The organism is Komagataeibacter xylinus (assembly GCF_031081985.1).
In the GTDB taxonomy this organism is placed as follows: domain Bacteria; phylum Pseudomonadota; class Alphaproteobacteria; order Acetobacterales; family Acetobacteraceae; genus Komagataeibacter; species Komagataeibacter xylinus_E.
This window is the reverse complement of sequence record NZ_JARWSK010000003.1, coordinates 398,717-455,530: the sequence shown is the minus strand read 5'-3', so window position 1 is coordinate 455,530 and position 56,814 is coordinate 398,717. Positions and strand designations below refer to the sequence as shown.

Sequence of the window (56,814 nt, the reverse complement as noted above, 5' to 3'; positions counted from 1 at the left end):
AAGGCTGCTGGAAACTGCTATCATTTCAGGAATGCTATCGGATCTGCCAGCCTCTGGAGCCATAACGGATCGGGCGTGACAATGATGAAATTTGATGAAAAAACCAGAATAGGACTGATTTTTCGAATAACTATATAGACATTACTCCTGATCACGGAACTTGTGTCGCTCAAATATTGTCCATTCAGGAAATGGAATCATGAACGCGCCGCCGTTTCCATGCCGTGCAGGCTTTACAGCTTCTGCCGCATTTCCGTGCGGATCTGGTTGCATTGCCTAGTGTAGACGTTGGCCTGCGATGCGGTCATGAAATTGATGATGAACGCCCCGATCAGTGAACAGAATGACAGGCCGATTACGAATTTGCCGGTCACGTTGATGCTGGCATCATAATATTCCGCTGAATACCACAGCAGGAACAGGCTGAGTGCCGCGCCGATAAAGCCCAGGATGCCGGTGGAATGGATAAGGGAATCTTCCTCGCTGCTGAAGGATGAGGATTGCTTCCACAGCAGGTAAAGCTTCTGGTTCATTTCATCGACCTGACAGTCATGCTCGAGCTGGGCGGCGGAGGTCAGCTTCGCGGGTGCCGCGCGGTGCATGTCGAGTTCCTGCTGGGCCTTGGCAAAGACGCGCCGGCGTTCCTTTATGGCAGGCAGGCTGATATCCACAAAGCTGAGAATGGCTACATTCAGGCCTGCCGATAACTGCACGACAGCCTGATAATCACCCCACGTCTGACCCACGCAGCTTCTCCCTTGCTCTCACACGCCTGTTATTACGATAGCGCGGCACCGCATGATGCAGGAGGTTATAAAAATGGACGGCAGGGCTGCATCCGCGCCTGTTATGCCCCTGAAGGCATGGCCCGGGGAATGCATTCAGATAAAACCGTTATTGTAAAATGCCAGATCAGGAAAAGCTTCAAAGAACACTATCTTTGAAAAAGGGGACATCCCGGAATTTCCACGAGTGCAGCACATGCACTGGCCTGACTTTTCAGGCACCGTCTTAGAATATTTTTAATGCTTTCCGCCGATATTTTTCCTCCATGTCAGTTCTGGCGCTGTTGCCTTGCCGGAACTGGAATTTATGCCATGGGGGAAGAAAATGTCTGGTGGCCTAACCACGGGTATGAGCCGTTCCAACACGGGCAGCATGCCCCCCAACGGCGCCATGTCAGGCGCGGACCCCACGCCGGGAAGGGCGGAAGCCGCGGCTGTGACAACGCATGATGCTGATCTTCACCTCATGACCGATCAGGGCATTACCCTGCGCAAGATGCGCGATGCCAATCGCTATGCGGTCTTCATGCTGCCCCCGGATGTTGGCACCGTGCGGATCATGTCGCGCACCGTCCGCCCGGTCAGCATGGTTGGCGCCTGCGCCGATGACCGCCGCCCGCGTGGCGTGCTGGTCCGGCACATCAAGCTGTTTGAAGGCACCGTGGCCCGCCATATCGTCATGCATCTGGCCCAGAAAGCGCCTGCAGGGTGGCATGATGGTTTTTACGCCCCGCGCCCCGAACCCTGCCGCTGGACGGATGGCGGCGCATTGCTGCATCTCGGCCCACGCAACCCCGGCAGGCTGGGCGTGCTGTGCCTGGAGGTCCTGGCCGGAGGGCCATATCGCGTGGCGCCCGAAGGCTGCCCGAAAGCCGTGCCACCGGAAGCGGAAAAGCCGGTTTCGCAATAATCGGAAAGCTTCAGGTGCCCCCACTGTCAGCAAACAGGGGCGGTGCCCCGAAACGCGTTAGGAAGCCGCAGGGCAACCATCGCTGAAGCCCGCCAGAAAAATCTGCACCGCCCTGCGAAAACGCGGCCGCATGTCCTGCTCGCTCCATGACTGATCAGGCGCGCAGGCCAGGTTTTGCAGCATCAGGTCGCCAATGGTCATGCCAAACAGCATGTTGCCGTACATCGATATATTCTCCATCGGCCCGTTGCGCGCCCGCACGTAACGGTCGAGCCAGGTGGTGAGCACATTGTCCTTTCCGCCCGCGCGCAGGCTGGTCAGGATCTGGCGGATGTCTTCCGATTGTGGCGATTCGGTAACGAGTGCGCGGATCAGGCTGATGCGGTCGGGCCGCAGGATCACGCCGCCAAGGCGCATGAGCAGTTCGGTCAGTTCTTCCACCGGGTCGGCCATGTGCAGGCATTTGCCGGGGCTGACATTGAACAGCCTGCTGCTGACCAGCGTGTGGAACAGGTCCTGCTTGGAATGGAACATGAGGTACAGCGTGCGCTTGGACATGGCGGAATGCTGGGCCACCTTGTCCATCGAGGCTGCATGATAGCCGCATTTCTGCAACACTTCGCTTGCCGCATCGAGAATACGTTCGCGGCGTTCGCATTCCTCCATTTCCGGGGGGCGACCGGGGCCGCGGCGCGGGGTGTCACAGTTATCATGCATGGAGCCGTGTCCTTCCCGTCCAATCTTGCTCATTCGTAATCTGCTCCGGCCATTTTTGAATGGGTGCCCTGCTTGACCGCCTTATGGAGACGATATAGTTTTCCATTCATTGAAAACCAAATGGTTTCCTTATTTGGCTTTCCTATGGCGGCTATGTGCGGCAAACAGCACGGACGTGATTCAGAAACATTTTTAGATTACGGCCCTCAAGCCGGTTGGTGACCATGATGCAATATTCCCGTGTCGTAGCCCCGGCGGCTCTGATACTCGCCCTGGCGGGGTGCCAGAAGCATGCCGCTGCCCCCAAGATGCCGCCCCAGCCCGTTACGGTCATGACGCTCAAGGCCGCTCCGGTGGAAATCCACACCCAGTTGCCCGGCCGCACCGAAGCGTTCGAGATCGCGCAGGTGCGCCCGCAGGTCAGCGGCGTGATCCAGAAGCGCCTGTTCGTTGAAGGCACGGACGTGCAGGCAGGCCAGCAGCTCTACCAGATCGATCCCAGCATCTATCAGGCTGCGGTGGACAGCGCGCAGGGCCAGCTCCTGCATGCCCAGGGCAGCGAGGTCACGGCGCGTGCCAAGCTCACGCGCTACGGGCCGCTGCTCAAGGCCCATGCCGTAAGCCAGCAGGAATATGACGACGCGCTGGCCGCCGAGCGCGCGGCCCAGGGCGATATCCTGACCGCGAAGGGCCAGCTCGAGCGCGCCACGGTTGATCTGGGCTACACCCACATGAATGCCCCGATCACGGGCCGCATCGGTCGCTCCATCCTGACCGTGGGCGCGCTGGTCACCGCCAACCAGACCAACAACGTCGCCATCGTCACCCGGCTTGACCCGATCTATGTGGATGTGAACCTGCCCGCGACCGAACTGCTGCGCTTCAAGCGCGAGCTGGCGCAGGGGCGGCTGACGCGCGCGGGCGACAATGCCGCCTCCATCAGCATCACGCTGGAGGATGGCACGACCTACGAGCATTCCGGCAGCATGGAATTCTCGGAAGTGAACGTGGATGAAGCCACCGCCACGGTCGTGGTCCGCGCGGTCATGCCCAATCCCGAGCGGCTGCTGCTGCCCGGCATGTACGTGCATGCCCAACTGGCGGAGGGGCTGGACCCCACCGCCCTGCTGGTGCCGCAGCAGGCGGTGCAGCGCAACTCCCACGGTGACCCGCAGGTATGGGTGGTCGACGGCGATAACAAGGTCAACCTGCGCGCCATCACGGTCGGGCAGGCCATTGGCACGGACTGGCTGGTGACCGGCGGGCTGAAAAGCGGCGAGCGCGTGGTGCTTGAGGGCGTGCAGAAAATCCATTCCGGCGACACCGTCGCCCCGCAGGACGCCGCAGAACCGGCCAAGGCAGGATAATCCCCCATGTCTGTGTCGCGCTTTTTCATTGACCGGCCCGTCTTCGCGTGGGTGATCGGGCTGATCATCATGCTCGTGGGCGGGGTGTCGATCTTCCGCCTGCCCATCGCGCAGTATCCCTCCATCGCGCCGCCCCAGATCGCCATTACCGTGACCTATCCGGGTGCCTCGGCCGATACGGTGAACGATACGGTGGTGCGCCCCATCCTGCAGCAGATGTTCGGGCTCGATCACCTCGAATACATCTCCTCGCAGTCCTATGCCTCGGGGCAGATGGAAATCGACCTGACCTTCGCGCAGGGGACGAACCCCGACATCGCGCAGGTGCAGGTGCAGAACAAGCTCCAGCTTGCCCAGCCCAAGCTGCCGCAGGAAGTGACCGCGCAGGGCCTGAGCATTACCAAGGCCGTCAAGAACTTCATGATGGTGCTCGGCTTCATCTCGACCGACAACAGCATGAGCGGCGCCGACATTGCCGATTACGTGGCCTCGAACATCTCCGATCCGCTCAGCCGCGTGACCGGCGTGGGCGACCACACGCTGTTTGGCGCGGAATACGCCATGCGCATCTGGCTCGACCCGTCGAAACTGTACAAATACGGCCTGACCGTGGGCGATGTGCAGACCGCGATCCAGACGCAGAACATCCAGGTTTCATCGGGTGAACTTGGCGGCGTGCCGGCGGTGAAGGGCGCGCGGCTGGACGCGACCATCATCGGGCCGACGCGCCTGCGCTCGCCCGAGGAATTCGAGAAGATCCTGCTCAAGGTGCAGCAGGATGGCTCGCAGGTGCGCATCCGTGACGTGGCCCATGTCGAGCTGGGGCCGCAGACCTACAACACCCATTCCTACTACAACAACATGCCGGCCTCGGGCATGGCGCTCAAGCTCGCCCCCGGCGCCAATCAGCTCCAGACCGAAAACGCGGTGCGCGCGCAGATCCATGAACTCGAGCAGTTCTTTCCGCCGGGCCTGAAAACCGTCTATCCGCTCGATACCGAGCCCTTCATCGTGCTGTCGATCAAGGATGTGATCGTTACCCTGATCGAGGCGATCGGGCTGGTCTTCCTGGTCATGCTGGTGTTCTTGCAGAACTTCCGCGCCACCCTGATCCCCACCATCGCGGTGCCGGTGGTGCTGCTGGGCACGTTCGGCATCCTGGCCGCGCTTGGCTTTTCCATCAACACGCTGACCATGCTGGCCATGGTGCTGGCCGTGGGCCTGCTGGTCGATGACGCCATCGTGGTGGTGGAAAATGTCGAGCGCGTCATGACCGAGAAGAAGCTCTCTCCGCGTGATGCGGCCCGGCAGTCGATGGACGAGATCTCGGGCGCGCTGGTCGGTATCGTGCTGGTGCTTACGGCGGTGTTCCTGCCCATGGCGGCCTTTGGCGGCTCGACGGGCGTGATCTACCGGCAGTTTTCCATCACCATCGTTGCGGCCATGTGGCTTTCGGTGCTGGTGGCCATGGTCATGACCCCGGCCCTGTGCGCCACCATGCTCAAGCCCGGCACGCATGAAAAGACCACCGGGGCGGCAGGGTGGTTCAACCGCCATTTCGCGCGCATGACCACGGCCTACCAGAACGGGGTGGGGCGCGTGCTCGGGCATGCGGGGCTGGCCATGCTGGTGTTCGTGCTGATTACGGCTGGCGTGGGCTGGCTGTTCATGCGCCTGCCCGGTGGCTTCCTGCCTGATGAGGACCAGGGCCTGATCTTTGGCCAGGTCACCATGCCCGCGGGGGCCACGCTGGAGGAGACGGCGGCCGTCAACCGCAAGGTTGCCGATTATGTGCTCAGGACCGAGGGCAACAATGTCGAATCCGTCTATTCCACGAACGGGTTCAACTTCGCAGGCCAGGGGCAGAGTGCGGGTGCCTTCTTCATCCGGCTCAAGGACTGGGATGAGCGGCCCGCCGCCAGCCAGACCTCATCAGCGATTGCCATGCGCATCATGATGCATTTCTGGACCGACCCGGTCGCGCAGATCTTTGCCGTCAATCCGCCCGCCGTGCTGGAACTCGGCAACGCCACCGGCTTCGACCTTGAACTTGAAGACCGTGGCCACCTTGGCCACACCAGGCTGCTCGCGGCGCGCAACATGGTGCTGGGCATGGCGGCGAAAGACCGCCGCCTGACCGCCGTGCGCCCCAACGGCATGGAAGATGCGCCGCAGTTCCATCTCGATATCGACCGCGAGAAGGCCAATGCGCTGGGCATCACCATTGCCGACATCAACACCACCATCGAGGGGGCGCTGGGGTCGATCTATGTCAACCAGTTCCTGCGCGATGACCGCGTGAAGCAGGTCTACATCCAGGGCGAGCCCGATGCGCGCATGATCCCCGATGACCTGAACAAATGGTATATCCGCAACGCCACCGGCGGCATGGTGCCGTTCAACGCCTTCGTGTCCGGGCAGTGGATTATGGGGCCGCAGAAGGTCGAGGACTATAACGGCCTCAATGCCTTCGAAATCCTTGGCCAGCCCGCCGCGGGCTACAGTTCGGGGGATTCGATCGCTGCCATGAAGGAGATCCTGGCCAAGCTGCCCGCAGGCGTGGGGTATGAATGGACCGGGCTTTCGTTCGAGCAGATGGCCTCGGGCTCTTCCACCGGGCCGCTTTACACGCTGGCGGTGATCGTCATCCTGTTCTGCCTCGCGGCGCTGTATGAGAGCTGGGCCATTCCGTTTGCCGTGCTGCTGGTCATTCCGCTGGGCGTGCTGGGCGCGATCGTGGCCACCCTGCTGCGCGGCATGGCCAATGACGTGTATTTCCAGGTGGGGCTGCTGACCACGGTGGGGCTGGCGGTGAAGAACGCCATCCTGATCGTGGAATTCGCCAAGGCGTTTTTCGAGAACGGGGCAACCCTTGAGGAATCGGTGCTTGAAGCAGGCCGCGAGCGCCTGCGCCCCATTCTCATGACGTCCATCGCCTTCGTGGTGGGCGTGTTTCCGCTGGCCATCGCCACGGGGGCCGGTTCTGCCGCGCGTATCGCCATCGGCACGGCGGTGGTGGGCGGCATGCTCACGGCCACCCTGCTGGCGGTGTATTTCGTGCCGCTTTTCTTTGTGGTGGTGCTGCGCCTGTTCCGCGTCAGGCGCATGTCCGAGCGGACCAAGGGAGCGTAATGCAATGACCGTTCTCCCCACACTCAGGCGGGCCGGTGCCGCAACGCTTGCGGCCATGCTGCTGGCGGGCTGCACCATGATCCCGCATTACAAGCGCCCCACCCCGCCGCTGGCCAAGGCCTGGCCCGCTTACGCCACCACGGGCGACGCGGTGGCCGAGAACCCGCTCGCGGCCAATCTGGGCTGGGCGGAATTCTTCACCGACCCCCGGCTCAGGGCGCTGATTGCCATCGCCATCCGGCAAAACCGCGACCTGCGGGAGGCAGCAGCCGATATCCGCCGTGCGCAGGGGCAGTTCGACATCCAGCATGCCAGCCTGTTCCCCGCCATCAGTGGCGGCGGCGAGGCGATGTTCCAGGGACCATCGGATGCAGCCGGCCTGAGCTTTGCGCCTGGCCTCGATACCGGCCACCCGCCCATGTTCAAATATTACCAGATGGGCATTGGCGTCTCGTCGTATGAGATCGACCTGTTCGGGCGCATCCGCAGCATGTCGCGCGAGGCGGCGGAACATGCGCTGATGCAGCGTGAGAATGCGCGCGCCATGCTGATCAGCATCATCTCGCAGGTGGCCACGGCCTATGTTTCGTGGCTGGGCGACCAGGCTTCGCTGCGCCTGTCCGATGAGACGATGGCCTCGCAGGAAGCCACGCTGGAGATGGTCAAGGCCCGCTTCGCCCATGGCGAGACCGACCAGATGACCCTGCGCCAGACGGAAACACAGGTGGCGCAGAGCGGGGCCTTCCGTGATGAATCGCGCCGGCATGTGCGGCAGGATGAAAACCTGCTGACCATGCTCATCGGCCAGCCCATCCCCGATAACCTGCCGCCCGCCAGCCCGCTGGGGCAGCAGACCATCATGCAGGACCTGCCGCCGGGCCTGCCCGCCGAGGTGCTTGAGCACCGCCCCGACATCCAGGCCGCCGAGCATGACCTGCTGGCCGCCAATGCCGATATTGGCGCGGCCAAGGCGGCGTTCTACCCGCGCATCACGCTCACCGCATCCGATGGCATCAGCAGCCTGCAGCCGCACAAGCTGTTTACCTCGGCTGCGACCACGTGGGGCGTGTCGCCGCAGTTGCAGGTGCCCCTGCTCAACTGGGGGCAGAACAGCGGTAACCTGAAGGCCTCGCGCGCCATGCGGGCCTCGAAGGCTGCGGCCTATGAAAAGGCGGTGCAGTCCGCCTTCCGCGAAGTGGCGGATGCACTGGCCGCGCGTGACACCTATCGCGACGAGACGGGGCAGATGGACCGGTATGTCTCGACCTCGGCCGATGCGTACAGCCTGGCCATGATGCGCTACAGGGCGGGGACGGATTCCTATCTCACCTCACTGGTGTCGCAGCGCACGCTGTTGCAGGCGCAGCAGTGGCAGATCTCGATTGCGGTGTCGCGCTACCAGAACCTCATCACCCTCTACCGCGCCCTTGGCGGCGGCTGGACGGAACATACGCCGGTGCCCGCGCCGCCCAAGGGGCAGAAGGTGACCGGGAAGGGGTGAGAGGGAAGTTTCGGGCACCGCCTTTTTTCAAAAAGGCGGTGTTGTTCTGAAGCTTTTTGAAAAAAGCTTCACCAGAAACTTTTGTCCTCAGTCCAGATGGTTGCCGCTGCGGCCCTGCTTGATGCGGCTGCGGTGCTTCTTGTTGTCCACCCGCTTGCGGCGCTGCGTGCGCGAGGGGCGGGTGGGCACGCGGTAGGCCTGCACATGGCTGGCCTCGGCAATCATCTCATGCAGGCGGGCCACGGCATCCTCGCGGTTGCGGATCTGGCTGCGAAAGCGCCGCGCGGTCAGCACGATCACGCCATCTGCCGTCATGCGGCTGCCCGCAACCGTTACCAGCCTGCTCTTGATGCGGGCGGACAGCGAGGGAGAATTGCGTGCATCGAAACGCAACTGCGCCGCTGTTGCCACCTTATTGACGTTCTGCCCGCCCGGCCCCGAGGCCAGGATGTAGGTCACATGTAATTCATCATCGGGGATGGTGGGGGGCGGCATGGCGGTTTACGGTCCTGAAGGGCGGGAGATGTGGCATCCGCCTATGGGCCGCCCTGCGTGGGCGGCATTGCTGCACGGGCTGTTTGCTATCACCATGCCTGCCGCGTGATGACAAGAGCGGAGGAGCACAATCATGAACGATCAGGCTGAAACAGACCACCTGCGCAAGGCGCTGGCCCAGGCGGCGGGCGATGCGGCGCAGGCCAAGGTCATGCCCGTGGTCAAGATGATCGCGGCCCAGCAGATCGTTGTCATGGACCTCATGCAGATGCTCGTCGAGGCAAAGGTGCTGCATGGTGATGAAATCGCCGCCCGCATGCGCCACCATATCGAACATACCGATACGAAGGACATGGCCGCGCGCGCCCTGTTCGAGCAGGTGCGCGCCCGTTTTGCGTCGCCCGCCCCCAAAACCTGATTTGCAAGGAAGGTGTTGCACATGGCCGATCATCCTCCTGCCCTGCGGGCAGAAATCGTGGCGCTGAAGGCGGAACTCAGCCGCCTGCGTGAAGAACTTGCACAGGCCCGCAAGACCATACAGGACCTTAACCTGCAACTGCGGCGTGATGCGTCACGCCCCGCCACGCGCTGAATGCGCCCGCCCGAAGGAGAACCCGCCATGAAAGAGGAACGCGACGCCGCCGGTCGGGCCGTTGTCTACCCCACCGTAAGCTGCGGGGCGGAGGCCGTGCAGGATTCCATCGTGGTGATGGACCTGTTCATGGCGACAGCGCCCGAGCACATGCCCAAGGGTGACAGGCGCGTGGTGACCGTGCTGCCGCCTGAACTGGCTCTCAACTTGGCCGAGCAGTTGCGCAAGGCCGCCGAACGCTGTCAGGCCGCCCGTGCCGAAAAGCAGGCCAAAGGCGCGGAGACTGTTTGATAACAAAGCATCGATAAAAGTTTCTGGGTGCCGCCTTTTTGCAAAAAGGCGGCATTCCTCGAAGTTTTCTGAAAAAAAAGCTTCACCAAAAACGTTCTTATGATTGCCGGATGCTTTCCGGGCTGGCTTTTCAGGCAGTCGCTCAGCCCCCGTGGGCTGCGCGTGCCCGCATGCCGCCATAGCGCAAATTGACCGCAGCCTGGCCGCCCTGCACGGTCGGGATGGTGAGGGTGTTCTCCAGCCCGCTGCGCATGGCCTTTTGCGAGGCCATGTGCACGATGCCCACCGGCGCATGCGGAAAGAACAGGTTGGCCAGCGTGCCCGTGGCCTCATCAAGCAGCCAGGGGCCGATATAGTTGTGGCTGTTATCGAGAAAGGTCACGGGCAGGCCGTCGATATACACCGCGAGCGCAATGCAGAGCTGGTCCTGCGTAAAGGCCATGTGGCGGCGGGGCAGGATCAGCGCCTGCCACCGGCGCAGCACGGGCCAGATGGAGGCATTGCGGTGCAGGCAGAACACGCCCGCATTGAGCAGCGGCTTGGCCCCGATGCGCCTGCGGATGGCAAACGGCAGCCGGGCGCGGGTGGCGTTCTTATACAAAAACGAGCGGATCTGCATCCAGCCGGGGCACAGCCAGCGCACGCCGAGCAGGTCGGCCCGCTTGGCCCCGATTTCGGGCACGATGGCAAGGGTGCCGCTTTGGGCTGCGGCAAACAGGCGTTCAGGCGCCTGCCCGTCCTGCACCCATGTATCGGCATCGAGCCACAGGATCAGGTCAAAATCGGGCAGCATCTGGTCAAGCCACAGCTTGCTGATGTTGATGGCAAGGCTGGGCCGCCTTGCCAGTGCGCGGCGTGGTGCGTAATCGGGAATATGGGGTGCCAGCAATCGCACGCCCTGCGCCTGCAATGCCGTGCGCTGCCCTGCCGTCATGCCGCAGTCGATCACGGCGATGGCCGTGTCGGCATGGTCGCGGATGGAGGCGATGAGTTCGGCCACCAGTTCAAAATAGGCATGGTCGCACCCGGTTACGATAATCCGGCGGGCGGCAGGCGTTTGCGGGTGGTCAGGCGGCGTCATGGTCCCATATAGGCACAGGACGGCGTGGGCGGGAATACGCGGCCTCTCTCAGGGTTTTGTCACGGCAGGCGTGGGGCGATAGCGCGCGCTCAGCCCGGGGTGGCGAAAGGCCATGATGGCGCGCAGGCTTTCATGCGCGACCCAGGCCTCGTTGGTGGTGCGCGAATTGCCATGCACGCGGTAGCGGCACAGGATCTCGGGCACGTAGGCGGCCTGGAAATCGCGGTCGATGAATTTCAGCCAGAAATCGTAGTCTTCCCAGCCTTCGTCAATATGGCTGTAGCCATCCACCGCCACCCACGCCTCACGGCGCAGCAGGGCCATCACGTCCACGTAGTTCTCGCGCACGATCTGGGCGGGGTCCCATATGTCAGCCGAACCAATGCGCTGTTCCTTGCCAAAATATTCAAGCTGGCAGTACGTGGCGTCAAACCCGCCATCCACCGCCGCCTCGTGCAGGCGGGCAATGGCGCGGGGGTAGATCATGTTATCCGCATCCATGACAAACACGAACGCCCCGCCCGCGTGGCGAAAGGCGGTGTTGCGCGCGGCTGACGGGCCAAGGTTGCGCGTATGCACCACCAGCGTGCAGCGCCAGAAACGCGCGTGGTTTGCCTCCATCCATGCGGTGATCAGCGCGACCGAATCATCCGTGGTCGAGCAGTCATCCACCACCACCAGTTCAAGGTCCGGGTGGGTCTGGGCCGCGAGGGAATCAAGGGCTTCGATGATGTAGCGGCCATAATGGAAATTGGTGACGCACAGGCTGACCAGATCGGCAGGCTTCCTGCGGCGGTGCCTGAAGGCGAAGGCGGTCTGGTCGGCCGCCATCCAGGGGGCAGCGATGCTCATTCTTCCGGTGTGCTCCATACATGGGCGATAAAGTCGCGGATGCGCGTGCAGCACGCCCGGTTGCCCGATGGCGTGCCGATCAGTTTCAGGGCGTTTTGGCGGATGGCCTCGGCTTTGGCCTGTCCTTCGGGCGTGTGGGTGAGCCACTCGATCAGGTTGGGGATATGGCGGCCGGTTTCCTCAAGGAAGTGCTCGCCCGCCCGGAACACCGGATGCGGCAGGCACGGCTCGGACACCACCACCGCGCCATTGGCCATGGCGCCCTTGACGATGCGGTGCCATTCAAAAAAACCGTAATCATCGCGGTGGATGTTCAGTGCAATGCGCGAGTGCCCCGCCACATGGGCGGCCAGGCGCGAGAGCGGCCGGTCACGCGGGCTGGTATCGATGGGTGTGGTGAACTTGCGGTAGTAGAAATAGGTGCGGTACTGCGCGAAGAAACCGGCATTGCGGGCAAAGAACTTTTCGCGGTGGGCGGAAAGGCCGCCAAAAAAGCTGATATCCAGCCCGCGATCGGCAAAAGGCGTCGTGGGGTCGGGGCGCTTGCGGCACGCGGGCGGCAGGATGCGCACCATGGGGTGCTGCATGTCGTCCTTGTGCAGGTAATCCCGCGCGGTGCTGATCGTGGGCGTGAAATGGATGGCGGGCAGCCCGGCCTGCCGGAAGCTCTCGGCCATCTGGTGGCAGATATCGATCACGCCCGCGGCCATGAGCATGAAGGGCAGGCCACGCTCGAACCACAGGGTCTGGGGCTGTTCGGTATTGAACATGATGGCATCGCGGATGATGGCGCCCGTGGCCCAGTCCCGCCCCCGGCCAAGGTGAAAGAACTCATGCGGGGCGACGAAAATGCACAGCGCGGGCCGGTCATCGATGCTGGCGGTCTCATCAAGCAGGCGGCAGTCCAGCCCGGCCTCGCTCAGGCTGCGGTGCAGGTCGGCTGCGATTTCATGAATGAAGACATTCCCCGCTGAATTGGAATAGACGCCGATGCTCTCGGGCACCGGGCCGCCGGGGGTGAGGTAATCCGCATCATCCAGCCCCTTTGCCGCACACAGCGCGCCCAGCGTTTCCGATACGCGCAGCGGGCTGAAGATGCGCCGCCCTTCGGGTACGCCATACAGCAGGGCATGCTCGGCCATGTCCGTCATGTCGCGGTCGAGGTCGCGGTTGCTGTCGTGATAGGCGCCGGGTTCAAAAAACGGCAGTTGCTCGAGCGTGCGCACGCCAATGCTCAGATCCTCGAGGTGGAAGCGCGTGAGCAGGCCCTGATGGGCTATGTGGCAGCCTGCATGGGTATGCAGGAAGTGGATGAAGGGATTGCGGTTGCGGGCACCGGCATCGGGGTGCTGGCTCAGATAGGCATCGGGCCGGAAGTTGCGGTTGGGCTGCCGCCCTTCACGGTAGCCATATTTGACGTAATGCAGCAGGGGATCGAGTTCCGACCCGGCTACATCCGGATAGGTGGCGAGATAGAAAGCGGCGTCGAACTGGCCGGACTCCCTGATCTGCTGGAGGTCCTGTTGTTCCGTCGGTGTCAGTGTCAGGAGCAGGTCCGCGGACAATGGCTCTTACCTTGGCTGGGGGCATCATGGGGCGTGCCGGGGCACATCCTTCCTGCTAGGGCACATCCCTTAAGAATTGATTATTGCAGGCGCGGTTTTTGGTGCTGGGGTGCGGGTTGCAGGCCGTATCCTGTACCGTGCAGTCATAAAAGCCCGGTCAGGCGGGTCGTGCTGCTGTGGTCCGGCATCGGAATCGGGCAGCATTTATCCGTTATTATCAATCATGATGCATATGAAGTAACAGGCGGCCAGAAAGGGCAGGGGCGGAGGGCAGGTGGTGGCCCCGTGCATGCCCGCGACATGACAGCTTTGCCGCCCGTCTGCTATCATGACCCCGAAAAAGCGGGCCCAGCCTTGGGGCGCAGAAAGGGAGATCGGGTGCATGTATCCGGCCCGGATGGATGAAGATAAGGGCCTGCGGGCCTTTGCGCGGCGGCACTGGTGGGCGTGCATGAGCGTGCCGGTGCTGCTGTGCCTGGGCGCGGCATTCGCGCTTTACCTGAACTGGAGCGCGCGCAGCGAAACGAATTTTTCCCAGCATAATATCCTGATCAAGCATTCGCAGGAGGAAGCGGCCTTTGCCCGGCAGCTTGCCCTTGATGACCAGATCATCATCAGGGACCGCAAGGTCTTCCTCGACTTCACCCGCGCGGATTTCGCCCGCATCGCCCCGCCCACCCAGATGGCGTGGCTGCTGAAGGAATATGCCAAGTTCGATGTCAGCCGCGCCAAGGTGTATGACGGCCACGAGACCCGTCCCTTCACGCCCTCGCCCTGTTCGGTGGCGCTGTGCTTCGTGCCCATTTTCGTGGAGGAGCTGCATGATGACCCACTCCACAACAGCAAATACATCCAGGTCGGCGCGCTGGAAGACATGTCCCGTACGCTGATTGTCGATGCCGAGCAGTTCTGGCGGCTGCGCAAGCTGGTCCTGCGTATCGACGCCATCCTGTTTGCCGACCGGCGCGAGCAGATGAGCGCTTTCGAGAAGGAGATGCAGTTGCGCACCTCGCTTGACGTGCTGCGCGCCGATGCCCAGAAAATTCACTAGGCGCCAGCTTTGAAGCAGGGCGCTGACCAAAATCCCGGGGGGCGGCCTTGTGCAAAAAGGCCGTGATCTTCGACGTTTCCCGAAAAAAGGCGCATTCGAGAACTACTTTCATTTTTAAACGCTTTACAAATATCTTGCGTCCCGTTTCGTTTCAGGAGACTCCATGACCGCCTCCCTCCCGCGTCCTGCCTCGTCCGTGGTTCCGGTCATCCTGTCAGGCGGGAGTGGCAGCCGGTTGTGGCCTGTCTCGCGCAGTGCCTACCCCAAGCAGTTCTGGCCGCTGGTCTCGCAGCGCACCATGGTGCAGGAAACCGCGCTGCGCAGCCACGGGCCGGGTTTCAGCACGCCCATCGTGGTGTGCAACAACGAGCACCGCTTCATCATGGCCGAACAGTTGCGCGAGGTGGGCATAACCGCGCCGCGCATCCTGCTTGAGCCGGTGGGGCGCAATTCCGCCCCCGCCATTGCCGCCGCAGCCGTCCTCGCGGCCGAGACCGACCCCGATGCGGTGCTGTGGATCATGGCCGCCGATGCCGCGATGCAGAAGCCGCAGAACGTTGCCCCGGCACTCGCGCTGGCGGCACGGGTGGCGCGCGCCGGGCGGATCGTGACCTTCGGCATGACTCCTACGCGCGCCGAGACCGGCTATGGCTATATTGAAAAGGGCGCGCCGCTCGCGGGGTATGAAGGGGCCTTCGCGGTCGAGCGGTTTGTTGAAAAGCCTGATGCGGCCAATGCGGAGCGCATGTTCGGCTCAGGGCGCTTTTTGTGGAATTCGGGCATGTTCGTGTTCACGGCCCGGACCCTGTTGCAGGAGATGGAAAAATTCGAGCCTGCCATTCTCGACGCCGTGCGCGAGGCCGTGCGCGAGCGGCGCTCCGACATCGATTTTGAGCGGCTGGACCCCACCGCCTTCGCGGCCTCGCCTGACATCTCGATCGATTACGCCGTGGCCGAGCGCACCGACCTCATGACCGTCATCCCCGGTGATTTCGGCTGGTCGGACGTGGGTAGCTGGGATGCGCTGTGGGAACTCGGCCCGCAGGATGACGCGGGCAACGTGGTCAGTGGCGATGTGGTGCTCAATAACACCACCAACAGCTACGTGCGCACCGATGGCGTGCTGACCGCGGTGAGCGGGGTGGAAGACCTGCTTGTGGTGGTCAATGAGGATGCGGTGCTGGTCACCCACCGCCAGCATGCGCAGGATGTGAAAACCATCGTGACCCGGCTCAAGAAGGCCAACCGCCCCGAGGCCAGCGCCCATCGCCGCCGCTACCGCCCCTGGGGCTTTTATGAAACGCTGATCATGGGCACCCGCTTCCAGGTCAAGCGGATTGTGGTGGAGCCGGGGCAGATGCTGTCGCTGCAGAAACATTATCACCGCGCCGAGCACTGGGTGGTGGTGGAAGGCACGGCGGAGGTCACGCGCAACGACGAGGAGATTCTGGTGCGCGAGAACGAGAGCGTGTACCTGCCGCTGGGCGCCACGCACCGGCTCAGGAACCCCGGTCGCATTCCGCTCACCCTGATCGAGGTGCAGTCCGGCCCGTATCTGGGCGAGGATGATATCGTGCGGCTTGAGGATGCGTACAGCCGCGCCTGACGGGAGTTATGGCAGGTATTGGGGGTTCATATTTCCTTCATAAAACTGTCATGGACATATCATTTTCATTACGGATGTTAATTTTTTATTCTCCGGCCTGTCGGCTGCAAGGCCAGACGCGTCTGTATTCTTCATGTCGGAGAACATGAGTATTATGTCCTTTCCTGCTCGAATGCTTACCTGTGCCCTGCTGGCAAGCGCCCTGCCCGTCATGGCCCATGCCGCTGACATTACAGGGGCCGGTTCCAGCTTCGCCGCGCCCATCTATGGCGCCTGGGGGGCGGATGCGCGCAGTGCTGCTGGCGTCAACCTGAATTACCAGACGGTCGGCTCCTCCGCCGGGCAGAACCAGATCCTGGCGGGCACGGTTGATTTTGGCGCCTCCGACGTGCCGATGGATGCGCAGAAGCTGGAAAACGCCCATCTGTTCCAGTTCCCCACGGTCATGGGCGGCATCGTGCCGGTCATCAACCTGCCGGGCATTGCCGCCAACCAGATCCAGCTTGATGGCCCCACGCTTGCCGCCATCTATCGTGGCGAGATCGAGCAGTGGAACGACAAGCGCATCGTCGCCCTCAACCCCGGCGTGAAGCTGCCTGACACGGCAGTCGCCACCGTGCACCGCGCCGATGGCTCGGGCACGACGGCGGTGTTCACCGGTTATCTCGCCCGTGTCTCGCCCGAGTGGCGCGAAGGGCAGGGTAGTGGCGCTTCCATCGCCTGGCCCGGCGGCATTGGCGCGCGTGGCAATGATGGGGTTGCCGCCTCCGTGCGCAATACCGAGGGCGCGATCGGCTATGTCGAATATGCCTTCGCCGCCAACGCGCACATGGTGACCGTGAAGCTGAAGAACCATAGCGGCGCCTATGTCGCCCCTGATATGGACAGCTTCAAGAGCGCTGCCGAGGCCGCGGACTGGAAGGATGCCTCCCACTTCGCCGTTGACCTGCTCGACACGGCGGGCGCTGGCGCGTGGCCGATCGTCTCGCCCACCTATGTGCTCGTGCCGGTGCCCACCGCCAAGGCCGAGCATGGTGCCGCCGTGCGCAAGTTCTTTGGCTACGCGCTCAAGAGCGGGGATGCCGCGGCCTACAAGCTCGACTACGTTACGGTTCCCGCCACGGTCAGGACCGAGATCCTGCGCCAGTGGGACAGCGCTAAATAACGCTCCCGATATAGTAACGACATAACAGAACCGCCCGGTATCCGGGCGGTTTTTCTGTATGGTCAATTGTCATAAAACCTTCATGAAACTGTATTGGAAACATAACACACAAAACTGTGTCACGCCCTTAAATGGACCCATTCTTCATTACGGAATGGTTAATATGATTCGCCGCTCAGCTGCTTCACTGTTGCTTGGTTCCTCCGCCCTGTGGGGGGCGTGCTCCCTTCAGTCAGCTCATGCGGCATCGGCATCCGATGCTGCCCAGATTCAGGCCCTGCAGCGCGAGATGCAGGAAATGCGGCGTGAAATGTCAGGCCAGATCAGCGTCCTGCGCCAGCGCCTTGCCCGTGCCGAAACGCACGCCCCCAACACCACCGCCGCCAATGCAGCGCAGGCCCGCCGTGTAGCCGCCGCCAATGGCCAGCCCCTGCCCGAAAGCTACGCGCGTGACATCCATATTGGTGGCGACACCGGCACGGGCAGCAATTTTGGCAGCGTGATGCAGAAGGCCGATCTCGGCACCCCGCCATCCGACCGTGGCGTGTCTTCCTCCTGGTCTTCCTTCCGTGCCGCGACGGAAAAGGAGGAGGCGCTGCATCTTGGTGGCATGATGGTGGGCTTCCCCGGTGGGCGCCCGACCATTTCATCTGATGATGGCATGTATGCCATGTCCATCGGCCTTGCTTTCCATGAAGATATCGGTGGCTTCATGGGCATGTCCCCGCGCCGGGGCGAGGCGCGTGGCGATTTCTCCAGCCTGGCCGAAAACGCCCGCCGCCTGCGTATTCCCATCTCGTTCCGCTACAAGAACTGGATCGCCAACATCACGCCTGATTTCGGTAACGGCACGGGCGATGGTTCGACAACGCTGTATGAAGCCAACCTGAACTATGCCGGCTTCCACAACACCGTCATTACCGCCGGTTACTTCCAGCCGCGCGTGACGGAAGAAGACTCCGAAAGCTCGAACGAATTCGAGATGATGGAACGCCCCGCCATTACCGATATCGTGCGTAACATTGCCGCAGGCGATGCGCGCATGAGCTTCGGTGCGCTGCATTATGCCAAGCGCTGGTGGATTGCGGGTTACGTGACCGGCCAGAGCTATGGCAGCCGTGGCGGCTCACCTGAAAAGGTAACCGGCGTCAACAGCTACACCGGTATTGCCGACAGCCAGAGCGGTGCGACCTTCCGCGTGGCGGGCCGTCCTTACATGTCGAAGGATATCGACGTGCATGTTGGCCTGTCTGGCATTACCGCATTCAAGGTTGCGGAGAATGGCGGTTCGCGCAGCTACAGCTTCTCCGAAGGGCCTGAAGTCAACCTGACCACCACCAAATTCCTCAGCACGACGGTGGGCAACGTGGGCAGCATCTGGTCGGCTGGTCCCGAACTCGGCTTCCGCTGGAAGCGCCTGGTGCTGAAAGGTGAATACTACCATATCGGCGTGACCCGTGGTGATAACTACGGCACGAGCGCTGCCAACCGTGGCACCGTCAACTTCCAGGGTTACTATGGCGCGGCCAACTACACCCTGTTTGGCAAGGCCCGTAGCTACAACATCAAGGAAGGTGCATTCGCCGCTCCGGGCGTGGACCACGCGTTTGACCCGGCTCACGGCTACTGGGGTGCGCTGGAACTGTCCGCCCGTTACAGCGTGGCGGATCTGGACAGCGCTCTGGGCACCCCCAGCGGTATCCGTGGCGGACAGCAGACGGTCTGGTCGGCAGGCGTGAACTGGTATCCCAACCGGCATTTCCGCTTCATGCTTGACTTCAACCACATCATCGTCAGCCGCAACAGCGCCCTGTATAACCTGTATGGCCGTGACGGCAATTCCGTTGCCGGTCGTATCCAGGCCGCATTCTAACAGCCTTCGGGGCGCCGCCATGCTTCATGCGGGCGGCGTTTCCTGAAGTTTTGAAAACAGCGATACAACAGACGCGTTCGTAATTTTCAGATGTACCGTGGGTGGGTGTTTTACACCGCCTTCAGGTGACCACGGCAAGCCGCATTGAAGGGGCATTACGCCCTCATGATGACGCAACGGGCCGCATGGCATTGCCATGCGGCCCGTTTGCATTCATGTGGCCTGCGTTCAAATATCAACGGGGCGGGGTTACGGGAGTGCCAGCGGCATGTCGGTCATCATGCCCGCCTGCAGCAGGGTGGAGAGCTTGCCCATGGCCTCGCTGCGGTCCACCGATTTGCCGTAGGGCATGTTGGGCCGCAGGCGCTCCTCCAGCCGGGCCACTGAGCCACGGCGCGGCCAGGGGCGGCGCAGCAGTTCTTCCACCAAAGCCGGGTGCCGCCATGGAATGTCGATCCATGCGGAGGCATTGCGCACGCTGTCGGCTTCCGCGCGCAAGACCTGCGGGAACAGGGCCACGAGTGCGCGTGCGCCAAGGTCGAGCATGTCGGGTGAGGTGCTGGCCGCCTGCGTGCCGCGCACATGGCGCAGCAGGCTGCGGATCAGCGTTGTGCCATTATGGCACAGATGGCCGATCTGGGTCAGGCGCGGGTTCATTTCTATGAAGTGATAGGTGCCGGTTTTGGCGCAACGCACAAAATCCAGCCCAAAAAAACCCGATAGCTGCAGGCTGCCGCATGCCACCCGTGCCGCGTGCTCCATATCCGCCGCCTCGGTGATCTCGATGACCGTGGCCGCCCCCGTGCGCCCCTGATAGGCCACCACGTTGGCCCCCAGTGTTGCAATCACCTCGCCGCGCCAGCATGCCACCATGATATTGGCGGGCATGCCGGTCACATGCGCCTGCGCCATGACCGGCATGGGGCGGCGGCTTGATGCCTCCATGAAGGAATAGATGTCGCGATCGGCCAGCAGCACGCGCAGCGCGCAGGCCATGCGCGCGGGCTGCGACAGGCGGCGGAAGGCGGCCATCGCCTCGGGCGGGGTATCGGCAATGACCACGCCCGACCCGCCCCAGCTCCGGTCGCGCTTGAGCACCCACGGGCCGGGCGTGCGCGCGCACCATGCCCGCAGGTCCTGCGCCGTGTCGAGGGCGGCTGCGGCAGGAGTGGGCACGCCCCTGGCCCGGAATGCCTCGATCAGCTTGAGCCGGGTTTCGGCATAGCTGAAGAATTCAGGCTGCCCGAGCGAACGCACAATGGTGGCACGGCACAGGCGGCCTGCCTCGGTGGCGGGATCGGCCTCGGCATAAGCCTGGTGCAGGGCCAGCACCACCCGGTCATCGGCTGGCACGATCAGGTCGGGCCTGATGTGGGCCACGGCCTCGGCCAGAACGCCGGGGGCGGCAAAATAGGGGTAGCGGCTGAAGCTTTTGATGCCATCGAGGCAATGCAGCGAATGCCCCTGCGGGCAGATGGCATGCACGCTTACCCCGCTTTCGATGAATTCCAGCGCCGCGCGCGTAATGGCGGACCACCAGACGGAGGAGACGATCAGAACTGTAAAATCGTTTTTCATGGGTCGGGACTTTCCAGTTCAGGTCATGGTGGCCATGACCGGCAGGGGAAGTATTACGGCGCGAAAGCTGGCTGCGTGATGGGGGCAAAGGCGCGTTGCCGCCTGAACCGCGCCGTCAGCCTGCGGGCGGCAAAGCGCGCGCCCCACGCAAAGCGCAGCAGCGGGCCAAAGCTGCCAGCCGCCATCGGGCCGATGAAATACAGCCCCGGCACGCTGGATTCGAAGTGGTGCGACAGTGCGGGCATGCTTTCCTCCGTGCGCACGGCGCGCGCCAGTGACGGATCAACAAAAGGCAGCCTGTCAACGGCAACCTGCACGCCGGTGCCCAGAAAGACGTGGTCCACTTCCGTTGTGCGGGTCAGCCCGGTCTGTTTATCGCGGAAGGTCAGGTGAATGGCGCCCTCGTGCATGGCGGCGGCGGTGAGTTCCACATTGAGCCAGATCGGCACCTTCTCGCGCACGACCTGCCCGGTCACCCAGGTCGCCGCAGGCCCGAGATGCCCGCGCGTGATGCGCAGCCGCAGGCGCACGGGCAGCATGTGAAACACGTCAGGCAGGTCGCACGCCATGCGCGAGCGCCAGCCCGTGCCAAGGCCGGAGAGGGGTTTCTTGATGCGCGTGACCAGCCGCCTGAGCGGGCTGAGCTTCTGCGGCGGGTTATTGATCCAGATCTTGGGCCGCCGGGTGCAGATGAAGGTTTCCGCCCCTGCATCATGCAAAAAGCACGCCGTATCCACCGCCGATGACCCTGCCCCGATCACAGCCACGCGCTTGCCCGCAAAGCGGGTGAACGCCGTCTCGTCGAATGTATGGCTGATCCGCGCGCGCGGCAGGTCGCGCACCACGGGGGGCAGGTAGGCAAAATGCTCGATGCCCACCGCCAGCACCACGTTGCGCGCCGTGACGCTCTCGCCATTTTCCAGCCGCAGCGCGAAGCCCTCGCCCGCGCGCGCAAGGTGCGTGACCAGAAAGGGCCGGAGCTGGGGCACGTGGGTTTTCTGGAATGTCTCGCCATATTCCCGAAAGACTTCGGCGGGAATGGGCACGCCCGTTGGCGCGTAAGGGTAGCCCCGCGCACGGCAGAACTGCGCCAGCGTGGACTGCCGCGCGGGGTCGAACAGGTCAAGCGCGAAGCCTTCCGCCTTGAGCCGCAGGGCAGCGGGCACATGGTCGCGCCAGAACGCCATGGGCCGCCCGAAAATACGGAAATTCACCCCCCTCTCGCGCAGATGCGCCGCAAGGGAAAGACCATAGGGACCAGCCCCTATAATGGCGATGTCGGTATTCATCAGTAATCCACCAGCCTGTAGGTTCGAAGTGCGAACAATGATCAGTAAAAGTGTGGAGACGTGAATCTGTATTGGGCATTCACGACAAATGCCGATGTGCTCTTTGCACGGGAACAAGGGTTTACGTGTTCAGAACGAAGGCCGGATCACGATCTGGCCATACGTTAACCATACATTTACCTTATGAAAGACAACAATCGTAAAAAGATAAATATATGTAATAGATACGTGATCTGGCAAAAATAACACAGTTACCCACCGTAAACTGTACGGTTTATAGTTTACACGCTATAGTTGTGAATAAATAAATATTGTGAAGGGAACTTTTATGCTGTTCCCATACTTCACGCACGCGCGTCAGGAATCTAAAGGGAAGGGGCAGGCGACCAAAAGACACAGAAATCAGCCTGTTGCCCGTAAGGGTGGCAGCAAAAACACAAGAAAGTTTTCGGTGAAGCTGTTTTCAAAACGCGTCAGGCAATGGGGCCTTCCTGAACAAAAGGATGATCTCGCCATCTGTGCCGGTTGGAGCGGTGCTGGATTGCAACATGCAGCATGACGATGTCCTGCCGTGCAGCCCATTCATGTTCCGCGCCTGGCATGAAGGGGCGGGCAGAATGGAGGGGAAAGAGGCTTTTTTCAGTTCATGCAGGTGTCGTTTCAGCGCCGGGGTAAGGCTTAAATAAAGTTTGAAATAAATCATCAATAAAAAATAATAAAACTTTCTGCTGCATTCTTTTTTGGCAGAAAGTGGTGGTTTTTCACGTTTTTTAATGTTTTGATAGAAATCTATCTTCATTTTAAACCTTGATAGCATTGATAGGTTTTTATATAATTTTCATCTTAATATTAAATAAAATAATTTAAATTTCATGTATAATTCTGTATTTTTAAAATATATTGTAAGTATTAAAAATTAAGGGCGTTATTCGTAAATGCGGAATTGGCGCATGTTGACATATTTCAATACTGCCATAGCTATGGCCTCAATATTATTGGTTTAGGAATTTTTTGTACCATGAAGAATCTTGCAATATTAGGGTCTGGTATGGTCATGCTGGCTCTTGGCGGATGTCAGAGCCACCCGCAGATAGTACATGACAAATACACTGGCACCACAGCCTGTGTTTCGGGCAAGCATACCGATCATCCCGGACTGCTCCAGACATTAAATACCATCGCCACATATGTGCGCGACAAGGGCTACGCGGTGGGAATTGAATATAACTCATATAACCGCCTGTCGCCTGAAACCGTGTGGAGCGACGGCCATCAATACACCTATAACGACCTGGGATCGGACGCTCATGCCTGTATGGGTGCGGGTGGCTGCCTGATCGATGAACGCGGCGCCATCAAACTGTCAAAGGATGAATTCTTCCAGTTCGCCAAAACCGGGTTCGATTTCAAGATTGTTGGCTACCATGGCGCGGTCACGGGGCATATGCCTGCATCGACTTTCCAGAGCGTTATCGATCAGTGCCCCGATGCAGGTAGTGCATCAGGCGGATAATATCATCCGGGCTTGTGCCGTCAGGCGGATCAGCCCGGCACTGTCGCGGCCCGGTGTCTGAAAGGGTGGAAATTGCGGGGGCGGCGTTTGGGGAAAGGCGGCTGAAAAAGCTTTTCCCTGTTCTTTCAGGTCATGCCTGAAAGAAAGGGTATGTCCGCGGCGGGATTCGAACCCACGGCCCCAGGATTCATACCACTTCGGCTTTCACCGCCGCCATGAGCATGGCGTTCGTGGTCTGGACTGTCCCTTCACCATGGACCGCATGCGGTCTACAGGTGCTGCCCATCCAGTCTCTACACCTTGCCGATATAAACCGGCCTTGGCTCGGGATTGGCACGGCTTTCGCCAGAGCGTTCCCCGAATTTGAGCAGATCCGCCATGGGGTTTCCCGTCATGGCGCCCAATTTGAAAACCAGGAATCCTGTGCTCTATCCGGCTGAGCTACGCGGACATACTGCCAGCTTTCTAACCGAGGCCATGCGCGCGGGCAAGGGCAATTTTCCCGCTAGCGCCGCCTGCGCGCCTTCTGCGCCAGGCCGCACAGGCGGGCCACATGCCGCAGCCCCAGCACGATATCGGGGCTGCCGGTCTGCTTGCAGGCCAGTTCCAGCGCCTGCGTATCCTGTGCCGCCTGCAGCAGGGCGGCCGCCGACCAGGCATTGAGTGCCTGCCCGAAACTGTCCGTGCGCTTGAAGAATACCGGCGGGCGTAACTGCCGCATGGCCTCCGCCCGGCCCATCCCGCCATCCATGGCCAGTCGCACCCGGCGCAGGCGGTGAATATGGCCCAGCAGCACGCGTGCCAGCGCCACCGGGCTGCTGCCATCGGTCACCAGCGCGCGTTCGGCGGCGGCATCGGCGGTTTCGCGCTCGCCCGCCATGGCGGCAAACGCCGCATCCTCCAGCGACACGCCCGCCGCATCACCCACGCAGGCGCGCACATCCTCCAGCCCCAGCCTGCCGCCGGTACCGGCAAACAGGGCCAGTTTTTCCACCTCGCTGCGGGTGGCGGCACGATCAGGCCCCGCGCGTTCAACCATCCAGCCCAGCGCATCGGGGTCAATGTCCACCTTATGCCCCGCCAGCATGTGCCGGATTGCGCCTTCAAGCGCGCGGCCTTCCTCGGGGTAGCAGCCGATGACGCCACAGTGGCGGTCCTTTTCGGCAAAGGCGCGCAGTTTCGAGCGTGAGGCCAGGCCAGGCGCCTCAAGGATGACCAGCGTGTCCGACTCCTGCGCCAGGCAGCGCTGTACGGCGGCCAGCACGCTGTCACCCACTTCGCGCAGCCAGATCACGCGCCGCCCGCCGGTCAGTGACAGGGCGGTGCTTTCCTCCTCCAGCCGGTCATGATCCTCGCGGCCCAGAATGGCCACGCGAAACGGGTCGTTGAGGTCGGGGCAGATGGCCCGTGCGGCTATCGTGGCCCGTTCGCGGATCAGCCCGGCATCATCTCCATGCAGCACGATGGCCCGCAGCGCGCCGGGCGCATTCAGGGTCGCGTTGACGGAGCGGGCGTCGATCTTCACCGGTTCTCGTTGCCCCCGATGCTGATGCCCGACATGTCATCGTTCTCGAGCGCGGACGTGCCCCGACGGGTGCTTGCAGGGGCCTGTGTCGTGGTGTCGGGCGTATTGTCCATGGGGCCGTTTTCATCGGGGGTCATCAGGCCGCCATTGTTTTCCGCGTTGAGCTGGGCATCGGTGCGGCCGGTGGCCATGGTGGGCATGCCGTCGGCGCCGGGTTGCTGGGCAGGCATCTGGTTATTGGGGTTGATGATGCTGTTGGGATCGGTGTAGCGCGGCTGGTTCTGCCCCCGCACCGAGCCGCTGATGGCGGGCTTGGCATGGGTGCGGAACCATGCTGCCACCTGCTGCGTGACCTGATCGCCCAGGTTCTTGGCCACGCGGGCGCGCACGCCTTCAAGGTTCAGGGTCTGGGCGAAATACTGCTCGTAATTGTTGTTCACGCCATCCACCACCGAGGCATCGCCCCCGGCCAGCATCTCCGGGTCGCTGTCCATGGTTTCCAGCGTCCAGTGGGCAAAGGCCGTGGTGCGGGTGCGGCCCGATGTGTTGTCGGCGTGGATGTCCACGGCCTCGTTCATCAGGTAGGTGCGGATGCGCAGCACGTAACGGGTCGGGTTTTCCGGCCCGGCGCCGCCCATGTCCTGTTGCAGGGCCTGGCGCAGCAACTGGCCATAACGCTCGTTGATGCGCGCGACATAGACCTGCTTGAGCTCGGCCAGCACATTGCCGGAGGTGGGCCTGCCATCCGGGCCGATATGGCTTCCCGTCGTCTTGTACATCGGGGAAAAGCCGCACCCTGCCAGCATGAGCAGGGCGCACAGCACGCCGGTGCGACGGACGGGAATGGCCATGTCTATTTCGCAACCACGAAATTGACGATGCGGCCGGGCACATGGATGCGCTTGACGATCCGCGCCCCCTCAAGCAGGCGGGCCACGTTCGGCTCGGCTTCAGCCAGGGCGATCACCTTGTCCGCGGGCGTGTCAGGGGCCACGGCAATGGTGCCGCGCAGCTTGCCCATGATCTGCACCGCAATGGTCAGCTCGCTGGCCTTGAGCAGGTCCGCGATGGCGGTGGGCCAGGCGCGTTCAACCACAGGCCTGCCGCCGGGTTCAAGCAGCGCCATCATCGCTTCCGCCTGGTGGGGCACCATGGGGGCGGCGAGCAGGGCCAGCATGGTGGCGGCCTCGCGGCGGGCAAAGGCCATGCCCTCATCGCCTGCCGCCTTCTCGGCCTCGGCCAGGGCGGAGGTCAGTTCATGCAGGCGGGCGACGGCCACGTTGGCGCTGAAGCCTTCGAGCGCCTCGGTCACGGCGGCGATGGCGCGGTGTGTGGCGCGGCGCAGCCCGTCAGCCGCACGTGAAAGGGTGGCGGGGCAGGGCGCATCTGCCGGGGTCTGTTCGGCCACGGCGCGCGCAAGGCGGAACAGGCGCTGCAGGAAGCGCGCGGAGGCCGCGACACCCGATTCCGTCCATTCCATGTCGCGCTCGGGCGGGCTGTCCGACAGCACGAACCACCGCGCCGTATCCGCGCCAAACCGCTCGATGATGGCCACGGGTGCCACCGTATTGCGCTTGGACTTGGACATCTTCTCCACGCGGCCAATCGTGACCGGCGCGCCGTTGTCGCGGCGCACGGCGCTGTCCGCGCGGCGCTCGACTTCCTCGGGGTAGAGCCAGTTGCCATCCGCGTCGCGGTAGCTCTCGTGGTTGACCATGCCCTGCGTGAACAGCCCGTTGAACGGCTCATCCACATGCAGGTGCCCGGTCTCGTGCATGGAGCGGGTAAAGAAGCGGGCATAGAGCAGGTGCAGGATCGCATGCTCGATGCCGCCGATATACTGGTCCACCGGCAACCAGCCATCGGCGGCAGCGGGCACGGTGGGCGTTGGTGCGTGCGGTGCCGTAAAGCGGGCGAAATACCATGAGCTGTCCACAAACGTGTCGCAGGTATCGGTCTCGCGCAGGGCGGGCTTGCCGCAGTTGGGGCAGGCCACGTGCTTCCAGGTGGGGTGATGTTCCAGCGGGTTGCCGGGGCGGTCGAAGGTCACATCCTCGGGCAGCTTTACGGGTAGCTGGTCATCAGGCACGGGCTGCGCGCCGCAATCGGTGCAGTGGATGACGGGAATCGGGCAGCCCCAGTAGCGCTGGCGCGAAATGCCCCAGTCGCGCAGCCGCCAGTTGACCACGCCCTGGCCCACGCCCATGCCCTCGAGCCGGGTGATGGCCTCCTTTTTGGCCGCATCCGTGTCCAGCCCGTCAAGGAAGCCGGAGTTGAACAGCGTGCCGTGGCCATCACAGGCCTTGTCGGTCATGGTGAACGTGCCGGCCTCGGCACCTGGCGGCAGGATGACCGGGGTGACGGGCAGGTTGTATTTGCGCGCGAAGTCAAGGTCGCGCTGGTCGCCACAGGGGCAGCCGAACACCGCACCCGTGCCGTAATCCATCAGTACGAAATTCGCGATCCAGACCGGGAAGGACTTGTCGGGCATGAACGGGTGGCTGACGCGCAGCCCGGTGTCGAAGCCGCGCTTCTCGGCGGTTTCGATGGCCTCTTCCGATGTGCCAAGGCGCTGGCATTCGGCAATGAATTCCTGCGCCTTCGCATTGCCCACGGCCACCTTGGCTGCCAGCGGGTGGTCGGCGGCAATGGCCAGGAAGGACATGCCAAACAGCGTGTCGGGGCGGGTGGTGAAGACCTCGACCGAATCAAGGTCTGTATCGAAGCCCGTGGGCGGCTCGTGCAGGCCGAAGCGGACCTTGGCCCCTTCCGAGCGGCCGATCCAGCGTTCCTGCATGGTGCGCACGCGCTCGGGCCAGCGTGGCAGGGTGGACAGGCCATCAAGCAGTTGCGGGGCGAATTTCGTGATTTTCAGGAACCACTGCGACAGCTTCTTCTGCTCGATCAGCGCGCCCGAACGCCAGCCACGCCCGTCCACCACCTGCTCGTTCGCCAGTACGGTGTTGTCCACGGGGTCCCAGTTGACCCAGCTTTCGCGCCGCTCGACCAGCCCGCCCCTGAGCATGTCAAGGAACAGCTTCTGCTGCTTGCCATAATATTCGGGCAGGCAGGTCGCGATCTCGCGGTCCCAGTTGAAGGAAAAGCCAAGGCGCTTGAGGGTGGCGCGCATGGCGGCGATGTTGTCCATCGTCCACTGGCCCGGATGCACGCCGCGCTCGCGTGCCGCGTTCTCGGCGGGCAGGCCGAAGGCGTCCCACCCCATCGGGTGCAGCACGCTGAAGCCGCGCGCGCGCTTGTAGCGCGCCACCACGTCGCCGAGCGTGTAGTTGCGCACATGACCCATGTGCAACTGCCCCGACGGGTAGGGGAACATCTCCAGCACATAGTATTTGGGCCGGTCGGCGGGGGGCACGTCCGGCACGTCGAAGATGCCCGAGGCCGCCCAGCGTTCCTGCCACTGCGGCTCGGCCGTGTGGAAATCATAGGCGGGGGTGGCGTTTTCGGCAGGGGTGCTGGTTTCGGTCATCTTCTTCTGGTTCGGTATGCGGAGGGCAGGCGGCATGCGCCCGCCGGAAAGGGCCGGGCAGCGCGCGACCCGGCCGGGACTGATGCGGGGCGTGGGGCCTAGTGCTGGCCGCTATCGGTGCGGAGCTGGCGCGCGCGGGTCAGGATGCGGGCCGTGATGTCGGACACGGTATTGGCGGCAACGGGGGTATCGACCCACTGCCCTTCCTCATAGGCCTGGCGGAACACCGACACGCGCACCGCATCCGAGCGCAGGCTGCGCGAGAGGATGAAGCAGGTGATCTTGAAGCGTTCATCCTTGGTGGCGGGCGGCGTGTACCAGTCCGTCAGGATCACGCCCGCTACGGCATCGGCCGAGACAAACGGCATGAAGGACAGCGTATCAAGCGCGCCACGCCACAAAAAGGCGTTGACCCCGTTGCTTTCCAGCGGCGTGGAGCCGCCATTGGCGCCACGATCTTCCTTGAGCAGGCGGTTCTGGGGCACGGCCAGCCCGCTTTTGTCGTGCTGCGGCGCGCTGCCGCAGGCGGCCAGCAGGCTGGCGGCAAGCAGGGCGGGGAATGCGGCGCGTGGCAGCAGGGCACGGCCCGAGGGGGCGGCAGAGGGAGCAGGATGGAACGGGCGAAGGGTCATGATGCCTCTGTGGACGCCGGGGATGGCCCCGCATGTGGTGATCCGGCCACGCGCCCGGACACCGGCGGGCATGCCGGGCAGGGGCGTTGCGGCCTGTCGCGTTATTCTTCTTCATATCCTGCCGCGCCTGCCACGCCAAGTCGCATGGGCACTTTACCGTGCCCTGCGTGACAATCGGGCCATTGAAGCGCAAAAATGGGCATACACGCCAACTGCTGCGGAACATGATGAAACACGCGCTTACAGGGTCTGTTGCCTTCCTGCTCATGGCGGGTCTGTCCTTTGCCGCTCCGGCGCATGCGGCGGTTGCGCTCGCCGCAAGCCCGGCTGGCACGCGGGCGGCGGAGATGGCCGCCCGCCTGCAACCTGCCGAGCAGCAGGCCGTGCTCCAGGCCCGCCCCGCTCCGGCAACCGACGGGGGCGAGGGCGCCCCCGGCCTGCTGGCCTGGCCGGGCGTGCCCCGGCTGGGGCTGCCGGTGCTGCGCATGCCCACCTTCGCCACCCCCGTGCAACCCGGCGATGGCCCGCCCCGGCCCATGCTGCCATGGCTGGCGCTGGCCGCGACATGGGACCCCGATCTGGCCCGCCGCGCAGGCGTGGCCCGCGCCCGGGCGGAATGGCTGCATGGCCGCGCGGTGCTGCGCGTGGGGGGCGTGGACACGCTGCCCTCGGGCCGGTTGCAGGGCGGGGAGGACCAGGTGCTGGCGGGCAGCATGGCGGGCATGATCGGCGCGGGGCTGCTATCGGGCCATGTGCTGCCGGTTTTTGGCTCGGTCGTGCGTGAGGAGCAGGTGCGCGCCGATGGCGCGGCCCCCGAGCGCGGCGCGCCGGTCAAGGCTTCCGATCTTGCGGCCCACAGCCTGCTGGGCGTGGCCATGGCGCTGGAGGTGGCGCATGGCGGCGCGATGCTGTGCGGCGGCATGGCCCCCTGTGCTGCGGTTACGGGGCTTGAGGCCATGGTGCGCGAGGCGTGGCATTTTTCCGGCATGATCATGGCCGTGCCGGGCGGGGCCATGCCCGCAGGTGGTGCGCATGGCACGGATGGCGCGCCCGCGATCGATGCCGTCGCGACCGGGGTGGACATGGAGCAGGTCAGCCCCGGCAGGCCCGACGTGCTGGGCGAGATGCTGCGCGAGGCCGTGCGCGATGGGCACATAAAGCCCGCGCAGGTGCAGGCCATGGTCACGCATATCCTGGCCTCGTTCTACATGGCGGGCAGCCTTGACCACCCGCCGCCTTTCGCTGCCGCCCGCACCGGCGTGCAGCCCCCGCCCGTTGATACGCTGGTGGGGGACGTGGAGGCCGAGGGTGCGGTGCTGCTGCAAAACGAGAATCGCGTCCTGCCCCTTGATCCTGCCCTTGGCCCGGTGCTGGTGCTGGTGCACCCGGCCATGCGGGGGCCTGCCGACCTGCTGGCCGAAGGGCTGCGCCATGCCGGGCTGAACGTGACGGTGCTCACCGCGCCTGATGGCGCGGGGGCGACGGGCACCCTGCCGCCCGCCTGCGCGCAGGCGGCCCGTACGCTGGTGCTCAGCGCCAGCAATGACGACAACCAGATGATTACCACCCTGGCCGAGCTTGGCGGCCACGTGGCCGTGGTGCTGACCGCCGATGACCCCGACCGGCAGATGCCCTGGCTTGATGCGGTCGATAGCGTGGTGCAGGGCTGGGCATGGCGTGATGAATATGCGCAGCCCCTGTCGGCGCTTTTGTCGGGGCAGCAGGATTTCTCGGGTCATCTGCCGGTGACATTGACGGGCGGGCTTTACCCGCCGGGCATGGTCGATGCGAATTACCGCGCGTTCGAGCGCGCGCATGTCGTGCCGTTATTTCCGTTTGGCTACGGGCTGTCGGCCCGCGGGCGGCTGGTGCCGAGCGAACTGCGCGTGGCGCGTGAGGGCAATCACCTCAATGCCAGCTTCACGCTCTCCAATCCCGGCACGGCGGTGGTGCGGGCCGTACCCCAGCTTTATGTCGAAACCCCGCCCGACCTGTCGGGCAATCCGCGCAGGCTGGCCGCGTGGCGCAGCGTCATGGTGGCGCCGGGGCACCCGGTGCGGCTGAGCGTGCCCGTCAGCCTGCGGCTGGTGGGGCAGTGGAACAATGCGGCTGGCAACTGGGCCGTGGCGGCAGGCGATTATACGCTCTCGCTCGGGTTTTCATCGGTCATGCTGGTGCGGCATGCAACACTGCACCTGCCCGCGCTGCACGTGCCCGCCACGCTGGAAAACCAGCCCGCCCCGGTCGTGATCGCTGAATGAGCGGTAACGGATAAAGGTTTCTTGTGAGACTGTTGGACGTTTTTGGTGAAGCTTTTTTCAAAAAGCTTTGAAGAACGCCACCTTTTTGAAAAAAGGCGGCGTCCGGGAACTTGTGTGGTTTTTTATCAATGAACTGTTTTCAAACAGTCTCTTACTCTCCGGGCCGGATGACGGTGCAGGGCAGGCCCTGGTCCTTCAGCGTGGCGCAGGCCCGTGTCGCGGCGGATTGCGAAAGCCCGGCGAGGCGGGCGCGATAGATCACGCCCGCAGGCCGCCTGACCGGAATGACCAGGCTGCGCGCGCCCTGCAGGGCCGCAAAATCACCCTGCCGCGCCATGGAGTTGGCAAAGCGGGCCTGCCCCTCCGCTGAAAACGCGCCAACCTGCACCATCCATGCCCCATATCCGGCACCAGCACTGGGTGCCGCGGCAGCAGCCGTGCGGGCATCGGTGTGGCAGGCGGCACTTGTGGGGTCATAGGCGAGGTTGGCGTCATGCACGCAGGCAGTGCGGTGCTGCACGGGAGCGGGCGGGTTAAGGGTCGCGTACTGCACATAGGTGTGGTCGGGCTGGAGCGTGCCGCCATTGCCCAGCGGCGCGGGCGTGGACGTTACCCGCTGGCTGGAAGACCCATAAACCGCCAGCGGTCCGCTCAGTGCCACTTCATTGCCAAGATTGGGGGTGATGATGCGTAGGTAGCGAACCGTCTGGCTGGGCAGCGGGCGGCCTTTTTCAAGGTAATCGTTCAGCCGTTCCGTGCCTGCGTTATAGGCGGCAAGGAAGCCGGGCGCGCCATACAGCCCGTACAGGATGCGGATATAGGCCGTGCCCGCGAGGATGTTGTTGTGCGGGTCATACGGGTCGGAGCCGAGGTGGTTGCGCCGCTCCATCTCGGCATAGGTGGGGGGCATGAGCTGCATCAGCCCGATCGCCCCGCTGGCCGAGCGCGTGAGGTGACCATCGATATATTCATGCCCGCCCGATTCCTTCTGGATCACGGCGCGAATCCATTCCTGCGGCACGGCAAAACGGCTGGAGGCATCGGCAATATAGGGTTGCCACGGGTCGGTCGCAGGACCTGGCGGGCGATAGGCGGCCTTGCCCTTGTAGTAACTGTTGTAGCTGGCACGGGTGTGGCTGCCGCCGCCACCCGGTGACGTGGCGCAGGCGGCAAGCCCGAGGCCTGCAATGGCGAGCACAAACAGGCGCGTCATGTCCCGCAGGGAGGGAGGTGCAGGGAGCATGTTCAGATCAGGCACAGTTCCGCCAGTTCGTTGCGTAGGGCTTCGGGCAGGATGTCGCCCGCATGGCTGTTTGCCAGAAGGTCGGGTGGCGCGTCTGCGGGCTTGAGGTAGCGCCAGCCCTGAAAGGCGCGCATGGCACGCGGGCTGACGGGAATGATCTCGGGCGCCATGACCACCCGCGCGCAGGCCACGCCATCATCGCGCGTGTCGGGTTCGATGGCGGTAATGCGTTGGCGGCACAGGATGCGCCCGGCAATCACGCGGTAGATCGACCCGCCATCAAGTATTTCCGCCGCCCGGCGTGGATACATACGCGTGCGGAACCATGGCTGCCCCGAGGCGCTGGTGCCATCAAGGTCATCCGCTGGCGGGATCTGTAGCGACTGGCGGGCGGCGAGTTCCTCAAGGGAATGCACGCCAACCGCCAGCTTGACCATATGCAGCATGCCCGCCCCTTACCGCGCAGGGGCCGCAGGATCGGACTGCGCCTCGTGCGCGAAAGTCTCGCGGAAGCGCTTTTCATCAATGCTGCGCACGATATGCATCACCCGCATGGGGCTGCCCTTGGGGGCGAGTGCCTCGGGCACCACAAAGGCATGGCCATAATGCGGGCCGCGCGAGGTGTCGATATCCATGCGGGCATCGACTGCTTCGGTGACCAGCGTGGGGTCGGCGGCAATGGCGGTGGTCATTTCATCCCACATGGGCAGCGGATCGTAATAGCTGCCGATATAGGCGGTGAGCGGTGTTTTTTTACTGGTGATCTGGGCCAGATACTCGCGTGAGAGCATGAGGTCGTTCGACACGCTGCCCACCACCGTGATCTTCTTCCACGGCGCGGTCAGGGTGATGTGGGCGGCCTCGGGGTCGAAGATCATGTTGAAATCGGAGGCGAAATCCGCGTTGCCGGTAATCGACATCATGCTGGTATCAAGCATGCCGCCCATGAAGATGAGCTGTTTCGCCGTCTCGGCAAAACTCGGGTCTTCGCGGATGGCAAGGGCGATGTTGGTCAGCGGGCCTGCGGCCACGATCGTGACTTCATGCGGGTGGGCATGCACCTGCTCGATCAGGAACTGCACGGCGCCCTGTTTTGCAGGCGGCGTATGGGGTGCGCCTTCCTTCATGGTGCCGATGGCGGGCTGCATGTCGGGCGCGGTATCGATGGAGCCAAGGCCGCCCCACGCACCTTTCCACGGAATGGCACCATATTGCTGCTCATGCAGGCGCATTTCGGCACGGGTGTTGACCAGCGGGTAGACCGCGCCATCGGCCACCGGCACGTCGGTCTTGCCAATGATTTCAAGCAGGCGGCGCAGATGGGCGGATTCCGCATTTTCCCACCCGTCGCCACTGACCACCGTAAAGCCCAGCACGCGCACATCGGGGTTGAACAGCAGCGGAATGGTGGAAAGCTGGTCCGACCCGCCGGGGCCGAGGAAGTCGTTATCCTCGATGACCAGTTCCGGGCCGCCCGTGGCGGGCGCTGCCATGGCGGGCGTGGCCATGAAGGCAAGGGCCGCGGCGGTGGCGGCGAGGCGGGTGGACCGCGAAAGGATGGATGACAACACGCGGCAATCTCCCTGCCCTGAATGCATGGCCCTATCGTATGGCCTAATGCCTCAAAGCACCAGCGCGGCCAGCAGGCTTTCCAGCCGCAGGCGGCCCGCATCGGTGGCGCGCAGGCGCTGGCCTACAGGGTCGAGCACCACGTAGCCCTCATCGGTCGCCATGTTCAGGATGTCGGCATCAAGCGCGTCAACCACCGCCATGCCGGTGCGCCGGGCAAAGCGGGCGGTGTCGATGCCCTCGCGCAGGCGCAGGCCCATCAGCAGCATTTCACGCGCGCGGTCGCGGTTATCAAGCCGCACGTCAGGATGGGCGCCGGTGCCCGTGCGCTCCACGCGCTCGGCCCACGGCTCGGGCGCGCGGTGGCGGCGGGTGGCGCAGGTTACGCCGTTGCGGGTCAGCCGCCCATGCGCGCCGGGGCCGATTCCCAGATAGTCGCCATAGCGCCAGTAGGTCAGGTTATGGCGGCTCTCGGCACCGGGGCGGGCATAGTTCGAGATTTCGTAGCCCTGCAGGCCGTGCCGTGCCGCCACCTCGGCGGTGAGTTCATACAGCCGTGCCGCGTCATCGCCTTCAGGCAGGCGGAAGCGGCCCTGGCGGTACAGCCCCTCGAATTTCGTGCCCGGCTCGATGGTGAGCTGGTAGAGCGACAGGTGATCGGACACCAGCGCAAGGGCGGCTTCAAGCTCGGCCCGCCATGCGGCCTCGGTCTGGCCCGGCCGGGCATAGATCAGGTCGAACGAGATGCGGTCAAACAGGTTTCGCGCGGTCTCGAGGGCTGTAATGGCCTGCGGCGCGTCATGCTCGCGGCCCAGAAAGCGCAGGGCCTCGGGATCAAGGCTCTGGATACCCATTGAAATGCGGTTGACCCCGGCCTCGCGGAAGGCACGCAGCAGCCCGGTCTCCACGCTCGTCGGGTTGGCCTCGAGCGTGATTTCCACACTGTCGGTAAAGCCGAAGGCAGCGCGGGCATCCGCAATCAGCCCTGCCACCGTCTCGGGCGCCATGAGCGATGGCGTGCCGCCGCCAAAAAAGATGGAACTGATGGTCGGGCGCTCGGCGGGCGCCTCACCCATCAGGGCTGCTTCGTGGGCGAGTTCGCGCCTGAGTGCTGCGCCAAAGCGGGCGCGGGGAATTTCATCGCGCACATGGCTGTTGAAGTCGCAATACGGGCATTTGGACAGGCAGAACGGCCAGTGCACGTACAGCGCCAGCGGCTCGCTTATGTCGGATGCGGGTTTGTGTAAAAATCCTTCCAAGGCAACTCCTTGCAAACCATCAGAAGTTTTTGGTGAAGCTTTTTTCAAAAAGCTTCAAAAAGAATGCCGCCTTTTTGAAAAAAGGCGGCACCCAAAAACTTTTATTCTGTTCAGGACCGTCAGATCGCCAGCCGCACGCCCAGTTCCACCACGCGGTCAGGCGGAATGCGGAAGAACTCGGTGGCCGGCGTTGCATTGCGCGCCATGAACAGGAACAGCGACATGCGCCAGCGTGAAAGCTTGGGCACCGACGAGCGCACCAGCAGTTCGCGGCTGGTGAAGTAGGAGGCCTGTAGCGCATCGAAGTCCAGCCCGCTGGCCTTCAGGTCTTCCAGCGCGCGGGGCAGGTTGGGCATTTCCATGAAGCCATAGCGCAGGATGATGCGGTAGATGTCGGGCGCAAGCTCCTGCAACGCCACGCGGTGGCCGTGATCGGCCTCGGGCTGGTCCAGCGTCTGCACGGTTACGAACAGCACGTGGTCATGCAGCACCTTGTTGTGCTTGAGGTTGTGCAGCAGGCAGGCAGGCACGAAATCGGGGTTGCCGGTCATGTACACTGCCGTGCCCGGCACGCGGATGATGCGCGACTGCGGCAGGCGGGCCAGGAACGAGTTCATCGGCATGCTGTCCTGCTTCTGCCGGTTCATGATGAGCTGGCGGCCTTTTTTCCACGTCGTCATCATCAGGGTCAGCACCACGCCCAGCAGCACCGGCACCCAGCCGCCCTGCGGGATCTTGAGCGCGTTCGACGCAAAGAACGTCGTATCAAGCAGGAAGAAGCCGCCAAACGTGGCAATCGCCGCAGGGCGCGACCAGTGATACAGCCTGCGGAACACCACCATCGCCAGCACGCAGGTGCACATGAACGTGCCGGTCACCGCAATGCCGTAGGCCGAGGCCAGCGCATCGGAACTGCGGAAGGCCAGCACCAGCAGCAGCGCGCCCACCATGAGGAAGCGGTTGAATTCGGGCAGGTAGATCTGGCCCTCTTCCTCCGCATTGGTGTGGGTCACGCGCAGGCGGGGCAGGTAGCCGAGCTGGATGATCTGGCGGCACAGCGAGAACCCACCCGAAATGCCCGCCTGGCTGGCAATGACCGTGGCCATGGTGGACAGGATGATCATCGGCACCTGCATCCAGTGCGGGCCGAGCAGGAAGAAGGGGTTCTCCAGCGCCTTGGGCTCGGAGATGATGAGCGCGCCCTGGCCCAGGTAGTTCAGCGCCAGGCACGGCAGCACGCAGAACAGCCATGCATAGCGGATGGGCTGGCGGCCAAAATGCCCCATATCGGCATAAAGCGCCTCAGCACCCGTAACCGACAGCACCACCGAGCCAAGGGCAATGAACGACAGCCACCCGTGATAGATGATGAACTGCACCGCATAGGTGGGCGATATGGCCAGCAGCACCTTGGGGTGGTGCAGGATTTCAAGCCCGCCAAGGATGCCCAGCAGGCTGAACCACACCAGCATGATGGGGCCGAATATGGTGCCCACCTTGCCCGTGCCGTAGCACTGCACCGAGAACAGCCCCACCAGCACCATGAGTGCGATGGGAATGACAAGGTCATGGGCGGCGGGGAAACTGACCTCAAGCCCTTCCACCGCCGAGAGCACGGAAATGGCGGGCGTGATCATGCCATCGCCAAAGAACAGGCACGCGCCGCCGATTCCCACCATGCCGAGCGCGATGCGCATGCGGTTGCTCGGCGCCACGCGCTGGGCCAGCGACATGAGCGAAATGATCCCGCCCTCGCCATTATGGTCGGCGCGCATGATCAGGATGACGTATTTCACCGTCACGATCAGCAGCAGCGACCAGATGATGAGGCTGAGAACACCCAGTATTTCCCACGGCTCGATCCTGTGGTGCTGCGATACGACCATGATGGTCGAGCGCAGGGCGTAGATCGGGCTTGTGCCGATATCGCCAAACACCACGCCGAGCACGCTGAGCAGGGCGGCAAAGCCGACCGGGTTTGCGGCATGCTCGTGCTGGTCGGCGCCGTATTCGGTAATCTTGGGCGCGGCATTGGCCTGCTGTGCGGCAGGCGCGGGGTGCGCGCCGCCATCCGGCGTCGTTGAGGATCCGGGGGCAACAGGCCCCGTGGGTTGCGTCATGTCGTGACGGCTCCGCGGCAATGAAGACTGAAAACCGGCATCACATCGCAACCGGATAGTTCCGCATTACCGCCTCGCCCCATGTGCAGCAAGGCCCCTGTGTGCTCGGGTGCCATTCCGCCACGTTCAGGCGTGGGCGGGACGGGCCCCGAAAATGGCGCTGCCCACCCGCACCAGCGTGGCTCCGCAGGCAATTGCCGCCTCGAAATCAGCCGACATGCCCATCGACACCACCGGCAGCCCGTGGCGTGCCGCCATGCCTGCCAGCAGGCGGAAATGCGGCGTGGGGTCGGCATCATGCGGGGGGATGCACATCAGCCCGCGCACGTTGGCACCAAAGCGGGTCATGCTGTCGGTGATGAAGGCATCGGCCTCTTCCAGCCTCACGCCCGATTTCTGGCTTTCATCGCCGGTGTTCACCTGCACTAGCAGCCCGGGCAGGCGGCCTGCCCTGTCCGCCGCCCGCGCCAGTGCGTCCGACAGGGCAGGGCGGTCGAGGCTTTCGATCATGTCCGCGATTTTAACCGCTTCCAGCGCCTTGTTGGTCTGCAACCCGCCAATGATGTGCAGCCTGAGGTCGGGGAAGCGCTCGCGCAGTTCAGGGAATTTGGCCGCCGCCTCCTGCACGCGGTTCTCGCCAAACAGGCGCTGGCCTGCCTCGAGCGCTGCAAGGACGCTGGACTGCGGATGGAATTTCGACACGGCCACCAGCCCTACGCTGGAGGGGTCGCGCCCTGCTTCGCGCGCACTCGTTGCAATGCGGGTGCGGATACCGTTCAGGGCCTGTGCTATGGATGCGGATGTTGACATGGCCCTAGGCTTGGCATGAATAGCGGCCCGGTCAAGCCCCCAGGCGCCGTCGCGTTGTGAAGTGCCGCATTTGCAGGTCAGGATTACATGAAGTCTCCCCCGTCCCCGTCGTCCCGCCCCGATGGCCGCCCTGATGCCCGCCGCAATCGCGCGGGCCGCCCCGACCGGCGTGGCGGCAGGGTTGCCCCTGACCCCACGCGCGACATTGCCTTCGATATCGTTGAAGGGGTGATCGTGCACCGCCGCATGCTCGATACCTCGCTCGAGCATTCCGCCGCCGCACGCACCGCCGAACCGCGTGACCGCGCCGCCGCCCACCGGCTGGCCGCCACCGTGCTGCGCCACATGGGCACGGCAAACGAGGTGCTTGCCCCCTTCCTCAAGCGCGAGCCGCCCGAGCCGGTGCGCGTGGTGCTGCTTATTGGCGTGGCGCAACTGCTGTTTCTTGACACGCCAGCCCATGCCGCCGTGGCCACCTCGGTGGCGCTGGCGCGCAGGCGGGGGCTGGTGCCGTTTGCGGGGCTGGTCAATGCCGTGCTGCGCCGGGTGGCAGGCGGCGGGACTGAAGCACTGGAAGGGCTGGACCAGCCCCGGCTCGATGTGCCGGCGTGGCTGTGGCAGTCCTGGGGCAGGCTGGCCCGCCCCATTGCCAGCGCGCTGGGCCACGAGCCGCCGCTCGACCTGACCATCAAGCCCGGCTGCGACGCCCCGCCCGGTGGCGAGGTCATGCCCAATGGCAGCGTGCGCTTTGCGGCTGGTAGCGTGAAGGTGGCCGAACTGCCCGGCTTTGCCGAGGGCACGTTCTGGGTGCAGGACATGGCGGCAACGCTGCCCGCCCGCCTGCTCAACGTGACAAAGGGCGAGCGCGTGGCGGACCTGTGCGCGGCCCCCGGTGGCAAGACCGCGCAACTGGCCTGCGCGGGGGCGGAGGTGTTTGCCATCGAGCGCGAGGGTAGGCGGCTTGAGCGCCTGCGCGCCAACCTCGCCCGGCTTGGGCTGGAGAGCGTGAAGGTGATCCACGCCGATGCCGCCGCATGGAAGCCCGAGGCCCCGCTCGATGCCATCCTGCTCGATGCACCATGCTCGGCCACCGGTACCATCCGCCGCCACCCCGATGCCATGTGGATCAAGCGCCCGCGTGACATCACCACCATGACCGAGGGGCAGGACCGCCTGCTCGCCGCAGCCCGCGACATGCTGCGCCCCGGCGGGCGGCTGGTCTATGCCGTGTGCTCCCTCCAGCCCGAGGAAGGCGAGCAGCGTGCCCGCGCGGCTATGGCCATGGGCCTGGTCCCCGATCCGTTCACGCCCGAGGAACTGGCCTTCCTGCCCCAGGCCCGCACGCCCGAGGGCTGGCTGCGCACCCATCCGGGCATGCTGGCTGACCGGGGCGGCATGGATGGCTTCTTTGCCGCGCGCTTCCGCCGGGGCTGAGCGGGACTGCCGCCCCCGTGTGGCAGGCGGACACATTACCGGGGGGCGGTGTGATGAAAGGTTGGCGTCGGGCAGGGATTTCTGTTAAAAAACAGGGATGGCTGCTCTGAACACCCCCCTTATCGCGCCGAGCCTGCTGGCTGCGGATTTCTCACGCGCGGCGGAGGAAGTCGCCGCGGTTGAAACCGCTGGCGCCGACTGGCTGCATCTTGATGTGATGGACGGGCATTTCGTGCCCAACCTCTCCATGGGGCCGCAACTGATCAAGGCCCTGCGCCCCAAATCAGAACTCCCGTTTGACGTGCATCTCATGATCGCGCCGGTCGATCCCTATATCGAGGCATTCGCCAGGGCGGGGGCCGACCATATCCACCTGCATGTCGAGGCCGGGCCGCACACGCACCGCTCGCTGCAGCATGTGCGTGACCACGGCGTCAAGCCGGGTGTTGCCATCTGCCCCGCCACCCCGCCCGAGGCGGTGGGCGAGGTGCTCGACCTGGTGGACATGATCCTTGTCATGACCGTCAACCCCGGCTTTGGCGGCCAGAAATTCCTGACCAGCCAGCTTCGCAAGATCGAAACCCTGCGCCGCATGGCCGATGCCACCGGGCGCGACATCCGCATTGGCGTGGATGGCGGCATCACCGCTGAAACCGCGCCGCTGGCCGTTGCCGCGGGCGCTGACGTGCTGGTTGCGGGCACATCCGTCTATGGGCAGCCCGATTATGGTGCCGCCATAGCGGCCCTGCGCAGCGGGGCGCATAGCCCGGCGTGAGGCGGGGCTTGCCGATCCATCGTGGTGGTGAGTGCCCATGGCACTGACCCGCTTCGCGCGCGTCATGCGCGTCTCCCTTGCACGCCTTCCGCTTTTTGGTGATGGCAGGTACCTGCCTGCCGCCCCCGTTCACAACGTGCGTGACCTGTGGCCGGGCAATACCACCGCTGGCGCCAGGCTTGCGCGTGGCAGCCTGACATGGGCGGGTTATACCCACCCCGTCGGGCCGGGGCAGTGGGATGACCCGGCATTCGAGCCTGCCTTCCGTGAAGGGCTGCTCAGCTTCCGCTGGCTGCGCGACCTGCGCGCCGTGGGCACCGATGCCGCGCGGCTCAAGGCGCGCGCGCTGGTGGATGACTGGCTGCACCATCCCTCCCAAAGCCCGATGGCGCTTGAATGCGGGGTGATCGGCGCGCGGGTCGCGGCGTGGCTGGGGCATTATGATTTCTTTGCAGCCTCCGCCAGTGATGCATTCCGTCAGCGCCTCATGGCCCGCATCCTGGTGGAAGGGCGTATGATCGCAGCCCTCATGCCGCCCGAGCAGCCGGGCTGGCAGGGACTGACGGCACTCAAGGGGCTGCTGGCCGTGGCCGTGGCCATGCCGGAATATACCGGTTTCCTGACCCGCTACCGCCGCTATATCGACAACGTGGTGGAAAGCCAGATCCTGCCCGATGGCTGGCACATCGAGCGCAGCCCGGAGGTGCAGTTGCGCGCCCTGCGCGAACTGGCCGAGATGCGGGCCATGATGCAGGCGGTGCAGCACGCGCTGCCGCATTCGGTGGCCCTGGCGCTGGACAAGATGAGCCCGGTGCTGCGCGCCATGCGCCATGGCGATGGTGGGCTGGCGCTGTTCAATGGCAGCCATGAGCGCAGTGCCGCCCTGATCGACATGGTGCTGTCGCAGGCCACGCGCACGCGGGTCGTGGCCAGTGTCATGCCCGATGGCGGGTTCGTGCGCATGCAGGCCGTGCGCTCGCTGCTTCTGGTCGATGCGGGCATTCCCGCCCCGGCCCCGTTTGACCACAATGCGCATGCGGGCACGCTGTCGTTCGAGTTCTCGTGCGCGCGCCAGCGCCTGATCGTCAATTGCGGCGGCGGCGTGCTGCCCGCATGGAAGGACGCCCTGCGGCAGACGGCGGCGCACGCGGTCGTGACGGTGGAGGGCATGTCATCCGCCGAATTTGGCGAGGATGGCACCGTCCGCCGTCGCCCCACCCATGTAGGGGTGGAGCACGCGGTGGCCGAAGGGGCGCACTGGCTCAACCTGTCGCATGATGGCTACCATGCCTCTGCCGGGGCGACGTATTACCGTAGGCTTTACCTTTCGGCCGATGGCGAGATCCTGCGCGGCGAGGAAACGCTGGAGGGCGAGCGCGAACTGGCCTTCGCGCTGCGGCTGCACCTGCATCCGTCGGTTACGGCAGTCGATGCGCTTGATGGTTCCATCCTGCTTTCCGCTGGCGAGCAGCACTGGCGCTTCCGTGCGGAAGGCGGCGTGGTCTCGATTGAGGAGAGTGTCTATTCCGGCGGGCAGGTGCCGTGTCGCACGCTTCAGCTTGTGGTGCAGGTAGAACCGGCGGCAAGGATGGCGGAAGGCGGGCAGGAGGCTGGCGTGGAACCCGCGGCCCCGCCGCCACAGGGCAGCACGCCGCTTGGCGATGTGCCGCCCGGCAAGATGCGGCAGGTGGTGCGCTGGGGGCTGAAGCGTGAGAAACTGCTCCTGCTGACATGAAGATTCTGGAAATCACGAATGTTGATTTCTCGATGCGGCAGTTTCTCTTCCCCCTCATGCAGGCGCTGCGGGCCGAAGGGCATGATGTAGCGGGCGTGTGCGCTGATGGCCCGTTGCTCGCGCCGGTTCGCGCCGATGGGCTGCGCGTGGTGTGCGTGCCCATGTCGCGCACGCTCTCGCCTGTGGCGCAGTGGCGGGCATGGCGGGCGCTGGTGCGTGTCATCCGGGCGGAACAGCCTGACATGGTGCATGCCCACATGCCCATAAGCGGCCTGCTGGCGCGGTTTGCCGCCTGGTGGTGTGGCGTGCCGCGCATTGCCTATACCTGCCACGGCTTTCTGTTCAACCAGCCCGGCTCAAGGGTGCGGCGCGTTGCGGCGCTGGTGCTGGAATGGCTGGCCGGGCGCGTGACCGACATCTACCTCACCGTATCGGAGGAAGAAGCGCGCGATGCCCGCAGGCTGGGCATTCACCGCCATGCCACCGCCATTGGCAACGGGCGTGACCCGGCCACCTTCCACCCCGACCTGCAGGCCCGCGCCCGGCTGCGCGCGGCGCTGGGCGTGGGGGAGGGGCAGGTGGTTATCCTGGCCGTATCAAGGCTGGTGCGCGCCAAGGGCTACCCCGAACTGCTGGCGGCGATGGAGCGCATGCCTGATAACGCGGTGTTGTGGATTGTGGGGGAACGCCTGCCGAGCGACCGGGGCGCGGACCTTGCGGCCTGTTTTGCCGCGGCCCGTGCAAGGCTGGGCGCGCGGCTGGTGTTTGTGGGCTACCGCGAGGACGTGGCGGCCCTGATGGCGGCGGCGGATATCTTTACCCTGCCCAGCCATTTCGAGGGGCTGCCGATGAGCGTGATCGAGGCCATGCTGTGTGGCCTGCCGGTTGTCAGCACAACCATTCGCGGCCCGCGTGAGCAGGTCGTGGCGGGGGAGACCGGGCTGCTGGTCGCCCCCGGTAATGCCGCCGCGCTGGCCACCGCCCTTGGGCGGCTGGTGCAGGATGCGGCCCTGCGCGAACGCATGGGCGCAGCCGGGCGGACCCGCGCCCTTGCGCGGTACACGCAGGCGGCTGTCATGGCCCGGGTTACGGCACTGCTTACGGGCAGATGGCCCTGAGTCAAAGTTTTTGGTGAAGCTGTTTTCAAAAAGCTTCAAAAGAATGCCGCCTTTTAAAAAAAGGCGACACCCAAAAACTTTTATTCTTTTTTCAGTATTTTATTGGGGCGTGCCGGGTTGCTGGCCTTCACCCTCGCTGCCGCCCATCGCCTGGATCAGCGCCTGCGTCTGGGCCTGATGCGACTGGAGCAGCTTGACGTTATCGGGGTTGAGCTGTGGCATGTTCCGGCTGTCCTGGGCCGGGTGCTGCATCACGGCGCTGGTCAGGCCAAAGGTGGTGATGCCCATCACGAACTCACGCGCGGTCATGTGATAATGCTCCAGAATGGGCTGGAGCGCGGGCATGGCCTCGGTGCGCTTGATCGTCTCCTCAAGCGACATGTTGGGTGTCTCGGGCGGGGAGATGCGCGACTGGCGGATCTGCTCGATCACCGGCATCATGCGGCTGAAGAAGTCCTTGGGCAGCCTGTATTCGGCCACCGTCTTCATGTCACGGGCAATGGCGGCCTGCTGGGCAGGCGTCGGCTGGGCCTGCCCGGTGGCGTTCTGCTGCATCGGCTGCTGGGCTGCGGCCGGGCGCATGGCCATCAGGCCGGTGGCCAGCGCAAGCGTGCAGGCGGAGGCGGCAAGGGTGCGGCGCAGGAAGGAAGCGGTCATGGCTGGTTGCTCCATTCGCCCTGTCTCATCAGGGGTTCGCGTGTGCCATCGTGGTTGATGGCGTCGACATCGATCTTGCTGGACCCGATCATCCAGTCAATATGGATGAAGCTGGTATTGGCGCCCTGTTCGGCCAGATGGGCCTCGGTCAGGCTGTCGGTATCAAGCATGCACTTGGCGTAGGACTGGCCAAGGGCAATGTGGCTGGCTGCATTCTCGTCAAACAGGGTGTTGCGGAACAGGATGCCGCTTGCCGAGATGGGCGAGGAGGCGGGCACGAGGGCCACTTCACCAAGGCGGCGCGCGCCCTCATCGGTGTCGAGAATGCGGTTGAGCACGTCAAGCCCGCTGCTGGCATGGGCCTCGACAATGCGCCCCTCTTCAAAGCGCACGGCAATATCGTCGATCAGCGTGCCCTGGTGGAACAGCGGCTTGGTGGCCCGCACCGTGCCGCTGACCTTGCGGGCATGCGGCGTGGTGAACACTTCCTCGGTGGGGATGTTGGGGTTGCACACGATGCCGTTGCCTGCCGGTTCCGCGCCGCCTGCCCAGGCATGGCCATCGGCGAGGCCCACGGTCAGGTCGGTATCGGGGCCGGTAAAGTGCAGGGCGGCGAAGCGCTTTTCGTTCAGCCATGTGGCCCGCTTGTGCAGGTGGGCGTTATGGGCTTTCCATTCCGCCACCGGGTCATCCACCATCACGCGCGAGGCCTGGAAGATGGCATCCCACAGGCGGCTGACGGCTTCTTCCTCCGGCACGCCGGGAAAGACCTGTGCCGCCCAGGCCGGTGTGGCGAAGGCCACGATGTTCCAGTTGATGGCGAAGCGCGTGATCAGTTCCATGGCAGGCCGCCCCGCCTTCGAGGCCGCGCGGCCTATGCGCGAGACGCGCTCGGCATCCTCATTGGCCAGCAGCACCGGGTTGCCACCGGTAATGGCCATGCGCGCCGCCCCCTTGCGGTAGGCGCTGGCCATGCCCTCATGCAGCCAGTCGGCGGCGGTGTCGAGCGTGTCATCCGCCGCATGGTGGAAGCGCGCCAGCGTGGTCACGTCATCGGAATAGAACGGCGTGACCAGGGATGCGCCTGCCCGGTAGGCGTGCTCGGCAATGCGGCGCACCAGCGGCACGGCGTCGAGCGGGGCCGTGATGAGAAGCTGCTGCCCGTGCGCGATATTCACGCCCACGCGAACGGCGACTTCGGCCAGGCGGTCCAGAAGATGTTCATGCCGGGGGGAAAGAGCCATGCGTAATCATATCCTGTAAAAGGCAGGCGGCGTGCCGCAGGCCTGCGGAAACTGCCCCGCAGGATAGACGACACACGCCCGGTGCGTAAAATGATAACCGCAAACCAGCGGAGCGTGAGCATGCACTCAATGAAACAGGCCCCACCGGGTTCCCGCGCGTTATGCACCGTATTGGCAGCACGCGCGGCCCCGCAGCGCGTGGTGTGGGATGGTCGCGCCGTGGTGGTGTGGATGGTGGAGTGCGACCAGCCTGCCGTGATTGATGACCGCTGCCCGCATGGCAATGCCCGCCTGTCTGACGGATACGTGCTGTATGGCCGCATTGTCTGCCCGTTGCATATGTGGACCTTTGGCGCGGATGGCCGCGCGCAGGCCCCTAGTGGCCGCATGGAGGCGGCGGGGCCGATGCCGCAATCCTATGAAAGCTGGATCAGCGAAGGTGAAGTTTGGGCGCGGGTTGATGGATAAAAGCCGCGTTTTTTTGGAAAAAGATTTAGGAACTGTTTGAAAACAACTTATTGATAAAAAGACAATAAGAGTTTCTGGGGGCCGCTTTTTTTGAAAAAAGCTTCACCAAAAACTTCCTTATGAGTTCTGGCTGCCATCGCGCCGGATCCATTCCTGTATCACGGCCAGCAGGTAGGCCTGCTGTGCAGCATCAAGCTGTACGCCTTCGGGCATGGCATGCCATTTGGCAACGCAGCCCCGGCAGCAGGTGCCGGTGGCATGCTGGGCAATGAACACCGGGTGCCCGCGCCATGGAGTCTGCCTGCCATCACGCGCGGGCTGGGCGGGGGCAAGGCGGGTGGCGATGAAGTCGGCTGCGTGGCGCATGACTTCAGGCAGGCCCCGGCTGGCCAGATAATCCCGCTCCTTGGCCCCAAGGTGAAAGCGGGCGCGGAATTGGGAGTAGGCCAGCCGCGCCCATAACTCTGGCGCGACAGGCGGCAGGGCGGACAGGTCGGCCAGTGGCGCAGGAGCAGGCGGCGGTGCGTCGGGCGCAAACAGGTCAGCCTGCTGCGCCGGGGCTGCCTTGCGTGCGGGCCTGCGCGCCATGGCTCAGGCCGGCTGCACCAGAATATGGCGCTTGCGCCCCGATGAGAGCTTGATCGCGCCATCAATCAGGTCGGCATCGGTCATGACCTGCGCCTCGTCCTTCACCACAACGTCATTCACGCGCGCCCCCCCGCCACGGATCAGGCGGCGGGCTTCGCCATTGCTGGCGGCAAAACCGGCTTCAACAAACAGGCGGAAGGCCGGTACGCCTTCGGCCAGCAATGCGGCGGGCACGGTGGTGGTGGGCAGGGCGGCAGCCGTCACGGCGCCTTCCTCAAAGGTGCGGCGGGCGGCCTCGGCAGCTTCCTCCGCGGCGGCGCGGCCGTGGCACAGCGCCGTGGCCTCGGTGGCCAGCACCTTTTTCGCTTCATTGATCCCGGCCCCCTCAAGGGCTGCCAGGCGGTCGCATTCCTCAATGGGCAGTTCGGTAAACAGCTTGAGGAAGCGGCCCACATCCGCATCCTCCACATTGCGCCAGAACTGCCAGTAATCGAACACCGGCAGCCGCTTTGCCGAGAGCCACACCGCGCCCTGCGCCGTCTTGCCCATCTTGGCGCCGGAACTCGTGGTGAGCAGCGGCGTTGTCAGGCCGAAAACCTGCGCCCCGTTCATGCGGCGCACCAGGTCGATGCCCGACACGATGTTGCCCCACTGGTCCGATCCCCCCATCTGGAGCGTCACGCCATGACGGAGGTTGAGTTCGCGGAAGTCATAGGACTGGAGAATGGAGTAATTGAACTCCAGGAAGGTCAGCCCCTGCTCACGCTCCAGCCGCGAGCGCACCGAGTCGAACGAGAGCATGCGGTTGATGGAAAAATGAATGCCCACATCGCGCAGAAGGTCGATGTAGGAGAGCTTGTCCAGCCAGTCGGCATTATTGGTCAGGAGTGGTTCGGCGGGGCCGGTGCCCAGCGGCAGGAACTGCCGCAGGCACGCTTCCACCCCGCGCAGGTTCGTGGCGATGGTTTCCGCCGTCATGAGCTGGCGGGCTTCCTCGCGGAAGGAGGGGTCGCCGATTTTCGCGGTGCCACCGCCCACCAGGGCCACCGGGCGGTGGCCGTGTCGGTGCATCAGGCGCAGCATCATGATCTGGATCAGGCTGCCCACGTGCAGACTGTCCGCCGTGGGATCAAACCCGATATAGCCCCCCACCGGTCCGGCCTGCATGGCGGCGTCGAGGGCCTCCATGTCGGTGCACTGGAATATGAAGCCGCGTGCTTCGGCTTCCCGGAGGAATTCACTCTTGGGCATGATCTGTTCCGCGCTGTAAGGTCCGTCGCTGGCCGGGCAACCCCGGCGCGGACAAGCCTCTAGCATGTTCGCAGGCGTTGATGAAACCGCCCGGAACCGGCAGATGGCGCAATCAGTCCGCCGCGAGGGCGAGCATCTTGCGGTTCATGACCGTGCTCACATGGTCTTCAAGCGCTTCGGCCACCTGCTCGGCCTGGTTGGCAAACACATGGTCGGCCCCCTTGAAGATGCGGTAATCAACGCTCACGCCCTTCTGGGTGTTCAGCTTGTCCACCAGCTTGCGCACGGCGGGCTCGGGCACGAGTTCATCGTTCTCGCCCGCAATCATCAGCCCGCCGCATGGACACGGGGCGAGGAAGCCGAAATCATAGTAGTTGGCAGGCGGGGCGACGCTGATCCAGCCGGTAATCTCGGGACGGCGCATGAGCAGCTGCATGCCCACGAAGGCCCCGAAGGAATACCCCGCGATCCACAGTCCGCTGGCGTTGGGGTTGACCATCTGCATCCAGTCAAGGGCGGCGGCGGCATCCGAAATCTCGCCAATGCCACCATCATAGCGCCCCTGCGAGCGCCCGACCCCGCGCGAATTGTAGCGCATGACCGAGAAGCCCATTTTCTCGAACGCGCGGTACATGGCGTAGGTGATGCGGTTGTTCATGGTACCGCCATGCAGCGGGTGAGGATGGAGCACCAGGGCAAGCGGCGCGTTGGGCGCGCTTGAGTGGTGGTATCGACCTTCCAGGCGGCCATCAGGGCCGGCAAACATGACCTCAGGCATAGGTGTCCCGCATTTGCATCTTCCCGTGCATTCCAGGCATTGCAACGGGAACGGTTGCTGTTACAGCCTGCCCGACCGGCGATGCCCCGTCAGGTCGGCAGGCAGAGAAAAAAGTGCTGTCTTCGGGCTGTTACGCGCGCCAGATGCAGGCAGGCGGCCTGTATTCATCCGGGTGGTTACAGCACGAAAGGCAGAAGTGACCCGGCCCGGCACGCCAGACCGCAAATATACCAACCCACCTGAATAATGGGCATTATGCCTACCGGGTAACAGTGCATCTTCGGCAGGCGTGCCCTGCGCGGGGGGCAGATATGGCGGGATATGGCCACGGTTCATGCCGTGGGCAATACGCCTCGGGGCCTGCGCGGGGGTCTCGTGTCGGTTCGCTCTCCTTGCCATGGCCCCGATGTTGGGCGGGCGACATTGAGGCAGCGGTATGGGATAAAGGGGTGCCCCGCACCCATAACACGTTGCAATAAATATTATGTTGCGCTGCCTTATAGCGGCGGGGATTCCCAAAATGCCACATAAATCGTAATTGCCGTCGCAAAAGGACTTGGCACAACCCATATGGCTGGACAGCATGAGCACCCTGAGCGAGCGTTTTACATATCTTGACGCCAATGCCGCCGAGCCCATCCGGCCTCAGGCGCTTGAGGCCATGACGCAGGCGGCATTGGTGGCGGGCAACCCGGCCTCCGTGCACCGTGCGGGCCGTGCGGCCCGTGCCGTGCTCGAGACCGCGCGAGAGGACATCGCGGCCCTGTTCGGGGCGGCAGCGGAGAACTGCGTGTTCACTTCCGGCGGTACGGAGGCCAACGTGCTGGCCATTGCCGGGCAGGCGGGTGGCAGGCGCGTGCTCGTGGGCGCAAGCGAGCATGATGCCGTGCGCGCGGCAACGCAGGCGGCCACCATTGCCGTGCGGGCCGATGGTGTGCTGGACCTTGCCGCCCTCGAGCGCATGCTGGCGAACGGGGAGCCCCCCGCGCTTGTCTGCGCCATGCTGGCCAATAACGAGACCGGGGTGATCAATCCCGTGCGTGAAATCGCTGATCTGTGCCACGCCCATGGCGCGCTTTTGCATGTGGATGCGGTGCAGGCGGCAGGGCGCATCGCCTTTACGCTGGAGGGACTCGGGGCGGATAGCGTGGCCATATCGGGGCATAAATTTGGCGGCCCAAAAGGCGCGGGCGCGCTTTTGCTGGCGGGCGGGCGGTTCCATGCCCTGCCGCCGCTTCTGGCCGGTGGCGGGCAGGAGCAGGGGCGGCGCGGCGGCACGCCAGCGCTGCCCGCCATTGCAGGCATGGCGGCGGCGGCAAGGGTTGCGGTTGCAGGCATGGTGGTGCAGGCCGACCGGCTTGGCGCATGGCGCGACCGCATCGAGGCGGCAGCCGTGGCGGCAGGGGCCAGTGTGTGCGGGGCAGGGGTCATGCGCCTGGCCAATACCACTAGCCTTGTGCTGCCCGGACGGCGGGCGCAGACCCAGCTCATTGCGCTCGACATGGCGGGCTATGGCGTCTCCGCCGGCGCGGCCTGCTCATCGGGCAAGGTTGCGCGCTCGCATGTGCTCGAGGCCATGGGGCTGGGCGAGGGGGCAGGCTGCGCCATCCGCGTCTCGCTGCCATGGTCGGTGGATGAGGCGGACGTGCAGGGCTTCATCAATGCCTACGCGGCCATGGCGGCTCGCCTGCCCGCACAGGCCGGAGCGGTTGCATGAGCGGATCTGCCATGAACTGTCGGGCGCATGGCGGGGCGGAAATGCGGCCCCACCGGCACGGGCGGCGGCCATGACCGACCCTGCCCTGATCTATCTCGACTATCAGGCCACCACGCCGTGCGATCCGCGCGTGGTGGACGAAATGATGCCGTGGTTTGCCCACAGCTTCGCCAATCCCCACAGCCTCGACCACGCGGCGGGCCGGGCGGCGCATGATGCGGTGGAGCAGGCACGCGGCGAGGTCGCGGCCCTGCTCGGCGCTGATGCGCGTGAGATCGTGTTCACCTCGGGCGCGACAGAAGCCAATAACCTCGCCATCAAGGGGGCCGTGCGCCACCTGATCGCGCGCGGTGATCCGCGCAGGCGGGTCATCACGGTGGCGACCGAGCACAAATGCGTGCTGGAATCGGTGCGCGACCTCGCGGCCGAAGGCTGCGAGCCGGTGATCCTGCCCGTGCGGCCCGATGGCACGCTCGACCCGGACGTGCTGGCCAAGGCCCTTGAGGTACCCACCCTGCTCACCTCCATCATGGCCGCCAATAACGAGACCGGCGTGCTGCACGACCTTGCAGCCCTAGCCCCCATCGTGCGCCGGGCCGGCAGCCTGCTGCACAGTGACCTGGCGCAGGCCGCGGGCAAGGTGGATGTTGATGTCAGGGCGTGGGATCTCGATCTGGCCTCCGTCTCGGCGCACAAGCTGTATGGGCCGAAGGGGGTGGGCGCGCTGTTCGTGCGGCGTAGGCCGCGCGTTCGGCTTGCCCCGCTGTTCTCGGGGGGCGGGCAGGAGCGCGGCCTGCGCTCGGGCACGTTGCCAGCGCCGCTGATCATCGGGTTCGGCGCGGCGTGCCGCATTGCCCGCCTTGAAGGGGCGGCCGAGCGCGCCCGCATCGCGTCACTGCGTGACCGCATGCTGGCCGCCCTTGCAGCAGGCTGTCCCGGCCTGCGGGTGCATGGCGGCATGCAGGCAAGGCTTGCGGCCAACCTGAACATAGGCTTCGAGGGGGTGCGGGCGCTCGACCTGCTGGCGGCGGCACCCGAGCTGTGCCTTTCCACCGGGTCGGCGTGTTCCTCGGCCGAGGTGGTGCCGTCCTATGTGCTCAGCGCAATGGGGCTTGAGGCGGCGGAGGCGGCGGAAGGCTTGCGTCTGGCGGTCGGACGCTATACCTCACCCGCCGAAGTGGATCGCGCGGCGGCGATCCTGTGCCGCGCAGTGGCACATTGCCGCGCGCAAGGCAGCGCTGCGCGACCGTAACGGGCGCAACGCACAGGCAGGATGGAAAAGATGGCGCATATAGTATTCATCGAGCGTGATGGCACCCGTCGCGAAGTCGCGGCCCCGCTGGGCCTGTCGGTTCTGGAAATCGCGCACAAGAACGGTGTTGACCTTGAAGGCGCATGCGAAGGCTCGCTGGCCTGCGCCACCTGCCACGTGGTGGTCGACCCCGAATGGGCGCCCAAGCTGACGCCGCCGACCGAGGACGAGGAAGACATGCTCGACCTCGCCTTCGGGCTGGAAAAGACCTCGCGCCTGGGCTGCCAGATCGTGATGACCGAAGCACTCGATGGCCTCGTGGTGCGCCTGCCCAGCACGTCCTGACCGGACGGCCCATTCCGCCCTGCGTGTTTTTGGGCGTGGGCGGGCAAAACGATGTTTGACGCGCGATGCCCGGAGGCTGATAGTTCTCCGGGCATTGCCTGTTTCAAGGGAAGTGGAACCGAGCCCATGCGTATTCTTGTGGCCATGTCTGGCGGGGTGGACAGTTCCGTCGTTGCAGCACGCCTCGTGGCCGAGGGGCACGAGGTCATTGGCGCGACCCTCCAGCTCTACGATTCCCGCGAGAGCAAGAAAAAGGGCGCCTGCTGCGCCGGGCGCGACATCCACGACGCCCGCCGCGTGGCCGACAGGCTCGGCATCCCCCATTACGTGATCGACGCCGAGCGCCGCTTCCATGACAGCGTGATCGACACCTTCGCCAATGCCTATGCCGCGGGCGAGACCCCGGTGCCGTGCGTTGCGTGCAATCAGGGCGTGAAATTCACCGATCTTCTGGGCATGGCGCGTGACCTTGGGGTCGATGCCATGGCCACCGGCCATTACGTGCGCCGGGTGGAAGGCCCTGACGGCGTCGAGATGCACCGCCCCGTTGATGAAGGGCGCGACCAGTCCTGGTTCCTGTTCGCCACCACGCGCGACCAGCTTGAGTTCCTGCGCTTTCCGCTGGGCGACATGCCCGACAAGGCCGCCGTCCGTGCCGAGGCCGAGCGCTTTGGCCTTGCCGTGGCCGCCAAGCCCGACAGCCAGGACCTGTGCTTCGTGACCGATGGCTCCTATGCCGCCCTGGTGGAAAAGCTGCGCCCCGACATAACCGGCGCGGGCGAGATCGTGGACCGCTCCGGCCATGTTGTCGGCCAGCATGAAGGCGTGAGCCGCTACACCGTGGGCCAGAGCAAGCGGCTGGGCAATGCGGCCATGCTGGCGGGCGAGCGGCAGATGGTTGTGGGCATCGAGCCTGCCAGCCGCCGCGTGGTGATCGGCCCGCGCGCCCAGGCCGTGGCTCGCACGCTGGTGCTGCGCAACATGAACTGGCTGGTACCGCAGCCGGGGCCTGATGGTCTGCGCTGCGCGGTGCAGATCCGCGCGCGCGAGGCCGCGCGTGCCGCCACCGTATGGGCGCTGCCCGATGGTGCGGCCCGCGTGCTGCTCGATGAGGGGGCCGTGCCCGCGCCGGGGCAGGCCTGCGTGATGTATGATGGCAGCCGGGTGCTCGGCGGCGGGTTCATTCGCCGCGTCGAGGCCGAAGGCGAAGGAAAGGCGGCATGATGAACGACAGTATTCTGGTCATTGGCACGCGGCGATATTCATCATGGTCGCTACGCGGCTGGCTTGCGGTGCGTCTGGCGGGGCTTGACGTGCGCGAGCAGGTGATCCCGCTGGCCGATAATGGCGAGACACCCGCCATCCGCACCATCTCGCCCAATGGCAAGGTGCCTTACCTTGAGCATCAGGGGGCTGCCGTGTGGGAGAGCCTCGCGATCTGTGAATACTGCGCCGAGCAGGCCCCCGGCCTGTGGCCTGCCGATGCCCGCGCGCGTGCCTATGCCCGCAGCATCGCTGCCGAGATGCATGCGGGCTTTCGTGCCGTGCGTGCCGCCATGCCCATGAATACCGGGCGCGAGAACCGCCCGCTGGCCGCAGGCACCACGGCGGATATTGATGCCGACATCGCGCGGATCGACGCGATCTGGACCGAGGCGCGGCTTGATTTTGGCAAGGATGGCGATTTCCTGTTCGGGGAAAAATTCGGCATGGCGGATGCCATGTTCGCGCCCATCGTCTCGCGCTTCCTGTCCTATGGGGTCAGCCCCTCGCCGGAATCACGGGCCTACATGACCGCCGTGCGCGCGCATCCGCTCATGGAGGAATGGTACCAGCTTGCCGCCCAGGAACCAAAGCAGTGGCAGCAGGCGCGCTTTGAGGACATCGGCTGATCTCCGTGGACGCCTTGCCGTGGCGCGTGGCGGTGGTGCTGCCCGCGCGTGAAGGTTTCAGCACGGGGGCGGTGGGCGCCATCGGCCTGCAGGTCGCAGCCCTTGCCGGCCCGAATGATGTCATCATCGGCGCGCCGGTGGCAGGCCCCACGCTGCTGCCCGACCATGAATACCGGCCCGTGCGCCCCGGCCTGTGGCCGCCGGGCAGCCGCAGCCACCGTTATGCCGCTGGCGTGCTGCGCATCGTGCATGACATCGGCCCTGCAGTGGTCGAGGTGCATAACCGCCCTGATACCGCGCTGCATATTGCGCGCAGCCGCCCCGGCCAGCATGTGCTGCTGGTGTTGCATAACGACCCGCAGGGCATGCGCGGGGCCGAGACGCCCACCCGCCGCGCGGACCTGCTGCGGTGGATGAACGTGGCCTGCGTGTCCGGCTGGGTGCGCCAGCGCTTCCTTGAAGGCGTGCCCGCTGCCGATGCGCAGCGGGTTGGCGTCTCGCCCAACGGGGTGGCCATTCCCGCCAGCGTGCCGCCCATGACGGATCGCGCGCAACAGGTGCTGTTTGCCGGGCGCATGGTCGAGACCAAGGGGGCGGACCTGTTCGTTGCGGCCTGTGCCCGGCTTGCCCCCGCTTACCCCGGCTGGCGCTTTGACATGATCGGGGCCGACCGGTTTCGCGCCGATGCGCCGGTAACGCCCTTCATGGCGGAACTGCTGCCCCGCGCGCAGGCGGCAGGCATCGGGCTTGAGGGTTACCGCCCGCATGCGGATGTGCTGGCCGCCATGGCGCGGGCGGCCATTGTGGTGGTGCCCAGCCGCTGGCCCGAACCCTTTGGCCTTGCGGCGCTGGAGGCCATGGCGGCGGGTGCCGCCCTCGTGGCCGCCCCCACCGGCGGCCTGCCGGAGGTGGTGGGCGATGGCGGCGTGCTGTGTTCACCCCAGCCCCCGGCAGAACTCGCACGCGCCATTGGCCGCCTGATCGATGATCCGGCCCTGCGGGCGGATATTGCCGCGCGGGGCCGCGCGCAGGCGCTGCGCTTTGGCGTGGAGCATGCCCGTGCCTGCCGCGCCCACATGCGGGCCGAAGCCCTGCGCCGCCGCACCTGACGCCGCATTTTGCGTTTTTATGCCGCGCGGGTATGGGACGGGGCCGTGCGCCGTCCTATATCTGGGCACACAAGGCTCATGCCCAAACACTGGAGGTTCCATGTCCGATACCGTTCAGGCCGCTCCTGACACCAAAGCTGCGAACACCCTCGTGCCGGTTACGGTGCTGACGGGCTTCCTCGGCGCAGGCAAGACCACGCTGCTCAACCATATCCTCACCGCCGAGCATGGCCGCAAATACGCGGTTGTGGTCAACGAGTTTGGCGAGCTTGGCGTGGACAACGACCTCGTGGTCGATGCCGACGAGGAAGTGTTCGAGATGAACAACGGCTGCATCTGCTGCACCGTGCGCGGCGACCTGATCCGCATCCTCGGCAACCTCATGAAGCGCCGCGCCAGGTTCGACGGCATCATCGTCGAGACCACCGGCCTTGCCGACCCCGCCCCCGTGGCCCAGACCTTCTTTGTCGATGAAGACGTGCGCGGCAAGACCCGGCTTGATGCAGTGGTGACCGTGGTCGATGCCTATAACGTGCTCCAGACGCTGGAAGAAAGCCCCGAGGCGGTGAACCAGATCGCCTTTGCCGATGTCATCATCCTCAACAAGGTCGATCTTGTGGATGAAGCGGGCCTCGAGGCGATTGAAAAGCGCATCCGCTCGATCAATTCCGTCTGCCGCCTCCACCGCGCAAAGCGGGGCGACGTGCCATTGTCCGATGTGCTCGATCAGGGCGGCTTCGACCTCCAGCGCGCGCTCGAGCATGCCCCCAACTTCCTTGAGGACACCAGCCACTCGCACGAGGCGGACGTGACGTCCATGTCGTTTGAGGTGGAGGAACCGCTTGACGCCGCCAAGTTCCAGGCATGGATCGGCGCCGTGCTGCAGGAGCAGGGGGCGGACATCCTGCGCGCCAAGGGCATCCTGAACTATGCGGGCGAGGACCAGCGCTTCGCGTTCCAGGCGGTGCACATGATGGCCGATGGCGGCTTTATCGGCCCATGGAAGAAGGATGAGCCGCATGTGTCGCGCCTTGTCTTCATTGGCCGCAACCTCAACCGCCCGCAACTGCGCCGTGGTTTTGAAAGCTGCCGTGCGAAATGAGCGGCACCATGAACGACACCATGCCCCCCTCGCTGCTCGAACGCCGGGGTGCCCAGCGCCAGCTTGAAGGGCAGATTACCGGCTGCGCCATTGCGCGTGATAGCCAGCAGGTCGCGTTCGCCACCGCCGAGGGCGACGTGATGGTGGCCGCCCGCGCCGACTGGGGCCGCTCGGATGCATGGGATGTGCAGACCGTGCATGATGGCGCGGTGCTGTCCATCGCCCCCGATGCCGCGCCCACCGGCTTCCTGACCGGCGGCGATGACAACAGCCTGCGCCGGATTGCGGCTGATGGCAGCGTGAGCGAACTGGCAAAAGGCCGCCGCTGGATCGAGCACATCACCACCTGGGCAAATGACAAGGGCGGCGTGATCGCCTTTGCCGCAGGCAAGCAGGTCGAACTGCGCGATGCGGCAGGCCGTGACACGCTCAAGGTGCTCGAGCATCCTTCCACCGTCAGCGGCATCGTGTTCGATGCCAAGGGCAAGCGCATCGCGGCCTCGCACTATAATGGCGCGTCGATGTGGTTCGTGCAGGCCAAGGTGGATACCCCCCGCCAGCTTGAATGGAAGGGCAGCCATATCGGCATCGCCATCCACCCTGCGGGCGAGGCGCTGGTCACCTCCATGCAGGAATCGGAGCTGCATGGCTGGCGGCTGGCGGATGGGCATAACATGCGCATGAGCGGCTACCCCACCAAGGTGCAGTCCATGGCCTTTACGCGCAATGGCAAGTGGCTGGTGACCAGCGGGGCGGACACCATCGTGATGTGGCCGTTCTTTGGTGGTGGCCCGATGGGCAAGCCCCCGGCGGAGGCAGGCGGCATTCCCGGCATCATGTGCACCCGTGTTGCCTGCCACCCCGTGCATGACATCGTGGCCGCAGGCTTTGCAGATGGCGCGGTGCTGATGGTCGATACCAATGCCCAGCGCCTGCTGCCGGTCAGCATGGCGGGCGAGGGGGCGGTAACCGCGCTGGCCTTCAGCCCCGATGGCTGCGCGCTGGCCTTTGGCACGGAAGATGGCCGCGCCGCCGTGATCGACCTGTCGGCCAAATAAAGCAGCAGGGGGGCGGAAAACA

The 56,814-nt window shown here is 64.6% G+C and carries 50 protein-coding genes; 26 read left to right on the top strand and 24 right to left on the bottom strand.

The features are described from left to right. Positions 1-233: 233 nt before the first annotated feature. Positions 234-746: a hypothetical protein gene (locus QEG70_RS08210; protein WP_308720204.1), complete on the bottom strand. Its 513-nt coding sequence runs from the start codon at positions 744-746 to the stop codon at positions 234-236. A 388-nt stretch (positions 747-1,134) separates the two neighbouring features. On the opposite strand from QEG70_RS08210, the gene QEG70_RS08205 reads away from it, so the two are divergent. Continuing rightward, on the top strand, positions 1,135-1,695 hold the full coding sequence (locus tag QEG70_RS08205; RefSeq protein WP_308720203.1) for a hypothetical protein: 561 nt from the start codon (positions 1,135-1,137) through the stop codon (positions 1,693-1,695). Between the two features lie 57 nt (positions 1,696-1,752). Here the strand turns inward: QEG70_RS08205 and QEG70_RS08200 are convergent, their stop codons facing one another. Next, the gene (locus QEG70_RS08200; RefSeq protein WP_308720202.1) at positions 1,753-2,445 is read right to left on the bottom strand and encodes a TetR/AcrR family transcriptional regulator; all 693 of its coding nucleotides are present in this window, start codon (positions 2,443-2,445) and stop codon (positions 1,753-1,755) included. A 191-nt stretch (positions 2,446-2,636) separates the two neighbouring features. On the opposite strand from QEG70_RS08200, the gene QEG70_RS08195 reads away from it, so the two are divergent. From QEG70_RS08195 to QEG70_RS08185, 3 genes are read left to right on the top strand one after another with little or no spacing between them, the layout of a single operon-like run. After that, positions 2,637-3,779, top strand: coding sequence for an efflux RND transporter periplasmic adaptor subunit (locus tag QEG70_RS08195; protein ID WP_308720201.1), 1,143 nt, complete (start codon positions 2,637-2,639; stop codon positions 3,777-3,779). Between the two features lie 6 nt (positions 3,780-3,785). Next, entirely contained in the window at positions 3,786-6,911 is a 3,126-nt protein-coding gene (locus QEG70_RS08190) for an efflux RND transporter permease subunit (RefSeq protein ID WP_308720200.1), read from the top strand. Between the two features lie 4 nt (positions 6,912-6,915). After that, entirely contained in the window at positions 6,916-8,412 is a 1,497-nt protein-coding gene (locus tag QEG70_RS08185; protein WP_308720199.1) for an efflux transporter outer membrane subunit, read from the top strand. An 87-nt stretch (positions 8,413-8,499) separates the two neighbouring features. Here QEG70_RS08185 and arfB read toward each other — a convergent pair whose 3' ends face one another. Beyond that, entirely contained in the window at positions 8,500-8,907 is a 408-nt protein-coding gene (arfB, locus tag QEG70_RS08180; protein ID WP_130731584.1) for an alternative ribosome rescue aminoacyl-tRNA hydrolase ArfB, read from the bottom strand. 133 nt (positions 8,908-9,040) lie between these two features. Here arfB and QEG70_RS08175 point away from each other — a divergent pair, with 133 nt between their 5' ends. Genes QEG70_RS08175 through QEG70_RS08165 form a run of 3 tightly spaced genes read left to right on the top strand, consistent with a single transcriptional unit; the run spans position 9,041 to position 9,790 of the window. Then, positions 9,041-9,325, top strand: a complete 285-nt coding sequence (locus QEG70_RS08175; RefSeq protein ID WP_061273798.1) for a hypothetical protein — start codon at positions 9,041-9,043, stop codon at positions 9,323-9,325. 21 nt (positions 9,326-9,346) lie between these two features. Continuing rightward, positions 9,347-9,499, top strand: a complete 153-nt coding sequence (locus QEG70_RS08170; RefSeq protein WP_308720198.1) for a hypothetical protein — start codon at positions 9,347-9,349, stop codon at positions 9,497-9,499. 27 nt (positions 9,500-9,526) lie between these two features. Then, positions 9,527-9,790 carry a hypothetical protein gene (locus QEG70_RS08165; protein ID WP_308720197.1) on the top strand — a complete coding sequence of 88 codons (264 nt, stop codon included), beginning with the start codon at positions 9,527-9,529 and terminating at the stop codon, positions 9,788-9,790. Positions 9,791-9,932: 142 nt separating this feature from the next. Here QEG70_RS08165 and QEG70_RS08160 read toward each other — a convergent pair whose 3' ends face one another. From QEG70_RS08160 to QEG70_RS08150, 3 genes are read right to left on the bottom strand one after another with little or no spacing between them, the layout of a single operon-like run. Beyond that, entirely contained in the window at positions 9,933-10,871 is a 939-nt protein-coding gene (locus QEG70_RS08160) for a glycosyltransferase family protein (protein ID WP_308720196.1), read from the bottom strand. Positions 10,872-10,919: 48 nt separating this feature from the next. Next, positions 10,920-11,723: a glycosyltransferase family 2 protein gene (locus QEG70_RS08155; protein WP_308720195.1), complete on the bottom strand. Its 804-nt coding sequence runs from the start codon at positions 11,721-11,723 to the stop codon at positions 10,920-10,922. Continuing rightward, entirely contained in the window at positions 11,720-13,288 is a 1,569-nt protein-coding gene (locus tag QEG70_RS08150) for a CgeB family protein (RefSeq protein ID WP_308720194.1), read from the bottom strand. The genes QEG70_RS08155 and QEG70_RS08150 overlap by 4 nt, the downstream gene beginning before the upstream one ends. A 397-nt stretch (positions 13,289-13,685) precedes the next feature. Here QEG70_RS08150 and QEG70_RS08145 point away from each other — a divergent pair, with 397 nt between their 5' ends. The 4 genes from QEG70_RS08145 (at position 13,686) to QEG70_RS08130 (ending at position 18,983) form a co-directional block, all read left to right on the top strand. Beyond that, positions 13,686-14,339, top strand: a complete 654-nt coding sequence (locus QEG70_RS08145; protein ID WP_308720193.1) for a hypothetical protein — start codon at positions 13,686-13,688, stop codon at positions 14,337-14,339. A gap of 163 nt (positions 14,340-14,502) precedes the next feature. Beyond that, positions 14,503-15,945, top strand: a complete 1,443-nt coding sequence (locus QEG70_RS08140) for a mannose-1-phosphate guanylyltransferase/mannose-6-phosphate isomerase (protein ID WP_308720192.1) — start codon at positions 14,503-14,505, stop codon at positions 15,943-15,945. Positions 15,946-16,117: 172 nt separating this feature from the next. Then, complete coding sequence (pstS, locus tag QEG70_RS08135) at positions 16,118-17,110, top strand: phosphate ABC transporter substrate-binding protein PstS (protein ID WP_308720242.1); 993 nt, start codon at positions 16,118-16,120, stop codon at positions 17,108-17,110. A gap of 154 nt (positions 17,111-17,264) precedes the next feature. Next, complete coding sequence (locus QEG70_RS08130; protein WP_374762571.1) at positions 17,265-18,983, top strand: OprO/OprP family phosphate-selective porin; 1,719 nt, start codon at positions 17,265-17,267, stop codon at positions 18,981-18,983. Positions 18,984-19,232: 249 nt separating this feature from the next. Here the strand turns inward: QEG70_RS08130 and QEG70_RS08125 are convergent, their stop codons facing one another. From QEG70_RS08125 to QEG70_RS08115, 3 genes are all read right to left on the bottom strand, one after another. Continuing rightward, a complete protein-coding gene (locus tag QEG70_RS08125; RefSeq protein WP_308720190.1) occupies positions 19,233-20,561 on the bottom strand; it encodes an ATP-grasp domain-containing protein in 1,329 nt (442 codons plus the stop codon). Between the two features lie 53 nt (positions 20,562-20,614). Further along, positions 20,615-21,850: an NAD(P)-binding domain-containing protein gene (locus tag QEG70_RS08120; RefSeq protein ID WP_308720189.1), complete on the bottom strand. Its 1,236-nt coding sequence runs from the start codon at positions 21,848-21,850 to the stop codon at positions 20,615-20,617. A gap of 463 nt (positions 21,851-22,313) precedes the next feature. Continuing rightward, entirely contained in the window at positions 22,314-22,649 is a 336-nt protein-coding gene (locus QEG70_RS08115) for a hypothetical protein (protein WP_308720188.1), read from the bottom strand. 219 nt (positions 22,650-22,868) lie between these two features. Here QEG70_RS08115 and QEG70_RS08110 point away from each other — a divergent pair, with 219 nt between their 5' ends. Further along, positions 22,869-23,363 carry a hypothetical protein gene (locus tag QEG70_RS08110; RefSeq protein ID WP_308720187.1) on the top strand — a complete coding sequence of 165 codons (495 nt, stop codon included), beginning with the start codon at positions 22,869-22,871 and terminating at the stop codon, positions 23,361-23,363. A 505-nt stretch (positions 23,364-23,868) separates the two neighbouring features. Here QEG70_RS08110 and holA read toward each other — a convergent pair. The 4 genes from holA to QEG70_RS08090 form a co-directional block, all read right to left on the bottom strand. Next, positions 23,869-24,888: a DNA polymerase III subunit delta gene (gene holA / locus QEG70_RS08105; RefSeq protein WP_308720186.1), complete on the bottom strand. Its 1,020-nt coding sequence runs from the start codon at positions 24,886-24,888 to the stop codon at positions 23,869-23,871. Then, positions 24,885-25,739, bottom strand: a complete 855-nt coding sequence (locus tag QEG70_RS08100; protein WP_308720185.1) for a hypothetical protein — start codon at positions 25,737-25,739, stop codon at positions 24,885-24,887. Before QEG70_RS08100 ends, holA begins: the two co-directional genes overlap by 4 nt. A 2-nt stretch (positions 25,740-25,741) precedes the next feature. Next, the gene (leuS, locus tag QEG70_RS08095; RefSeq protein WP_308720241.1) at positions 25,742-28,375 is read right to left on the bottom strand and encodes a leucine--tRNA ligase; all 2,634 of its coding nucleotides are present in this window, start codon (positions 28,373-28,375) and stop codon (positions 25,742-25,744) included. 98 nt (positions 28,376-28,473) lie between these two features. Then, entirely contained in the window at positions 28,474-29,007 is a 534-nt protein-coding gene (locus QEG70_RS08090) for a DUF3576 domain-containing protein (RefSeq protein WP_308720184.1), read from the bottom strand. 224 nt (positions 29,008-29,231) lie between these two features. Here QEG70_RS08090 and QEG70_RS08085 point away from each other — a divergent pair, with 224 nt between their 5' ends. Further along, a complete protein-coding gene (locus tag QEG70_RS08085; protein WP_308720183.1) occupies positions 29,232-31,268 on the top strand; it encodes a glycoside hydrolase family 3 C-terminal domain-containing protein in 2,037 nt (678 codons plus the stop codon). 151 nt (positions 31,269-31,419) lie between these two features. Here the strand turns inward: QEG70_RS08085 and QEG70_RS08080 are convergent, their stop codons facing one another. The 6 genes from QEG70_RS08080 to QEG70_RS08055 all read right to left on the bottom strand — a co-directional run bounded on the left by QEG70_RS08080 (position 31,420) and on the right by QEG70_RS08055 (position 38,269). Then, positions 31,420-32,481 carry a transglycosylase SLT domain-containing protein gene (locus QEG70_RS08080; RefSeq protein ID WP_308720182.1) on the bottom strand — a complete coding sequence of 354 codons (1,062 nt, stop codon included), beginning with the start codon at positions 32,479-32,481 and terminating at the stop codon, positions 31,420-31,422. Between the two features lie 32 nt (positions 32,482-32,513). Further along, positions 32,514-32,957: a DUF1489 family protein gene (locus tag QEG70_RS08075; RefSeq protein WP_308720181.1), complete on the bottom strand. Its 444-nt coding sequence runs from the start codon at positions 32,955-32,957 to the stop codon at positions 32,514-32,516. A 9-nt stretch (positions 32,958-32,966) separates the two neighbouring features. Further along, entirely contained in the window at positions 32,967-34,019 is a 1,053-nt protein-coding gene (locus QEG70_RS08070; RefSeq protein WP_308720240.1) for a nucleoside hydrolase, read from the bottom strand. Positions 34,020-34,133: 114 nt separating this feature from the next. Further along, complete coding sequence (hemW, locus tag QEG70_RS08065; protein WP_308720239.1) at positions 34,134-35,306, bottom strand: radical SAM family heme chaperone HemW; 1,173 nt, start codon at positions 35,304-35,306, stop codon at positions 34,134-34,136. Positions 35,307-35,458: 152 nt separating this feature from the next. After that, entirely contained in the window at positions 35,459-37,459 is a 2,001-nt protein-coding gene (locus QEG70_RS08060) for a potassium transporter Kup (RefSeq protein WP_308720180.1), read from the bottom strand. 126 nt (positions 37,460-37,585) lie between these two features. Next, on the bottom strand, positions 37,586-38,269 hold the full coding sequence (locus QEG70_RS08055) for a YggS family pyridoxal phosphate-dependent enzyme (protein WP_308720179.1): 684 nt from the start codon (positions 38,267-38,269) through the stop codon (positions 37,586-37,588). A gap of 87 nt (positions 38,270-38,356) precedes the next feature. Here QEG70_RS08055 and QEG70_RS08050 point away from each other — a divergent pair, with 87 nt between their 5' ends. From QEG70_RS08050 to QEG70_RS08035, 4 genes are all read left to right on the top strand, one after another. Continuing rightward, the gene (locus tag QEG70_RS08050; RefSeq protein WP_308720178.1) at positions 38,357-39,703 is read left to right on the top strand and encodes an RsmB/NOP family class I SAM-dependent RNA methyltransferase; all 1,347 of its coding nucleotides are present in this window, start codon (positions 38,357-38,359) and stop codon (positions 39,701-39,703) included. 97 nt (positions 39,704-39,800) lie between these two features. Beyond that, entirely contained in the window at positions 39,801-40,478 is a 678-nt protein-coding gene (gene rpe, locus QEG70_RS08045; protein ID WP_308720177.1) for a ribulose-phosphate 3-epimerase, read from the top strand. A gap of 37 nt (positions 40,479-40,515) precedes the next feature. Next, complete coding sequence (locus QEG70_RS08040) at positions 40,516-42,213, top strand: heparinase II/III family protein (RefSeq protein WP_308720176.1); 1,698 nt, start codon at positions 40,516-40,518, stop codon at positions 42,211-42,213. Beyond that, the gene (locus tag QEG70_RS08035) at positions 42,210-43,331 is read left to right on the top strand and encodes a glycosyltransferase family 4 protein (RefSeq protein WP_308720175.1); all 1,122 of its coding nucleotides are present in this window, start codon (positions 42,210-42,212) and stop codon (positions 43,329-43,331) included. The genes QEG70_RS08040 and QEG70_RS08035 overlap by 4 nt, the downstream gene beginning before the upstream one ends. Before the next feature lie 99 nt (positions 43,332-43,430). Here the strand turns inward: QEG70_RS08035 and QEG70_RS08030 are convergent, their stop codons facing one another. Further along, on the bottom strand, positions 43,431-43,988 hold the full coding sequence (locus QEG70_RS08030) for a hypothetical protein (RefSeq protein ID WP_308720174.1): 558 nt from the start codon (positions 43,986-43,988) through the stop codon (positions 43,431-43,433). After that, positions 43,985-45,232, bottom strand: a complete 1,248-nt coding sequence (locus tag QEG70_RS08025; protein WP_308720173.1) for an aminopeptidase — start codon at positions 45,230-45,232, stop codon at positions 43,985-43,987. Before QEG70_RS08025 ends, QEG70_RS08030 begins: the two co-directional genes overlap by 4 nt. A 120-nt stretch (positions 45,233-45,352) precedes the next feature. Between QEG70_RS08025 and QEG70_RS08020 the strand changes: the two genes are divergently transcribed. After that, positions 45,353-45,700 carry a Rieske (2Fe-2S) protein gene (locus QEG70_RS08020; RefSeq protein ID WP_308720172.1) on the top strand — a complete coding sequence of 116 codons (348 nt, stop codon included), beginning with the start codon at positions 45,353-45,355 and terminating at the stop codon, positions 45,698-45,700. Between the two features lie 117 nt (positions 45,701-45,817). Here the strand turns inward: QEG70_RS08020 and QEG70_RS08015 are convergent, their stop codons facing one another. The 3 genes from QEG70_RS08015 to QEG70_RS08005 form a co-directional block, all read right to left on the bottom strand. Beyond that, complete coding sequence (locus QEG70_RS08015; RefSeq protein ID WP_308720171.1) at positions 45,818-46,288, bottom strand: DUF4186 domain-containing protein; 471 nt, start codon at positions 46,286-46,288, stop codon at positions 45,818-45,820. 3 nt (positions 46,289-46,291) lie between these two features. After that, positions 46,292-47,539 carry a tyrosine--tRNA ligase gene (tyrS, locus tag QEG70_RS08010; RefSeq protein ID WP_308720170.1) on the bottom strand — a complete coding sequence of 416 codons (1,248 nt, stop codon included), beginning with the start codon at positions 47,537-47,539 and terminating at the stop codon, positions 46,292-46,294. A 112-nt stretch (positions 47,540-47,651) separates the two neighbouring features. Continuing rightward, entirely contained in the window at positions 47,652-48,317 is a 666-nt protein-coding gene (locus QEG70_RS08005; protein WP_110569457.1) for an alpha/beta hydrolase, read from the bottom strand. A gap of 583 nt (positions 48,318-48,900) precedes the next feature. Here QEG70_RS08005 and QEG70_RS08000 point away from each other — a divergent pair. The 8 genes from QEG70_RS08000 (at position 48,901) to QEG70_RS07965 (ending at position 56,792) form a co-directional block, all read left to right on the top strand. Then, positions 48,901-50,034: a cysteine desulfurase family protein gene (locus QEG70_RS08000; RefSeq protein WP_308720169.1), complete on the top strand. Its 1,134-nt coding sequence runs from the start codon at positions 48,901-48,903 to the stop codon at positions 50,032-50,034. Between the two features lie 70 nt (positions 50,035-50,104). Then, entirely contained in the window at positions 50,105-51,286 is a 1,182-nt protein-coding gene (locus tag QEG70_RS07995) for a cysteine desulfurase family protein (protein WP_308720238.1), read from the top strand. Between the two features lie 30 nt (positions 51,287-51,316). Then, positions 51,317-51,631, top strand: a complete 315-nt coding sequence (locus tag QEG70_RS07990; protein WP_061273819.1) for a ferredoxin family 2Fe-2S iron-sulfur cluster binding protein — start codon at positions 51,317-51,319, stop codon at positions 51,629-51,631. 126 nt (positions 51,632-51,757) lie between these two features. Then, on the top strand, positions 51,758-52,855 hold the full coding sequence (mnmA, locus tag QEG70_RS07985) for a tRNA 2-thiouridine(34) synthase MnmA (RefSeq protein WP_308720168.1): 1,098 nt from the start codon (positions 51,758-51,760) through the stop codon (positions 52,853-52,855). Further along, complete coding sequence (locus QEG70_RS07980) at positions 52,855-53,523, top strand: glutathione S-transferase family protein (RefSeq protein WP_308720237.1); 669 nt, start codon at positions 52,855-52,857, stop codon at positions 53,521-53,523. Before mnmA ends, QEG70_RS07980 begins: the two co-directional genes overlap by 1 nt. Before the next feature lie 14 nt (positions 53,524-53,537). Further along, positions 53,538-54,632: a glycosyltransferase family 4 protein gene (locus tag QEG70_RS07975; protein ID WP_308720236.1), complete on the top strand. Its 1,095-nt coding sequence runs from the start codon at positions 53,538-53,540 to the stop codon at positions 54,630-54,632. 100 nt (positions 54,633-54,732) lie between these two features. Beyond that, complete coding sequence (locus QEG70_RS07970; protein ID WP_308720167.1) at positions 54,733-55,734, top strand: CobW family GTP-binding protein; 1,002 nt, start codon at positions 54,733-54,735, stop codon at positions 55,732-55,734. Next, positions 55,731-56,792: a WD40 repeat domain-containing protein gene (locus QEG70_RS07965; RefSeq protein ID WP_308720166.1), complete on the top strand. Its 1,062-nt coding sequence runs from the start codon at positions 55,731-55,733 to the stop codon at positions 56,790-56,792. The genes QEG70_RS07970 and QEG70_RS07965 overlap by 4 nt, the downstream gene beginning before the upstream one ends. Positions 56,793-56,814: the final 22 nt, after the last annotated feature.

Bases quoted from the DNA above. Each gene is read 5' to 3' on its own strand.
- QEG70_RS08165 (WP_308720197.1), top strand. From the start codon at position 9,527: ATGAAAGAGGAACGCGACGCCGCCGGTCGGGCCGTTGTCTACCCCACC.
- QEG70_RS08020 (WP_308720172.1), top strand. From the start codon at position 45,353: ATGCACTCAATGAAACAGGCCCCACCGGGTTCCCGCGCGTTATGCACC.
- QEG70_RS08205 (WP_308720203.1), top strand. From the start codon at position 1,135: ATGAGCCGTTCCAACACGGGCAGCATGCCCCCCAACGGCGCCATGTCA.
- QEG70_RS08115 (WP_308720188.1), bottom strand. From the start codon at position 22,649: ATGAAGATAGATTTCTATCAAAACATTAAAAAACGTGAAAAACCACCA.
- tyrS (WP_308720170.1), bottom strand. From the start codon at position 47,539: ATGCCCAAGAGTGAATTCCTCCGGGAAGCCGAAGCACGCGGCTTCATA.
- QEG70_RS08200 (WP_308720202.1), bottom strand. From the start codon at position 2,445: ATGAGCAAGATTGGACGGGAAGGACACGGCTCCATGCATGATAACTGT.
- QEG70_RS08120 (WP_308720189.1), bottom strand. From the start codon at position 21,850: ATGAATACCGACATCGCCATTATAGGGGCTGGTCCCTATGGTCTTTCC.
- QEG70_RS08085 (WP_308720183.1), top strand. From the start codon at position 29,232: ATGATGAAACACGCGCTTACAGGGTCTGTTGCCTTCCTGCTCATGGCG.
- QEG70_RS07980 (WP_308720237.1), top strand. From the start codon at position 52,855: ATGAACGACAGTATTCTGGTCATTGGCACGCGGCGATATTCATCATGG.
- QEG70_RS08075 (WP_308720181.1), bottom strand. From the start codon at position 32,957: ATGCTGCATATGGTCAAGCTGGCGGTTGGCGTGCATTCCCTTGAGGAA.
- QEG70_RS08145 (WP_308720193.1), top strand. From the start codon at position 13,686: ATGGATGAAGATAAGGGCCTGCGGGCCTTTGCGCGGCGGCACTGGTGG.
- QEG70_RS08080 (WP_308720182.1), bottom strand. From the start codon at position 32,481: ATGACGCGCCTGTTTGTGCTCGCCATTGCAGGCCTCGGGCTTGCCGCC.
- QEG70_RS08025 (WP_308720173.1), bottom strand. From the start codon at position 45,232: ATGGCTCTTTCCCCCCGGCATGAACATCTTCTGGACCGCCTGGCCGAA.
- QEG70_RS08110 (WP_308720187.1), top strand. From the start codon at position 22,869: ATGAAGAATCTTGCAATATTAGGGTCTGGTATGGTCATGCTGGCTCTT.
- QEG70_RS08090 (WP_308720184.1), bottom strand. From the start codon at position 29,007: ATGACCCTTCGCCCGTTCCATCCTGCTCCCTCTGCCGCCCCCTCGGGC.
- QEG70_RS08155 (WP_308720195.1), bottom strand. From the start codon at position 11,723: ATGAGCATCGCTGCCCCCTGGATGGCGGCCGACCAGACCGCCTTCGCC.
- QEG70_RS08040 (WP_308720176.1), top strand. From the start codon at position 40,516: ATGGCACTGACCCGCTTCGCGCGCGTCATGCGCGTCTCCCTTGCACGC.
- QEG70_RS08130 (WP_374762571.1), top strand. From the start codon at position 17,265: ATGGTTAATATGATTCGCCGCTCAGCTGCTTCACTGTTGCTTGGTTCC.
- QEG70_RS08160 (WP_308720196.1), bottom strand. From the start codon at position 10,871: ATGACGCCGCCTGACCACCCGCAAACGCCTGCCGCCCGCCGGATTATC.
- QEG70_RS08030 (WP_308720174.1), bottom strand. From the start codon at position 43,988: ATGACCGCTTCCTTCCTGCGCCGCACCCTTGCCGCCTCCGCCTGCACG.
- QEG70_RS08125 (WP_308720190.1), bottom strand. From the start codon at position 20,561: ATGAAAAACGATTTTACAGTTCTGATCGTCTCCTCCGTCTGGTGGTCC.
- QEG70_RS08055 (WP_308720179.1), bottom strand. From the start codon at position 38,269: ATGTCAACATCCGCATCCATAGCACAGGCCCTGAACGGTATCCGCACC.
- leuS (WP_308720241.1), bottom strand. From the start codon at position 28,375: ATGACCGAAACCAGCACCCCTGCCGAAAACGCCACCCCCGCCTATGAT.
- QEG70_RS08015 (WP_308720171.1), bottom strand. From the start codon at position 46,288: ATGGCGCGCAGGCCCGCACGCAAGGCAGCCCCGGCGCAGCAGGCTGAC.
- pstS (WP_308720242.1), top strand. From the start codon at position 16,118: ATGCTTACCTGTGCCCTGCTGGCAAGCGCCCTGCCCGTCATGGCCCAT.
- mnmA (WP_308720168.1), top strand. From the start codon at position 51,758: ATGCGTATTCTTGTGGCCATGTCTGGCGGGGTGGACAGTTCCGTCGTT.
- QEG70_RS08190 (WP_308720200.1), top strand. From the start codon at position 3,786: ATGTCTGTGTCGCGCTTTTTCATTGACCGGCCCGTCTTCGCGTGGGTG.
- QEG70_RS08035 (WP_308720175.1), top strand. From the start codon at position 42,210: ATGAAGATTCTGGAAATCACGAATGTTGATTTCTCGATGCGGCAGTTT.
- arfB (WP_130731584.1), bottom strand. From the start codon at position 8,907: ATGCCGCCCCCCACCATCCCCGATGATGAATTACATGTGACCTACATC.
- QEG70_RS07990 (WP_061273819.1), top strand. From the start codon at position 51,317: ATGGCGCATATAGTATTCATCGAGCGTGATGGCACCCGTCGCGAAGTC.
- QEG70_RS08185 (WP_308720199.1), top strand. From the start codon at position 6,916: ATGACCGTTCTCCCCACACTCAGGCGGGCCGGTGCCGCAACGCTTGCG.
- QEG70_RS08175 (WP_061273798.1), top strand. From the start codon at position 9,041: ATGAACGATCAGGCTGAAACAGACCACCTGCGCAAGGCGCTGGCCCAG.
- QEG70_RS08060 (WP_308720180.1), bottom strand. From the start codon at position 37,459: ATGACGCAACCCACGGGGCCTGTTGCCCCCGGATCCTCAACGACGCCG.
- QEG70_RS08000 (WP_308720169.1), top strand. From the start codon at position 48,901: ATGAGCACCCTGAGCGAGCGTTTTACATATCTTGACGCCAATGCCGCC.
- rpe (WP_308720177.1), top strand. From the start codon at position 39,801: ATGGCTGCTCTGAACACCCCCCTTATCGCGCCGAGCCTGCTGGCTGCG.
- QEG70_RS08005 (WP_110569457.1), bottom strand. From the start codon at position 48,317: ATGCCTGAGGTCATGTTTGCCGGCCCTGATGGCCGCCTGGAAGGTCGA.
- QEG70_RS08100 (WP_308720185.1), bottom strand. From the start codon at position 25,739: ATGGCCATTCCCGTCCGTCGCACCGGCGTGCTGTGCGCCCTGCTCATG.
- QEG70_RS08070 (WP_308720240.1), bottom strand. From the start codon at position 34,019: ATGGCCACGCCCGCCATGGCAGCGCCCGCCACGGGCGGCCCGGAACTG.
- QEG70_RS08170 (WP_308720198.1), top strand. From the start codon at position 9,347: ATGGCCGATCATCCTCCTGCCCTGCGGGCAGAAATCGTGGCGCTGAAG.
- QEG70_RS08140 (WP_308720192.1), top strand. From the start codon at position 14,503: ATGACCGCCTCCCTCCCGCGTCCTGCCTCGTCCGTGGTTCCGGTCATC.
- QEG70_RS07970 (WP_308720167.1), top strand. From the start codon at position 54,733: ATGTCCGATACCGTTCAGGCCGCTCCTGACACCAAAGCTGCGAACACC.
- QEG70_RS08195 (WP_308720201.1), top strand. From the start codon at position 2,637: ATGATGCAATATTCCCGTGTCGTAGCCCCGGCGGCTCTGATACTCGCC.
- QEG70_RS08050 (WP_308720178.1), top strand. From the start codon at position 38,357: ATGAAGTCTCCCCCGTCCCCGTCGTCCCGCCCCGATGGCCGCCCTGAT.
- QEG70_RS07995 (WP_308720238.1), top strand. From the start codon at position 50,105: ATGACCGACCCTGCCCTGATCTATCTCGACTATCAGGCCACCACGCCG.
- QEG70_RS07965 (WP_308720166.1), top strand. From the start codon at position 55,731: ATGAGCGGCACCATGAACGACACCATGCCCCCCTCGCTGCTCGAACGC.